Source organism: Brevibacillus brevis (assembly GCF_022026395.1).
Lineage (GTDB): Bacteria > Bacillota > Bacilli > Brevibacillales > Brevibacillaceae > Brevibacillus.
Map to the genome: position 1 here is coordinate 1,932,344 of NZ_CP041767.1, position 57,671 is coordinate 1,990,014.

At 48.2% G+C, this 57,671-nt stretch carries 59 protein-coding genes, 1 pseudogene and 2 other annotated features (2 of these 62 running past the window's edge); of the genes and pseudogenes, 54 read left to right on the forward strand and 6 right to left on the reverse strand.

All coding sequences use genetic code 11. The annotated features are described in order from the left end of the window. From FO446_RS09495 to FO446_RS09530, 8 genes are all read left to right on the forward strand, one after another. On the forward strand, window positions 1-388 hold the 3' portion of the coding sequence (locus FO446_RS09495; protein ID WP_173608497.1) for an HAAS signaling domain-containing protein. It extends 164 nt beyond the left edge of the window; 388 of the gene's 552 nt are visible here — the last part of the coding sequence; the start codon falls outside the window, past its left edge; its stop codon occupies window positions 386-388. A 1-nt stretch (window position 389) separates the two neighbouring features. Beyond that, complete coding sequence (locus FO446_RS09500) at window positions 390-1,238, forward strand: DUF4097 family beta strand repeat-containing protein (protein ID WP_173608496.1); 849 nt, start codon at window positions 390-392, stop codon at window positions 1,236-1,238. Window positions 1,239-1,376: 138 nt separating this feature from the next. Then, window positions 1,377-2,414, forward strand: coding sequence for a uroporphyrinogen decarboxylase (gene hemE, locus FO446_RS09505; RefSeq protein ID WP_237900507.1), 1,038 nt, complete (start codon window positions 1,377-1,379; stop codon window positions 2,412-2,414). A gap of 17 nt (window positions 2,415-2,431) precedes the next feature. Then, window positions 2,432-3,364, forward strand: a complete 933-nt coding sequence (gene hemH, locus FO446_RS09510) for a ferrochelatase (RefSeq protein WP_221869286.1) — start codon at window positions 2,432-2,434, stop codon at window positions 3,362-3,364. 12 nt (window positions 3,365-3,376) lie between these two features. Beyond that, on the forward strand, window positions 3,377-4,786 hold the full coding sequence (gene hemY / locus FO446_RS09515) for a protoporphyrinogen oxidase (protein ID WP_221869287.1): 1,410 nt from the start codon (window positions 3,377-3,379) through the stop codon (window positions 4,784-4,786). 94 nt (window positions 4,787-4,880) lie between these two features. Further along, window positions 4,881-6,365, forward strand: coding sequence for a LysM peptidoglycan-binding domain-containing protein (locus FO446_RS09520; protein WP_173608492.1), 1,485 nt, complete (start codon window positions 4,881-4,883; stop codon window positions 6,363-6,365). 14 nt (window positions 6,366-6,379) lie between these two features. After that, a complete protein-coding gene (locus FO446_RS09525; protein WP_221869288.1) occupies window positions 6,380-7,378 on the forward strand; it encodes a phosphotransferase in 999 nt (332 codons plus the stop codon). After that, window positions 7,365-8,360, forward strand: a complete 996-nt coding sequence (locus tag FO446_RS09530; RefSeq protein ID WP_173608490.1) for a protein kinase family protein — start codon at window positions 7,365-7,367, stop codon at window positions 8,358-8,360. Before FO446_RS09525 ends, FO446_RS09530 begins: the two co-directional genes overlap by 14 nt. A gap of 39 nt (window positions 8,361-8,399) precedes the next feature. On the opposite strand, the gene FO446_RS09535 is transcribed toward FO446_RS09530, so the two are convergent. Beyond that, window positions 8,400-8,582, reverse strand: a complete 183-nt coding sequence (locus FO446_RS09535) for a hypothetical protein (protein WP_217366939.1) — start codon at window positions 8,580-8,582, stop codon at window positions 8,400-8,402. Between the two features lie 250 nt (window positions 8,583-8,832). On the opposite strand from FO446_RS09535, the gene FO446_RS09540 reads away from it, so the two are divergent. The 22 genes from FO446_RS09540 (at window position 8,833) to FO446_RS09645 (ending at window position 33,037) form a co-directional block, all read left to right on the forward strand. Further along, window positions 8,833-10,035 carry a PP2C family protein-serine/threonine phosphatase gene (locus FO446_RS09540; RefSeq protein ID WP_221869289.1) on the forward strand — a complete coding sequence of 401 codons (1,203 nt, stop codon included), beginning with the start codon at window positions 8,833-8,835 and terminating at the stop codon, window positions 10,033-10,035. 27 nt (window positions 10,036-10,062) lie between these two features. Next, on the forward strand, window positions 10,063-11,301 hold the full coding sequence (locus FO446_RS09545) for an ATP-binding protein (protein WP_173608488.1): 1,239 nt from the start codon (window positions 10,063-10,065) through the stop codon (window positions 11,299-11,301). 107 nt (window positions 11,302-11,408) lie between these two features. Then, window positions 11,409-11,735, forward strand: a complete 327-nt coding sequence (locus FO446_RS09550; RefSeq protein ID WP_007726674.1) for an STAS domain-containing protein — start codon at window positions 11,409-11,411, stop codon at window positions 11,733-11,735. A 58-nt stretch (window positions 11,736-11,793) separates the two neighbouring features. Continuing rightward, window positions 11,794-12,035, forward strand: a binding site (T-box leader). A gap of 57 nt (window positions 12,036-12,092) precedes the next feature. Continuing rightward, the gene (locus FO446_RS09555) at window positions 12,093-14,765 is read left to right on the forward strand and encodes a valine--tRNA ligase (RefSeq protein WP_221869290.1); all 2,673 of its coding nucleotides are present in this window, start codon (window positions 12,093-12,095) and stop codon (window positions 14,763-14,765) included. Window positions 14,766-14,808: 43 nt separating this feature from the next. After that, the gene (locus FO446_RS09560) at window positions 14,809-16,182 is read left to right on the forward strand and encodes a bifunctional folylpolyglutamate synthase/dihydrofolate synthase (RefSeq protein ID WP_237900509.1); all 1,374 of its coding nucleotides are present in this window, start codon (window positions 14,809-14,811) and stop codon (window positions 16,180-16,182) included. A gap of 1 nt (window position 16,183) precedes the next feature. Next, complete coding sequence (gene murC, locus FO446_RS09565) at window positions 16,184-17,566, forward strand: UDP-N-acetylmuramate--L-alanine ligase (protein ID WP_173608485.1); 1,383 nt, start codon at window positions 16,184-16,186, stop codon at window positions 17,564-17,566. A gap of 455 nt (window positions 17,567-18,021) precedes the next feature. After that, window positions 18,022-19,017: a ketoacyl-ACP synthase III gene (locus FO446_RS09570; protein WP_221869292.1), complete on the forward strand. Its 996-nt coding sequence runs from the start codon at window positions 18,022-18,024 to the stop codon at window positions 19,015-19,017. 113 nt (window positions 19,018-19,130) lie between these two features. After that, the gene (locus FO446_RS09575) at window positions 19,131-19,565 is read left to right on the forward strand and encodes a prepilin peptidase (RefSeq protein WP_237900511.1); all 435 of its coding nucleotides are present in this window, start codon (window positions 19,131-19,133) and stop codon (window positions 19,563-19,565) included. Window positions 19,566-19,682: 117 nt separating this feature from the next. Next, entirely contained in the window at window positions 19,683-20,975 is a 1,293-nt protein-coding gene (locus tag FO446_RS09580; protein ID WP_237900512.1) for a hypothetical protein, read from the forward strand. Between the two features lie 159 nt (window positions 20,976-21,134). Beyond that, window positions 21,135-21,374, forward strand: a complete 240-nt coding sequence (locus tag FO446_RS09585) for a DUF4321 domain-containing protein (protein WP_007726664.1) — start codon at window positions 21,135-21,137, stop codon at window positions 21,372-21,374. An 8-nt stretch (window positions 21,375-21,382) separates the two neighbouring features. Next, window positions 21,383-21,970, forward strand: a complete 588-nt coding sequence (locus FO446_RS09590; protein WP_173608481.1) for a Maf family protein — start codon at window positions 21,383-21,385, stop codon at window positions 21,968-21,970. A 101-nt stretch (window positions 21,971-22,071) separates the two neighbouring features. Next, window positions 22,072-22,770, forward strand: a complete 699-nt coding sequence (gene radC, locus FO446_RS09595) for a RadC family protein (RefSeq protein ID WP_047072826.1) — start codon at window positions 22,072-22,074, stop codon at window positions 22,768-22,770. Between the two features lie 156 nt (window positions 22,771-22,926). Continuing rightward, window positions 22,927-23,970 carry a rod shape-determining protein gene (locus tag FO446_RS09600; RefSeq protein ID WP_173608480.1) on the forward strand — a complete coding sequence of 348 codons (1,044 nt, stop codon included), beginning with the start codon at window positions 22,927-22,929 and terminating at the stop codon, window positions 23,968-23,970. 14 nt (window positions 23,971-23,984) lie between these two features. Beyond that, window positions 23,985-24,944, forward strand: a complete 960-nt coding sequence (gene mreC / locus FO446_RS09605) for a rod shape-determining protein MreC (protein ID WP_173608479.1) — start codon at window positions 23,985-23,987, stop codon at window positions 24,942-24,944. Further along, window positions 24,944-25,468: a rod shape-determining protein MreD gene (mreD, locus tag FO446_RS09610; protein ID WP_173608478.1), complete on the forward strand. Its 525-nt coding sequence runs from the start codon at window positions 24,944-24,946 to the stop codon at window positions 25,466-25,468. The genes mreC and mreD overlap by 1 nt, the downstream gene beginning before the upstream one ends. A gap of 21 nt (window positions 25,469-25,489) precedes the next feature. Then, complete coding sequence (locus tag FO446_RS09615; protein WP_221869295.1) at window positions 25,490-27,922, forward strand: peptidoglycan D,D-transpeptidase FtsI family protein; 2,433 nt, start codon at window positions 25,490-25,492, stop codon at window positions 27,920-27,922. Window positions 27,923-28,073: 151 nt separating this feature from the next. Further along, on the forward strand, window positions 28,074-28,751 hold the full coding sequence (minC, locus tag FO446_RS09620; protein WP_026042972.1) for a septum site-determining protein MinC: 678 nt from the start codon (window positions 28,074-28,076) through the stop codon (window positions 28,749-28,751). A 20-nt stretch (window positions 28,752-28,771) separates the two neighbouring features. Then, window positions 28,772-29,566 (forward strand): septum site-determining protein MinD, encoded by a 795-nt coding sequence (gene minD, locus FO446_RS09625; protein ID WP_048032107.1) that lies wholly within the window; start codon window positions 28,772-28,774, stop codon window positions 29,564-29,566. Between the two features lie 57 nt (window positions 29,567-29,623). Next, window positions 29,624-30,754 (forward strand): rod shape-determining protein RodA, encoded by a 1,131-nt coding sequence (gene rodA, locus FO446_RS09630; protein ID WP_173608476.1) that lies wholly within the window; start codon window positions 29,624-29,626, stop codon window positions 30,752-30,754. Window positions 30,755-31,062: 308 nt separating this feature from the next. Further along, the gene (locus tag FO446_RS09635; RefSeq protein WP_005832370.1) at window positions 31,063-31,263 is read left to right on the forward strand and encodes a cold-shock protein; all 201 of its coding nucleotides are present in this window, start codon (window positions 31,063-31,065) and stop codon (window positions 31,261-31,263) included. Window positions 31,264-31,422: 159 nt separating this feature from the next. Then, window positions 31,423-32,208 carry a M23 family metallopeptidase gene (locus FO446_RS09640; protein WP_232774113.1) on the forward strand — a complete coding sequence of 262 codons (786 nt, stop codon included), beginning with the start codon at window positions 31,423-31,425 and terminating at the stop codon, window positions 32,206-32,208. Then, window positions 32,201-33,037, forward strand: a complete 837-nt coding sequence (locus tag FO446_RS09645) for a M50 family metallopeptidase (protein WP_232774112.1) — start codon at window positions 32,201-32,203, stop codon at window positions 33,035-33,037. Before FO446_RS09640 ends, FO446_RS09645 begins: the two co-directional genes overlap by 8 nt. A gap of 10 nt (window positions 33,038-33,047) precedes the next feature. Here FO446_RS09645 and aac(6')-35 read toward each other — a convergent pair whose 3' ends face one another. After that, a complete protein-coding gene (aac(6')-35, locus tag FO446_RS09650; RefSeq protein ID WP_232774111.1) occupies window positions 33,048-33,587 on the reverse strand; it encodes an aminoglycoside 6'-N-acetyltransferase AAC(6')-35 in 540 nt (179 codons plus the stop codon). Between the two features lie 107 nt (window positions 33,588-33,694). On the opposite strand from aac(6')-35, the gene FO446_RS09655 reads away from it, so the two are divergent. The 9 genes from FO446_RS09655 (at window position 33,695) to FO446_RS09695 (ending at window position 41,010) form a co-directional block, all read left to right on the forward strand. After that, window positions 33,695-35,170 (forward strand): Rne/Rng family ribonuclease, encoded by a 1,476-nt coding sequence (locus FO446_RS09655; protein WP_173608472.1) that lies wholly within the window; start codon window positions 33,695-33,697, stop codon window positions 35,168-35,170. Between the two features lie 57 nt (window positions 35,171-35,227). Further along, window positions 35,228-35,306, forward strand: a sequence feature (ribosomal protein L21 leader region). 10 nt (window positions 35,307-35,316) lie between these two features. Then, entirely contained in the window at window positions 35,317-35,628 is a 312-nt protein-coding gene (gene rplU / locus FO446_RS09660; RefSeq protein ID WP_047072807.1) for a 50S ribosomal protein L21, read from the forward strand. A gap of 13 nt (window positions 35,629-35,641) precedes the next feature. Next, a complete protein-coding gene (locus FO446_RS09665) occupies window positions 35,642-35,992 on the forward strand; it encodes a ribosomal-processing cysteine protease Prp (RefSeq protein ID WP_173608471.1) in 351 nt (116 codons plus the stop codon). A gap of 7 nt (window positions 35,993-35,999) precedes the next feature. After that, window positions 36,000-36,293, forward strand: a complete 294-nt coding sequence (gene rpmA / locus FO446_RS09670; RefSeq protein WP_005832382.1) for a 50S ribosomal protein L27 — start codon at window positions 36,000-36,002, stop codon at window positions 36,291-36,293. A 201-nt stretch (window positions 36,294-36,494) separates the two neighbouring features. Then, window positions 36,495-37,079 carry a Spo0B C-terminal domain-containing protein gene (locus FO446_RS09675; RefSeq protein WP_237900514.1) on the forward strand — a complete coding sequence of 195 codons (585 nt, stop codon included), beginning with the start codon at window positions 36,495-36,497 and terminating at the stop codon, window positions 37,077-37,079. Window positions 37,080-37,092: 13 nt separating this feature from the next. Continuing rightward, the gene (gene obgE / locus FO446_RS09680) at window positions 37,093-38,370 is read left to right on the forward strand and encodes a GTPase ObgE (RefSeq protein WP_173608469.1); all 1,278 of its coding nucleotides are present in this window, start codon (window positions 37,093-37,095) and stop codon (window positions 38,368-38,370) included. 8 nt (window positions 38,371-38,378) lie between these two features. Then, the gene (locus FO446_RS09685) at window positions 38,379-39,044 is read left to right on the forward strand and encodes a PilZ domain-containing protein (RefSeq protein ID WP_173608468.1); all 666 of its coding nucleotides are present in this window, start codon (window positions 38,379-38,381) and stop codon (window positions 39,042-39,044) included. 289 nt (window positions 39,045-39,333) lie between these two features. Continuing rightward, window positions 39,334-39,789 carry a helical membrane plugin domain-containing protein gene (locus FO446_RS09690; protein ID WP_047072800.1) on the forward strand — a complete coding sequence of 152 codons (456 nt, stop codon included), beginning with the start codon at window positions 39,334-39,336 and terminating at the stop codon, window positions 39,787-39,789. Window positions 39,790-39,831: 42 nt separating this feature from the next. Further along, entirely contained in the window at window positions 39,832-41,010 is a 1,179-nt protein-coding gene (locus FO446_RS09695) for an NAD(P)/FAD-dependent oxidoreductase (RefSeq protein ID WP_237900516.1), read from the forward strand. Between the two features lie 50 nt (window positions 41,011-41,060). Here FO446_RS09695 and FO446_RS09700 read toward each other — a convergent pair whose 3' ends face one another. Continuing rightward, window positions 41,061-41,213, reverse strand: a complete 153-nt coding sequence (locus tag FO446_RS09700; RefSeq protein ID WP_164724500.1) for a hypothetical protein — start codon at window positions 41,211-41,213, stop codon at window positions 41,061-41,063. A 185-nt stretch (window positions 41,214-41,398) separates the two neighbouring features. Between FO446_RS09700 and FO446_RS09705 the strand changes: the two genes are divergently transcribed. The 6 genes and pseudogenes from FO446_RS09705 to FO446_RS09730 all read left to right on the forward strand — a co-directional run. Further along, window positions 41,399-41,842 (forward strand): ACT domain-containing protein, encoded by a 444-nt coding sequence (locus FO446_RS09705; protein ID WP_106656758.1) that lies wholly within the window; start codon window positions 41,399-41,401, stop codon window positions 41,840-41,842. 37 nt (window positions 41,843-41,879) lie between these two features. Next, on the forward strand, window positions 41,880-43,181 hold the full coding sequence (locus FO446_RS09710; RefSeq protein WP_173608466.1) for a homoserine dehydrogenase: 1,302 nt from the start codon (window positions 41,880-41,882) through the stop codon (window positions 43,179-43,181). Then, the gene (thrC, locus tag FO446_RS09715; RefSeq protein WP_237900518.1) at window positions 43,181-44,263 is read left to right on the forward strand and encodes a threonine synthase; all 1,083 of its coding nucleotides are present in this window, start codon (window positions 43,181-43,183) and stop codon (window positions 44,261-44,263) included. Before FO446_RS09710 ends, thrC begins: the two co-directional genes overlap by 1 nt. Then, window positions 44,260-45,189, forward strand: coding sequence for a homoserine kinase (thrB, locus tag FO446_RS09720; RefSeq protein WP_173608464.1), 930 nt, complete (start codon window positions 44,260-44,262; stop codon window positions 45,187-45,189). The genes thrC and thrB overlap by 4 nt, the downstream gene beginning before the upstream one ends. 22 nt (window positions 45,190-45,211) lie before the next feature. Then, on the forward strand, window positions 45,212-46,075 hold the full coding sequence (gene pheA, locus FO446_RS09725) for a prephenate dehydratase (RefSeq protein WP_088906742.1): 864 nt from the start codon (window positions 45,212-45,214) through the stop codon (window positions 46,073-46,075). A gap of 148 nt (window positions 46,076-46,223) precedes the next feature. Then, a pseudogene (locus FO446_RS09730) lies at window positions 46,224-46,277 on the forward strand (LysM peptidoglycan-binding domain-containing protein); the annotation flags it as partial. 125 nt (window positions 46,278-46,402) lie between these two features. Here the strand turns inward: FO446_RS09730 and FO446_RS28920 are convergent. Further along, window positions 46,403-46,777, reverse strand: coding sequence for a hypothetical protein (locus tag FO446_RS28920; protein WP_269137333.1), 375 nt, complete (start codon window positions 46,775-46,777; stop codon window positions 46,403-46,405). A 204-nt stretch (window positions 46,778-46,981) separates the two neighbouring features. Here FO446_RS28920 and FO446_RS09740 point away from each other — a divergent pair, with 204 nt between their 5' ends. Together FO446_RS09740 and FO446_RS09745 are read left to right on the forward strand one after the other, a co-directional pair. Next, complete coding sequence (locus FO446_RS09740) at window positions 46,982-47,506, forward strand: hypothetical protein (protein ID WP_237901101.1); 525 nt, start codon at window positions 46,982-46,984, stop codon at window positions 47,504-47,506. A 378-nt stretch (window positions 47,507-47,884) separates the two neighbouring features. Further along, window positions 47,885-48,913 (forward strand): phosphotransferase, encoded by a 1,029-nt coding sequence (locus FO446_RS09745; RefSeq protein ID WP_173608462.1) that lies wholly within the window; start codon window positions 47,885-47,887, stop codon window positions 48,911-48,913. A 55-nt stretch (window positions 48,914-48,968) separates the two neighbouring features. Here FO446_RS09745 and FO446_RS09750 read toward each other — a convergent pair whose 3' ends face one another. Next, complete coding sequence (locus FO446_RS09750; protein ID WP_221868859.1) at window positions 48,969-50,957, reverse strand: bifunctional 2',3'-cyclic-nucleotide 2'-phosphodiesterase/3'-nucleotidase; 1,989 nt, start codon at window positions 50,955-50,957, stop codon at window positions 48,969-48,971. Between the two features lie 214 nt (window positions 50,958-51,171). Between FO446_RS09750 and FO446_RS09755 the strand changes: the two genes are divergently transcribed. Further along, window positions 51,172-51,744, forward strand: coding sequence for a BofC C-terminal domain-containing protein (locus FO446_RS09755; protein WP_173608460.1), 573 nt, complete (start codon window positions 51,172-51,174; stop codon window positions 51,742-51,744). 85 nt (window positions 51,745-51,829) lie between these two features. Here the strand turns inward: FO446_RS09755 and FO446_RS09760 are convergent, their stop codons facing one another. Then, complete coding sequence (locus FO446_RS09760) at window positions 51,830-52,915, reverse strand: hypothetical protein (RefSeq protein ID WP_221868860.1); 1,086 nt, start codon at window positions 52,913-52,915, stop codon at window positions 51,830-51,832. 132 nt (window positions 52,916-53,047) lie between these two features. Between FO446_RS09760 and FO446_RS09765 the strand changes: the two genes are divergently transcribed. The 6 genes from FO446_RS09765 to FO446_RS09790 all read left to right on the forward strand — a co-directional run. Next, on the forward strand, window positions 53,048-53,239 hold the full coding sequence (locus FO446_RS09765; RefSeq protein ID WP_173608458.1) for a hypothetical protein: 192 nt from the start codon (window positions 53,048-53,050) through the stop codon (window positions 53,237-53,239). A 143-nt stretch (window positions 53,240-53,382) separates the two neighbouring features. After that, window positions 53,383-53,883: a crossover junction endodeoxyribonuclease RuvC gene (gene ruvC, locus FO446_RS09770; RefSeq protein ID WP_106656748.1), complete on the forward strand. Its 501-nt coding sequence runs from the start codon at window positions 53,383-53,385 to the stop codon at window positions 53,881-53,883. Continuing rightward, window positions 53,880-54,497, forward strand: a complete 618-nt coding sequence (ruvA, locus tag FO446_RS09775) for a Holliday junction branch migration protein RuvA (protein ID WP_047072771.1) — start codon at window positions 53,880-53,882, stop codon at window positions 54,495-54,497. The genes ruvC and ruvA overlap by 4 nt, the downstream gene beginning before the upstream one ends. A gap of 4 nt (window positions 54,498-54,501) precedes the next feature. Beyond that, entirely contained in the window at window positions 54,502-55,500 is a 999-nt protein-coding gene (ruvB, locus tag FO446_RS09780; protein WP_012685582.1) for a Holliday junction branch migration DNA helicase RuvB, read from the forward strand. After that, window positions 55,497-55,715, forward strand: coding sequence for a DUF2905 domain-containing protein (locus FO446_RS09785; protein ID WP_012685583.1), 219 nt, complete (start codon window positions 55,497-55,499; stop codon window positions 55,713-55,715). Before ruvB ends, FO446_RS09785 begins: the two co-directional genes overlap by 4 nt. A gap of 160 nt (window positions 55,716-55,875) precedes the next feature. Then, window positions 55,876-57,671, forward strand: partial view of a SpoIID/LytB domain-containing protein gene (locus tag FO446_RS09790; protein WP_237900520.1) — the 5' portion only. The gene runs 139 nt beyond the window's last position; only the first 1,796 of its 1,935 coding nucleotides appear in the window; its start codon is at window positions 55,876-55,878; the stop codon falls past the right edge of the window.

Genomic DNA, 57,671 nt, shown 5'->3' on the forward strand with positions numbered 1-57,671 from the left:
AGTGGCACGCGAGCTTTTGGCTGGCTACCGAATTGATCAAGCTCAGTCCACCGCATCGGTAGGGAATATGACGAGAGCGATTATCGCGACAATCAGCTTGGGATTTTTCAATCTCGTCTTCGTTTTGGGGCCATTTCTAGGCCTGATCGGCATACTGATGGGGTTGTATGCGATGACTGCGGCGCTTCTGGTTGCGCCAGTTGGAATATTCTTGGATTACGGGATTCCTGCCCCTTCTCAAGAGCGACTTTTCTTGTTGTTCTCCAGCATGGTTTCCGTAGGATTGGGCGGAATGTTTGCCATTGGCTTGCTGCGACTGACGAAATGGCTGTATCGTCAGTTCTTGCGTTATCTCCAGTTCAACGTGAAGATGATCAGGGGGAAATGAGATGCGAAATTTAGGGAAAAGACTCTTTGGCATAAGTCTTCTTTTATTCATCATCGGTGTATGTGGAATCATCTGGCTCTTTACGAAGCAAGAAAATTTCTCCTTTTCGTTAAAACAAGTCAATGAAGAGCACGTGATCGAACAAGAGGTAAAAGCGATTGAGTTGCTGACGGAAGCGGCTGATGTGGAAATCATGGCAAGCAAGCAACCAAAAGCGAGCGTACGAATGGTCGGGGAAGTATCCGAACAACAGCAGGAGCGACTGGAGTTTCGGAGTGTAGTCTCACCAGATGGTACGCTGCTCGTAGAACTGCGTGAACTCCCCCACGTCAATATGTTTTATCCTCGTAACGGGAAGGTAAAGCTGGAAGTCTTCCTGCCAGAAAAAGTGTATGAGAACGTCCAGCTTGAAACGATGACAGGGGATATCAAGAGTGGAATGCTGCGTGCAAAGAACACGAAAATATCCACCGGCAATGGAGATGTGAACGTATCGGGCTATGAAGGAGAAGCACTTAACGTCCAGACAGCTACAGGTGATATCAATCTTGAGGATGTTCGCTCGGCCGTTGTAATCGAAAGCTCCACAGGCGAGATTGATAAACTGACAATGCCTGAGCTAACCCATGACGTTTCCATTCGAACGGATACGGGGGATATTCGAGTGACAGTGGCCAAGGAGCCTGCTGCAGCACAGTTGGAAGTAACGACAGATACAGGTTCCATCTCAACCACCTGGTCGAACCTCATCTATGAAAAGGACGAGGAATACAGGGTGAAGGCATCGATTGGATCAGGTGGACCCAAAATGACTGTGAGAAGTTCGACCGGGGATGTTCGCATTCAATAGGAGAAGTTTGGAAACACTGATGGATAGGATTGGAAACGGAAGAAACGAAAAGATTTTGACACAAAAGAGACATTACTTGTCGAATGACGAATGGTATCATATTGAAGGAAACATAATTGTGCAAAGCGAGGTTTATTCATGACCGCAAAAACTTTTAACGATACGTTTTTGAAAGCATGTCGCGGTGAAGCGACAGAGCATGTTCCGGTTTGGTACATGCGTCAGGCGGGGCGTTATCAGCCAGAATACCGCGCCATCCGCGCGAAGCATAGCTTTTTTGAAATGAATTACATACCGGAAGTTTGCGCGGAAGTGACACGTCTGCCCGTTGAGCAACTGGGTGTTGACGCTGCAATCTTGTTTGCAGATATCATGACGCCACTAAAACCGATTGGCGTGGATGTGAATATCGAATCGGGTATTGGTCCTGTAATCGCAAACCCAATCGAATCCTTGAAGGATGTTGAGCGTCTGCTTGAGCTCGATCCGGAAACACATGTGCCGTACATTCTTGAGTCCATTAAGATCTTGCGTCAGCAATTATCTGTTCCATTAATCGGTTTCGCGGGTGCACCATTTACACTGGCTAGCTATTTGATCGAAGGCGGCCCTTCCAAGCATTATCATAAGACAAAAGCATTCATGTATACGGAGCCAGTTGCTTGGCAGGCGCTGATGGAAAAACTGGGCGATATGACTATCACCTACCTCAAAGCGCAAATTAAAGCAGGTGCACAAGCTGTGCAAGTATTTGATTCGTGGGTCGGTGCATTGAATGACGAAGATTACCGCGAGTACATTACACCAGTCATGACACGGATCTTCAACGCCCTAAAAGATACTGGCGTGCCAACGATCTATTTTGGTATCGGCGCGGGTCATCTTTTGATGGATTGGAACCGCTTGCCTGTTGATGTGGTTGGTCTGGACTGGCGTACTTCGATTACAACTGCTCGTGAAATGGGTGTGACGAAGAGGCTTCAGGGCAATTTGGACCCAACGCTGCTATTGGCACCTTGGGAGAAGCTCGAAGCGAAGGCGAAGGAAATTTTGGATGAAGGCACAAAACAGCCAGGCTTCATTTTCAACCTAGGCCACGGCGTATTCCCTGACGCCAAAGTAGAAACGCTGCAACAACTGACGAAGTTCATCCATAGTTACAAAAGGGACGTCTAATCAGGAGGGGCGCTTACATGTCAAAGCAGAAGATCGGACTCTTGTTAATGGCGTATGGAACGCCACGCAGTCCTGAACAGATTGAACCATACTATACGCACATTCGCCGTGGTCGCAAGCCACCACAAGAATTGCTCGATGATTTGATGGCTCGTTACGAGGCTGTAGATGGATTGAATCGATTTGCAGACATTACGGATGAGCAGGTTCACGCTCTCGAGCAGGAAATGAACAAACGCTACCCAGACCGTGAATTTGTAGGGTACCTTGGTTTGAAGCATATCGCTCCGTTTGTCGAAGACGCAGTAGAGCAAATGAAACGCGATGGAATTACCGAAGCGATCAGTCTTGTTCTGGCGCCTCATTATTCCAGTTACAGCGTCAAAGAATACAACGGACGAGCACAAGAGCATTCCGTGGCAATTGGTGGACCTGTCATCCACAGCATTGAGAGCTGGTATCTGGAACCAGGCTTCATCGGATATTGGGCAGATGCCATTCAAGCAACGTTTGCCGAGATGACGGATGAAGAGCGTGGACAAGCAGTCGTGATATTCTCCGCTCACAGCCTGCCGGAAAAAATTTTGAAGTCAGGTGATCCGTACCCAATGCAACTGGAAGAGACGGCAAAGCTCATTGCCGAGCAAGCAGGGATCACTTCCTATGCCATTGGATGGCAAAGTGCAGGAAATACACCTGATCCTTGGTTGGGACCAGATGTACAGGATTTGACCAGAGAGCTGTACGAAGCAAAAGGCTACCAAGCATTTGTTTACTGTCCTGTCGGATTTATTGCGGAGCATTTGGAAGTTCTGTTTGATAATGATGTGGAATGCAAAGCGGTTACAGATGAGCTAGGGGTACATTACTATCGTCCAGCGATGCCTAACGCCAGACCTGCGTTCATTTCCTGTCTGGCAGATGCAGTCGGAAAGAAGCTGGCGAATTAGGGGATCGATCATATGAGCGATAATACCTATCATATTACGATTATAGGCGGCGGTATAACAGGGTTGACCGCTGCTTTTTACTTACAAAAGGAAATCGAAGCAAAGGGCCTGCCCATCCGTTTTCAACTGATTGAAGAGCAAGGACGACTTGGTGGGAAAATCAAGACATGGCGTCACGAAGGATTTGTGATTGAGCAAGGTCCCGATTCGTTTCTCGAGCGAAAAACAAGCGCGGCTGAGTTGGCAGTGGACTTGGGGCTTGGGGATGATCTCGTTCGTAACAGTACAGGACAAGCTTATATTTGGCATCAGGATCGCCTGAAGGCTATACCAGAGGGAGCGGTCATGGGTGTGCCGACAAAGGTCATGCCTTTTGTCACAACCGATCTCATTTCTTGGCCGGGCAAGCTTCGGGCAGCTCTGGATCTCGTTCTTCCTGCCTCCAAAGGAGACGGCGATATCTCTGTGGGTGACTTTTTTCGGCGTAGGCTAGGTAATGAAGTTATTGATAATCTTATAGCGCCCTTATTGTCCGGTGTCTACTCCGGGGATCTCGACAATCTCAGCTTACTTGCGAGTTTTCCTCAATTCGCGCAAATGGAGAGGCAACATCGCAGCTTGATCGTAGCGATGAAGCATTCTCGCCCGCAAGCAAAAACGCAGGGAAAGCCAAAAGGCATCTTCCTGACGTTGAAGAACGGCTTGCAGTCTTTGGTTGAGGCAATCGAGAAGAGCTTACCTGAAGATGTCATCTCGAAGAATACTGGTGTCAAAGAACTGGTGAAACGGCCAGACGGGAAGTACACCTTGGTATTGAAAAATGGAGAAGCGATTGAGACGGATACGGTGCTGTTGACCGTACCACATGCTGTCGCAGAGCCATTGTTCCGACCTTATGTACAAGTTCCTACCCTGCCACAAGCGAAGCCGCATATGGTAGCAACCATCGCAATGGCGTTTCCAGAGTCAGCAATTGATTTAGGGATGGAAGGGACAGGATTTATTGTACCGCGGAATTCTGGCGCAAAAATTACGGCGTGTACGTGGGCGCATCGCAAATGGCCACATACGACGCCGAAAAACAAAGCCTTGCTGCGTAGCTTTGTAGGGAGAGCAGGAGAGCAATCCTTTATGGAGCAGACGGACGAGGAAATTCTGGAGGTCATCCTCCGCGATCTGCGCAAGATCATGACGATTCGAGCAGAGCCGGATTTTTATAACGTATCACGCTTGCAAAATGCCATTCCATATGTTGTCGGACATCAGGCTTGGGTGCAGGATGTGAACAATCAATTAAAAGAAAAACTCCCTGGTGTTATCGTGGCAGGTGCGTCGTACAGTGGTGTAGGTGTACCAGATTGTATTGATCAGGGGAAAAAAGCAATAGCAGAATGGATTGCGTCTGTAAAACCGGGGAGATAGATAACCCCGGTTTTTCCTTTTTTTTCGGTGCTAAACGGCTCGTCCTGTCCATATAGTATAGGGAAATGTCCTGCACTTGAAAGGAGGAGCACGAATGGCATTACAGGATGGGCAACTCTCTTTTGCCATCAAGGAGACCATTTTCCTCTCATCCGATAGAGCTGGAATAGGTGAATTGCAAGAGCTGGAATTGGTTCCAGATGTAGAGGTGCTGGAAAACGATTCCTACATCTCGATCACGGGCTGCTTGCAATTAGTAGGGAAGTACGAGCCAATCAGGGAAGCCGCAGAAGCGACAGGCGGCGAAGGAGAATCGCTGGTTGAGGCCATGACTTTTACGCCCTTTCGCCAGGAAGCATCGGATCAAGCCTTTTATGGCTGGGAGGAACAGATCGGTCATCGCATTCCATTAAACATCACAATCCCATTGGATCGGATTACCGAGATCGGAGACATCTACGCAATTGTGGACAGTTTTGACTACAAACTGGAGTCACCACATCAAATGCTAATTGATGCCGATCTGAAGATTTTGGGGATCGTCCTGGGGGATAGAGCTGAAAAAGCGGAGCAGATCGAAACACGGGCTGCTAGTCCAGGCGAAGGAGCATGGGAATACACCTTCGCTGCTGGAGAGGATGGGCAAGAATATACGGAACCGACGTCCCTCGATGATATTGATCAAAAACTGAGTGCGCTGGAGGAAGAATTGGAGCGGCAGGCATTGCCGGCATCCTATGAATCAACCGAATCTCCTTCCATGTTCGATACTCCGGCTATTGCTCAATCCAATGAAGAGGAATACTACGAACAATATGGTGATGTGCTGGAAGTGACACAGTCCAATCCTCCAGAATCCTGGGAGACTGCTCCTATTTCGTATGACTTTGATTCCCAACAATCTGCTTCGTACGATTCTTCTGACTCCTATTCCGAACAGCCAGTATTGGCGGATGAGCAGGAGCAAATGAGAGAAATAGCCGAAAAAGATTCAGGACATGAGGAACCTATACTGGCTATACACGATCAACAGGCAATCGCATACATGCAAGTTTCCAATGAATCTACTGGTTCGTCAGTCGAGGCAGAGTCGCAGGAAGCAGTGCAAGAAGCGGTGGAAGCCAGTGTTGTAGCCGAGCCGGAACCTGAGCAAGAAGCAGAACCAGTCGTTGCACAACCAGAGACTGCCGCGGAAGATGTTGAAGTGCGAGTGGCGATTTCAGGGAAACCCTCCCAGGAAGAAAGAAGTAACGTGAACATTACTTCCATCTTCTCACAAGCGAGTCGTGCCAAACAGGAAGCGATGGCGTTGGAGGCGGAATCTTCATCCAGCTCTTCGCGACATGGGTCTGCGGCGAATGCCAGCCCTTCTACGATGGAGGCCATGCAAAATCTCACATCGTTTGTCCGGAAAAAAGAAGAGCGCTCCAGTCAGCTGAAAATGTGCATTATTCAGCGAGATGAGACGTTAGAGCATATTTCACAGCGATACTCCTTGCCTGTCTCCAAAATCGTGGAAGTAAACCGATTGACTTCCGAACAGCTTGTAGCAGGCCAGATTTTGTACATCCCACAATAGAGGAGTGGGGGACCGTGGATAAAATTGATCTCTCCGAGGTTTGCCAGCAATATCGGGCGCGCGTAATCCGAATTACGCCCCTTGATGATTGCTATTTATTGGAGACAAACCGGGGCCCCAAAGAACTCCACGTTTGGCCGCGTGTAGATGTGATGCGCTGGTCGTTTGCCTGGCGCGAACGACTGGCTCGTCAGGGGTTTCGAGAAGTGGAGCGGTTTATTCGGACGAGAGACACCAAGCCATTTTTAATTTTGGGTAAACGCGGCGTTACCATGACCGACCATCACCGACAATTCGAAGACTATCAGCCCGGCCAGGACATTGCGAGGCAATGCGGACGCGTGATCGCGATGATGCATCAGTCTCAGCAGGAAAGTCCTTTACTGTCCGGTAGTGATTTGCTCAAGCAGGAAAAGCAGCAAGTGGAGGAAAAAGGCAGGCGTGCCAAAGAGCTTGTCGAATCATTTCGAGCCAAATATGAGAAGAATTCTAAGGAAAATCGTTGGGTATCGGAGCTCATGAGCCCTATGCTGCAAAGAATGGACCGTTCTGCCGCGATGTTGGCCCATGAGCGAATTACCACGGAGGCGGTCGCTGTATCCCATCGGGACCTTTTGCGTGATAACTGGGGAACGATAAACGGGAAGCTGTACTTGAGAGGCTTTTTCAGGCCGGTGATTTCTGTCCAGCAACGCGATGTTGCCACCTTTTTGCGCGATCATTTTTTAACCCATAAGGATCTGAAGCAGATTGACGCTTTTTTTGACGGCTATGAAGAAATCAAGCCACTTACCTATGGAAACTATTCGCTGATTCTCGCCTTTATGGCTCGTCCTCGTGAAGTGTACAGAAGTATCGAATCTTACGTGAAACGCGTTTCGCTGGATCAAGAAGCGTCGATCGCTGGTATTGAGCACGCCTTGCAGAGTCAACAATCTGTTGACTTGCTGCTTCGGCATATTGCAGAGCGAGCCGAGCGTTCGAGGAGGGAGGGAGTCTATGAGTCGGTATGATGACATTGCTCCTTTGTTCAAAGAGTATGACATGTATGCCCAGAGCATTGACGTTTTAAAGGAGCCAAATGTATTTAAGGCGACGACTCCCTACGGCTCCTTCGTATGCAAACGAGCGCAAATACCCGTTCAACGTCTGGTTTTCGTCAGCGATATGCTTCGCCAATTGCAGCACCGCGGATGGGATGGGGCCGTTCCGTTTACGTACACGAAATACGATGATCCTTTTGTTCAACAGGGGAATACTGCCTTTTACGTAACCCCCTGGCAGCCAGGAAGTGAGGAATGGGCCGAGCAGCCCTTGTCTTGGGCGACCCCCGCCTTGGAACGTTTGGCGGAGCTTCATCATTTGACGCAAAACTATCGCTACGATGACCCGAGACAGGTAGAGCCGCTTGTGGACTCCTTGCTAAACCGTTGGCAATATTGGCAAGACCAAATGAATAAGGCGGCAACTCTTGCGCAGGAACGCAAATACCCTTCCCCTTTTGATCTGGTGTTTCTGGCAAACAAGGAGTTTATTGAGGAAATGGCTCAAACAGCGACAGACTTATTGACCGATTGGCGAGAACGTCATGAGACACATGCTCATTTTCGCTTATCGCTAATCCATGGCAACCCGAATCCAGAGCATGTTGTGCCAGATCGATCGGGAAAAGGACGGCTGCTTAATTTTGATCGTGCCAGTTTTGATACACCAGTACGCGATTTGACGCTGTTTTATCGTACTTATTTTCAAATGGCGGGGGATGAGGCTGGAGCTTCTCAACTATTTCATCGCTACGCCGAGATATTTCCGCTGGAACCGGAAGAAATTGAACTGATGGCTTCGTTTTTGTCCTATCCGGAGAGGATCATGAGGGACTTGGATATTTATTACCATCATCCTCGCGAGTGGAGCGAGCTTTACGCTGTCCAACGTTTTGAAAAAGATATGGACCGCCTGATGCGCCTGCATCGTTGGGTCCAGCAAGCCTTTTAGCGAGCAACGTCTCACCGCGTGGGGCGTTGTTTTTCTTTTTTATAACCATTCAAGAGAGATGGCAACATAGAGCATGGCTAACAAACCGAGAAGGATGACATCAAAAGAGGTAGGAAACACAACCGTTCGAATAAACTGAAAAACCAACAGCGGAAAGAGCACTTGTTTGCAACCGTATTTGATCCGTAAATACGTGGGGTTATACTTCCAACGAAAATTCATCACAATCACCTCATTCCAGCATATGCGCGGTGACTTTGGACAGTGTCTACAACCTTGAGCAAACGCCTAAAACATTTTCATGGAAAGTAGATAGTGGTTTGAATAGTGCCCGAAAAGGGAAGGTGTAGGGCATGAAGGCTAGGACGAAACGAATAAAGGTGATCACAATGTTTTTGAAAATTGCCAAAACCCTTTTCGCAATTCCCGAAAGAAAGAATTATGCTAAAGTGTGTATGGGAGTGGCTCGGGGATGAATCATCAATTGGTCAAACTAATGGAATTGAAACAGAACTACGAGTATCTGGTATTGACCAGCAATGAGCAAAGCAAGCGCCAGGTCAATTACGAGAGTCTCATGCCATTTATAGAAGAGTTGGTCGATACGTGGTTCGTGAAAATGGACAAGTCTTGCTTCCTGTCGATCACGTTTGAATCGGCGCTAGGTGCTGTCTATTTTCGAATCGAGCGTGGGAACAAAGAGAGTGCAATAGCGCAGCGCGAAGTAGAGGAGCGTATAGTTGTCTCGGAACAGTGTGACACCGCTCAAACACCGCGTTATGTCCGCTTGTTCGCCCAGAGTAACGTCAACGACCGTGATCTAAAGGAACTGGAGAAATCTTTTTATGGACTGCTCCTCGTAAACATTCGGGCGTTGATCCTCAGATGTCAACAGGACCAGTCATCAGGACAGCGAGAAATCGAGATGGAGATGAAGCTGGCTAGACGAATGCAGTCGATGCTCATTCCGACAGAGGAATTGCAGTTGACCAGTTTGCGAACAAGAACGGTTTACGTACCAGTTGATTATGTAGGCGGAGATTACATCGACTATAGACAAATCAATGATCGCTACACCTGTTTTATCATAGCGGATGTGTCTGGGCACGGTTTTTTGGCCAGTATTTGGGCAACGGGGATTAGGATTGCCGTACGACAGGTTTTGCAGTCCAGCTATCTGCCGGACGAGATTTTGGAAAGACTCAATCAGTTGCTTTATGCAGATTTGGTGAAAACCCGTTCTTACATTACGATGCTGGTTGCAGTCTATGATGAAGTGGAACACAAAATTCGATTTAGCAGAGCAGGGCATCCGCAGCCTTTTTATTTGTCCAGGTCGAATCAAACCATTTTAACTAGCAAGGGCGGGGTCGGTCTAGGGCTTTTGCCCGATAGCACGTACCAAATGGAGGAGGTACCCTTAGAAGAAGAGGGCATGCTATTACTCTACACAGATGGCTTGCTGGATACAGGGAGAAAAGAAGTGATTCGAGGCAGCAGGCATTGGCTTGAAGAACTAACCTCCTTATTAAAGATGCCTGGTGACAGTAAGCAGGACTTGATGAATCGAGTTGAGGCCTACTTAATGGAGATAACACAGCAGCGACAACAAACGGATGATATTTCTGTGTTGATTCTTCAATTTGAGCCTGAAGAGAGTATAGCCCTCGTGTAGTTGCGTCAGTGAATAGGAGGATGAACTGTGATTTTGTGTGAGCGTTGTCCGGACAATCCCACTTGTGATAATTGCCTTGTCGCGCTACGTTCTGGCGGTGCAGCAAACAAAGTTGTTCCGCCCCGCACTGTAAAGGTGACGAACCTAGCAACGATGGAATCGTTCCAGGCGAAGCTGGTAGCAGTGAGTCGGACGACCATTGGGTTAAGCAGTTCTGATCATGATTTGCACGGACGCATAGAAATAGAGCTCGCCTATGATTTCCGAATTATCGGTAGCGGATTGCGTGGTATAGCAGGTGATCCTTACTACATTATCGACATCGAAAAAGTTTTGCGACGGGAAGATGTTCTGGAGCGATTGCTCCTGGAAGAATTTCACACGTGGCACATGAGTGGCGAATTGGACCCTACAGACGTCTTGTTACATTGGAAGGATCGAGACGACGAGCGGGGGCGATTAATCAAACAAGAGATTCAAAAGTTATCGATACTGCGTCAGATCGAGACCGTTTTCCTCTATCTTTACGATGAAGGGAAAGTGCGTCCGTTGGGTGACGTTCGTGCGAGTTTGGAAGTCGAGCGAGAAATGCAACGTCTGGTCGAAGAGGCAGCGGGAATGGGCGGACCTGTGAGGGAGCAAATTGTCACCTCGGATGGTACAAAGGTGTTCGAATTATACACATCTGTCTTGCCAGATCGGACCTGTGGAATCGCTTTGATTGATGTCACCGCCGTCATTGCAGAAGAGCGAAAAAGCAAAAGACGGGAATGGGAGATCTACAGGGATATTCTGGGTGTGGTCACAGAAGGTAAGCTGTTGTTGCTTAGTGATGAAGAATTATTTTTCTTGCTTCGGGAAGGGCATAAGCTCTTGGCGATCGATATCCGTTTACCGGAGCAGCTTGCAGAACTGCGAAAATTATTCAAGCAGGCTTTGGAACCACAAGGAATTTCTGATAAGCGATTGCTGCAGTTTCTCGTTGCGGTCAACGAAGCTGCTTCGAATACGTTGAAGCACGGCAATGGCGGTGTGGTCACGTTATACTTATCGAATGACAGGCAGATGTGCCGGGCTGTGATCCATGATGAAGGACAAGGAATTTTGCTCGAGGATATTCCGCGAGCTACCCTACAGCAAGGATTTTCTACACGCCACTCGCTTGGGGCCGGTTTTCACGTGATCCTGCAATACTGTGATCGTGTATATTTGAGTAGCTCGCTGGCGGGTACAAAGCTTATTTTAGAATGTATCCTTCCGCGTTAAGCAACGATTTCCAAAAAGCCAAATGTTTGCAAGTGAATGAAAATGGGTAATATAGTAAAAGGACGAGCAGATTGGGTGTACCGATACCTATTGAGAGGAGTTTGAGCATGGACTACCGCGCAACAGAGGCGAACGGACAAGCTACATTGTTTTTCGTCGGAGAGTTGGACATGGCTGTAGGAGATCGAGTAGGTGAATTGCTCCAGCAGTATGGAGGGCGAAATCAATCCGTTACCGTCGATTTTCAAGGTGTCTCCTTTGTAGATTCTTCCGGTATTGGAAGCCTGTTTTTTACCACGAAAGAACTATTGGCCATGGGCAAACAGGTAGAAATCGTCAATGTCCGAGAAGAAATTCTCGATATTTTGGGCGTTCTCGGTTTTACCGAAGCACTGGGCATTGCAGTTGGAAAAGTGGGCGAAACCCGGGTTTGACGCCAAACAGCGTGATTGTATATAATAGTGAAAGCTAATAATAAGACAACTACATACGATATGAACGATGAGTGGGAAGAGTAAGTCAGGACGCCTTGGCAGAGAGGAGAATCAGATGCTGCGAGATTCTCTAAGGTCATGAATGGCTGAAGGTCGCCCAGGAGTTTTTTCGGTGAAAGCATGCGCCTAGCCGAGACCGGTTCGCAACCGTTATCTTGTCAGAGTGAACACGCCATAAGCATGACGTTTATCGTGTGTTAACAAAGGTGGTACCGCGAAAATAATCCTTTCGTCCTTTGCGATGAAGGGTTTTTTTATTTTTTGCAAAGCAAGTTATGCGAATAGGAGGAGTCGTACATGTCTACACAGCCAACAACCGACATCGACCAATTGCTGCCGAAAAACTATGATCCAAAAGCAGCAGAAAACAAATGGTATCCGTATTGGATTGAAAAACAATTTTTCAAGGCAGAACGTGATCCGAATAAACGCCCGTTTACAATTGTTATTCCACCGCCGAACGTAACGGGTAAATTGCACCTGGGCCACGCGCTGGATACAACTTTGCAAGATATCATTACCCGTACCAAACGTATGCAAGGCTACAGCGCCTTGTTCTTGCCAGGTATGGACCACGCCGGTATCGCAACCCAAGCGCGGGTAGAAGCTACCTTGCGTGAAGAAGGCATCTCTCGCCATGATCTGGGTCGCGAAAAATTCGTGGAAAAGGTATGGGAGTGGAAGCACATTTACGCTTCGCATATTCGTGAGCAATGGGAAAAGCTCGGTCTTGCCCTGGATTACTCGCGCGAGCGTTTTACCATGGATGAGGGCTTGTCCCAAGCTGTACGCGAAGTATTTGTTCGTCTGTATGAAAAAGGCTTGATCTATCGCGGCAACCGCATTATTAACTGGGACCCTGCTGCTCGCACGGCTCTCTCCGATATTGAAGTAATCTACAAGGAAGTAAAAGGTGCGCTGCATCACATGCGTTACCCATTGGCAGATGGCACTGGTTATATCGAAGTAGCTACAACCCGTCCTGAAACGATGCTCGGTGATACGGCTGTAGCGGTACATCCGGAAGATGAGCGTTATAAAGACATGATCGGAAAAACCGTGATTTTGCCAATCGTAGGACGCGAAATTCCAATCGTAGCCGATGACTACGTTGATCCTGAGTTTGGTTCTGGCGCTGTAAAAATTACGCCAGCACACGATCCGAATGACTTTGAATTGGGCCTTCGTCATCAGTTGCCACAAATCGTTGTCATGGATGAGACGGGCACGATGAACGAGCTGGCAGGTATCTACAAAGGCTTGGATCGCTTTGCTTGCCGTAAGCAAATCATCAAGGACTTGACCGAGCAAGGTGTTATGTTCAAGGTTGAGGAGCATATTCATCAGGTTGGACATAGTGAGCGCAGCGATGCAGTCGTAGAACCATATCTTTCTACCCAATGGTTCGTAAAAATGCAGCCTTTGGCTGACGAAGCACTGGCTAATGCAAACAGCCCTGAGAGTGTGAAATTTGTCCCGGAGCGTTTCAAGACAAATTACCTGCGTTGGATTGAAAACATCCGCGACTGGTGCATCTCTCGTCAGCTTTGGTGGGGTCACCGAATTCCCGCATGGTATTGCGGAGATTGTAACGAAACGATTGTATCTCGCACGGATGTGACTGAGTGCCCTAGCTGCCACAGCCACAAACTGGAGCAGGACAACGACGTTCTCGATACATGGTTCTCTTCTGGTCTATGGCCGTTCTCGACACTGGGCTGGCCGGAAGAATCCGAGGACATGAAATACTTCTACCCAACGAATGTCCTGGTAACAGGCTACGATATCATCTTCTTCTGGGTTGCTCGCATGATGTTCTCAGGTCTTGAGTTTACCGGGAAAAGTCCGTTTGAGTCTGTCTTGATCCACGGCATTATTCGCGACTCCGAGGGCCGCAAAATGTCCAAATCACTCGGCAACGGTGTCGATCCGATGGAAGTGATCGAGAAGTACGGAGCAGATGCGCTGCGATACACACTGGCGACCGGAAACTCCCCAGGGAATGACCAACGCTTCTATTGGGAAAAGGTGGAGGCAAACCGCAACTTCGCGAACAAGATTTGGAATGCGTCTCGTTTTGCCCTGATGAACCTGGCTGACTTCAAATACGAGGAAATCGATTTGAGCGGTGAGCTGACTACACCAGACAAATGGATTCTCTCCCGCCTGCAAGCGACAATCGCAGATGTAACCCGTCTGTCTGACGCATTTGAATTCGGTGAAGCAGGCCGTGTACTTTACAACTTCATTTGGGATGACCTGTGTGACTGGTATATCGAGATGGCGAAGCTGCCGCTGTACGGTACAGATGAAGCGGCAAAGAAAACGACCCAATCCGTTCTGGTTACGGTTCTGGATCAAACGCTCAAGCTGTTGCATCCGTTCATGCCGTTCATCACGGAAGAAATTTGGCAGGCATTGCCTCACCAAGGCGAGAGCATCACTGTAGCACCTTGGCCAACTGTTAACGAGCAATGGATTTTTGCGGAAGCAGAAAGCGAAATGAACCAGTTGATGGATATCATCCGCAGCGTACGCAACATCCGCGCAGAAGTAAACGTACCGATGTCCAAGAAAATTGAGCTCTTGATCAAGCCAAGCGATGCATTGTCCGCTGAACGACTGACACGCGGTGAGCACTACCTCACTCGTTTCTGCAACCCTGAGCGTCTGGAAATCAGCCTGGATCTGGCTACGCCTGATAAAGCGATGTCTGCTGTGATCACGGGAGCAGAATTGTTCCTTCCACTGGCAGGCTTGATCGATATCGAGCAAGAGCTGAAGCGTCTGGAAAAAGAAGTGGCGACACTGGGCAGCGAAGTGGAGCGCATTGAGAAAAAGCTCAACAATGCCGGATTTATGGCCAAGGCACCTGAAAAAGTAGTCGAAGAGGAAAAAGCGAAGATGGCAGACTACATGGATAAGCGGGATAAGGTGATTGCACGACTTGCTGAATTGAAGGGCGAATGATCCGCCATACCATCGCATATTTTTGAGAATGGAGCATTGTGGTATGCATGCAGAAGAAGGGTTTATAGAATACACGCAAGCGCTCGACTGGCTGCATGGACTGCTCAGGTTCGGTCAACGGCCAGGGCTTGAGAGAATGCAGTGGGTTTTGGAGCAACTAGGACATCCTGAGCGGAGAATCCCATTTATTCATGTGGCTGGCACCAATGGAAAAGGTTCAACCTGCGCATTTCTGACGCAAATGCTGATGGAAGCCGGATATAGTGTAGGTACATTTACCTCCCCCTATTTGGTGGATTTCCGTGAACGCATCCGTTACAACGGCAGCATGATCGCGGAAGAAGACCTATTGCAACTGGTGAATGAAGTCAAGGTATGGGTGCGACGATGCGAACAAGAAACAGAGTTCGGTTCCCCTACCGAATTTGAAGTGATTACGCTAATCGCCATTCTTTATTTTTCAAGAGTGGCGAGACCAGCGGTAGTCGTATGGGAAACAGGATTAGGCGGGCGATTGGATTCGACGAACGTCGTCCTTCCGCTTGTTTCAGTCATCACGAATATCGGCATGGACCATACACAGATGTTGGGAGAAAGCCTGGAAGATATTGCCCGGGAAAAAGCGGGGATTATCAAGCCGGGTGTTCCTGTAGTCACAGGTGAGGTTAGGCCGGAACTTCTCGCGATTTTTGAGGAGCGCGCGAGACAAATGAAGAGTACGCTATACCATATAGGTGAACATTTCCAGGCAGAGCAGGTAGAGGAGCAGCTGGGTGACCAACAGTTTCGTTACAAAAGCATTCACCGTCGTGCGGAAGCATCCTACCGTCTTACCATGAATGGCATTCACCAAACAACCAATGCAGCCGTTGCTTTAATGACTATCGATGTCCTGCGAAATTACTTCTCTTTCTTGCTGGAGGAAGAAGAAATATCTCGCGGTTTGCAACAAACGCGTTGGCCTGGTCGTCTAGAAGTCATCTCTCCAAGACCAATGGTTATCTTGGATGGGGCACACAATCAGGAAGGGATGGAAGCACTTGTAAGCAGTCTGGATCGGTTGTTACCGGATGGAGTACAGCTGCATTTGCTCTTTTCTGGCTTGGCAGATAAGCCGCTTGCCAAAATGGCAGAGTCGCTCGCACCAGTAAAGTCAAAAATTAAAAAGCTGCATGTGACAACCTTTGATTTCCCGCGTGCAGCCGAAGCCAATAGCTTACAAGAGTCGTTTTTAGCCGGTGGCTGGGAGCAAGAGTATCTCGATGCAGTCCCAGACTGGCGGGCGTTTCTCCTTTCTTGGATGCGGGAGAAGCAATCAGCGAAGGCGGATGACTGGTTGGTCGTCTGCGGTTCGCTCTACTTCATCGCCCAAGTACGCGCATTCTTTCCCACTATAGTAGAAGAGGCAGGTGAATAGGGTGGATCAGGCCCAACACGTCCACTTTGTGGGCATCGGCGGTTATGGCATGAGTGCCATTGCCCGCGTCTTGATCGACCTTGGATACAAGGTAACCGGCTCTGATGTCGCCATGAACGATTTGGCGAAAAAGCTGGAAGCAAGAGGGGCGGTCATTCATATTGGCCATAACGCTGCCCACGTGGAGGGAGCAGACAGCATCGTATACTCCACCAGTATTTCTAAAGACAATCCTGAGGTGATCGCAGGTCAAGCGCTAGGAATTCCGGTCATGCACCGTTCCCAAATGCTTGCTCGCATATTAAATGAGCGTACAGGAGTAGCAGTAGCCGGAGCACACGGCAAGACGACCACGACCTCGATGATCTCTCACGTGCTGGAAGAGTGCGGTGTAGACCCGACTTTCATCATCGGCGGTGAATTGATGAGTGCTGGTACCAACGCAAAGGCAGGTGCCAGTGACTATGTCATTGCCGAGGCAGACGAGAGCGACGGTTCCTTTTTGGAATATAGACCGATGTATGAAATTGTGACGAGCATCGAACCAGATCATCTGGAGCATTTCGATGGCGACTTCAACAATTTGAAACAGGCGTACGTCCAATTCTTGAGCCATCTCAAACCGGATGGAAAAGCGGTCCTGTGTATCGATGATTCACATGTGCGAGAAGTCATGCCGTCCGTCGAAAAAACGGTCGTGACGTATGCAGTCGATCCGAACTTTGTGGCACAAGCACAGTTTTCTGCCACTTCGATTGAATGTGGAGATCGTTGCAGCACATGCCAGATTTATCACAAGGATGAACGGTTGGGTGAATTGTGTCTCGTAGTCCCAGGCAAGCATAATATTGCAAATGCACTGGCTGCGATCATTGTATGCCTGGATATTGGCCTATCCTTTGATAAAATTGCACAGGCACTGTCTACTTTCAGCGGTGCCAAGCGCAGATTTCAAATTATCGGGGATGCACGAGGTGTCCTGGTCGTAGACGACTATGCGCATCATCCGACAGAAATTATCGCGACCCTAAGCGGGGCAAGGGCATCAGGCCGTCGTGTAATCGCTGTGTTTCAGCCGCAACGCTACACACGCACCTATTTCCTCATGGATGAATTCAGCCGTGCCTTTGCAGAAGCAGACGAAGTGATCATCACGGATATCTACTCCCCAGCGGGAGAAGAAAAAATCGAAGGAGTAACCTCCGAAGTGTTGGTGCAAAAAATCCGCACCAACAGCCACCCGCGTGCGCAGTACATTCCGACGAAGGAACAAATGCAGGAGCATGTCTTCAAAGGATTGCAAGAGGGCGATCTCGTGTTGACAATGGGTGCAGGAGACATTTGGAAATCCGCTTACTGGCTGGCTGAAAAGCTTGAGAAGTAACGGATAGAGACGTATACAGACTTGGAACCTATGGGTTTCAAGTCTTTTTATTTACGATCGCAAAGTTTTTGTGAAATACTGCTAAGAATGATCTACCTGTATTTTAAAAGGCATCGATGAACCAACCAAGCTAGTGAGAAGAAAAAGCACAGGGCTCGTAGACCTTGACAACGCCTACCCAGTCGGAACTTAAAAAAGGGGACCACGCTTGTCGAACACTTCTTCCTTGAGAAACGTCCGCCCGTAGGGTGGCTTTGGCTCGACGGTCCCCTTTTTTAAGTGGAGACGGTCAGTGAATCCCCCTAGCGGGCGTGTCAGAGTCGAAGAGAACTGTGCTTTTTCTTCTCCACCACTATGTTGACTCAAACCAAAATGTCTTTTTCTTAAAAAAATTAGTATCAGATACTAATATCTAGTGTTATAATCAGATCATAAAAATGGAAGGTGATGATTGGATGATGACAAATACAAGCCCCTTCAAGTCGCGAATTACCGCCATCGGTACGTATGTGCCGAGTCGCGTTCTTACCAATACAGATATGGAAAAGCTAGTGGATACATCGAATGAGTGGATTTTGCAACGAACGGGTATTCATGAGCGCCGTATGGCAAGGGAAGATGAATTTACCAGTGATTTGGCCATCGCTGCTATCCACGATATGATCGCAAATTACGGGAAGGATGTCCACGATGTCGATATGATTTTGGTGGCGACCAGTACGCCAGACTATCCATTCCCAAGTGTAGCAAGTCAAATCCAGGCGCATTTTCAAGTCGAACAGACGGGAGCCATGGACCTCTCCGCTACCTGTGCAGGATTTACGTATGCGCTCCATACGGCAAATGCACTCATTAGCTCTGGCTTGCATCGCAAAGTGCTGGTGGTAGGTGCAGAAACGTTAACAAAAGTTACTGACTATACGGATCGTACGACATGCATTCTGTTCGGTGACGGTGCGGGCGCGGTGCTGGTTGAGCAAGACTCTACAGCTCCTGGTTTTTTGTCCGCCTACTTAGGTTCAAAAGGGGACGGAGGGATTCATGTATACCGCTCGGGCTTGTCAACGCATATGGATGGACGAGAATTGAGCGGGAATGGATGCATGGTCCAAAACGGGAGAGAAGTCTACAAGTGGGCAGTAACTACTGTTCCAAAGGGGATGCAGGAGGTAGTGAGCCGTGCGGGCAAATTACTCGAAGATGTGGACTGGTTCATCCCGCACAGTGCCAATTTGCGCATGATCGAATCCATTTGTGAGAAGAGTCAGTTCCCTCTTGAAAAAACATTGTACAGTCTGACACATTACGGGAACACATCAGCGGCTACCATCCCATTGTCGCTCGCCCTGGGGATCAAGGAAGGCAAAGTAAAGGCAGGGGACACGATCCTGATGTATGGGTTTGGCGGTGGTCTCGTCCACGGTGGTCTTTTGTTTACGTGGAATCCGTAAAAGTGGTCATAGATCGAAAATAGAGAGGCTGTCCAGAACCGTTCTGGGCAGTTTTTTTGTCCCGGGAATGGCAGATATCCTTTATGGACTGTTTTCGACTGGGGGAAGAAAAAATGACTAACGCTTTGATATTATTCGTGCTCTGCCTTTACCTTTCGTGGGTAGATTTTCATCATAGACGAATACCTAATCGCGCGTTAGTTGCAGGGTTTGTATTGATTTCATTTTTCGAGTTTGTTCTCTTTTCGCCGATGGAATGGCTGATGGCTGGACTCTTTTCGATTCTCTGTTTACTCGTGTTTGGAGGCATCAGCTGGTACAGGCCGCTTGCACTTGGGATGGGGGATGTGAAACTGTTCGCTCTCGTCTGCTATGGAATTGGGGTTCGTGATTTTGTTCTTGTTCTTACGGTTGCGAGCTTGGCAGCCTTGCTCGTTTCTCTCGTTTTGTTGCTGATACGAAAAGGAAGTATCAAATGCGAGGTGCCGTTTGCGCCTTTTGTGACGATTGGGCTAGCTGTCCTTTTGGTTATGAGCGAAACCTCTTGAATTGGCATGGGGAATAGTAGTAGTAACAAATTCGATAGAATCACTAGATAGAAGTCATAACCCGTCCGAGCAAAACGTATGCTAGTACAAAGAGCCTGTGACTAGGAGGGCAAGCGTATGAGCGGACAAAATAAAAATCGTGTGACGGTCAAAATGAACGGCAGATTTTGGGATGAAAAGCGGGATGACATCCCAAAGGAAGAAAGTAGAAAGCGCACCCCAAAGGATGATACGCCACGCATTCGTTTTCAAGCTCCTCCCTTACCATTTACTGACCCGTTTAAGGAGAAGGGCAACGAAGCATGGGAACGCATGATGCAGCTACGAGGAGCTGCAGCCAAAGAAACGAAGTCGAACGTTGAATTCGATCAGACGACAAACTACTCCCACGAAATCGATTATTCCTTCGAGGATACCGAAGAGAAGGCATACAGAAGTAGTCCGATGAGTCGGCTTGCAGCGCTATGGCCAAAGGGACCCTTTTGGCGTACGACTTTAACAACAGGTGGGGCTGTAGCAATTGGCCTCTTGTTCGGATTTCTTGTTTTGACGGTCTTTTCCCAAAAGGAGTTTTCCGAGTCGTACGGAAATGTTCTGAGTGAAACGGTTCAGACACTGACCGCGCCGGGTGCAGGCACTGAACAAACGGTTGGGAAAAATGGTGTGGCAGGTCCTGCCTTGCCAGATGAAAGTCAGCAAACGCAAGGTGCGTCGATGAAAGGTAACGCAGCGGGTCAAACAGCAGTAGCTCTAAAACTTCCAGCCGTAAACATGTACGTTGCACAGGCGGGTGTATTTCAACCGGATGCATCGCCGCAAACAGCTGTAGAACCACTGGAGAAGGCTGGTATTCCTCATCTGCTGTATAAGGACGCGAGCAAGCAGTACATGTTCGCAGCCGCTGCTCCCACAAGAGATGCTGTGCTAGGCTTTGCTGCCAGCTTGAAAAACAAAGGCATGGATATTTACGTCAAAGAATTTACCTTTCCCGCTTTTGAAGGGTCTGTCCCTGTCGGAAAAGCCGCGAACGCATCTGGTGATCCTAACGTGAATGCCTTTTTCACCCACGGACTTAAACTCGTCCAAACGCTTTCGGCACAATCAGGGTTGATTATTACGACGGGTCAGCTTTCGCCAACGGCAAAAGAAACGGCAGAATTAAAAGAAATTCACCGCCAATTTCTGGAGGAAAGCCGTAAAATGGAAGCCAAGGAAGCCTGGAAGCCACTGCTAGATGGGATGGTAAATGGGGTGAATCAAGCGCTGGCAGCTAGGGACAAAATGGCAGAAGCGAGCGCTGGCAAAAAGGTGGAAAGCGCCGAATCCTATGCGTGGCAAGTGCAGGCAGGTGTTCTTGCCTTTTTCGAGAGCTATGCGAGCTGGATTCAAAATGCACGCACATCGACATAAAAATATGTTTATATGGTCTTCCGCAAGGTTTTCTTGCAGGAGGCCTTTTCTTTCTATACAGTAACTACCAGGAGCAATCAGGGATTGTTTCGCTTCTCCCCATTTGCTAAACTTATGTTTGGCAAAAAGAGAATCCCTTATAAAAAGGGAGTTGGGAAAATGGGGAAAGAAACGCTTACTCTCGTGTTTCTGTTGGTGAGTGGACTTTTGTTTGGCAGCATTATCGGGGAGATTTTAAGTCCCTGGCTACCTTTTTTGACCAAGAGCAAAGAGATTACTTGGTCGCCTGCGGCAGATTTAGAAATTTTGAAGTACGAACTGAACTTTCAGGTAAAACTAAATCTAGCCAGTATCGGAGGCTTAGCCCTCGCATTTTGGATACATCGACGAATAAAGTAGGTTGAAAAATGACGAAAAAAAATGTTCCTCTCATTCTGGCTTCATCTTCGCCGCGTCGAAGAGAGCTTCTGCAAACTTTAGGCTTATCATTTACCGTCATCACCAGTGATGTAGATGAGACGACAGCAGAGCATTTATCTGCGAGCGAAGTAGTAGAAGAATTGTCTTTGCGCAAGGCCAAAGAAGTGGCTTCTCGCTTGACGGAAGGCGTCGTTTTAGGATCTGATACGGTAGTCGTTCTTGATGACCAAATACTGGGCAAGCCTGTTGACGAAATGGACGCATATCGTATGTTGTCCATGCTTCAGGGGCAAGAGCACACCGTTTATAGTGGAGTCGCCTTGATAGATGTGGAGACAGGCCGTGCGGAAGTCTCACATAGTCTAACACACGTAAGAATTCGAGCTTTAACAGAGCAAGAAATCAAGTCGTACATTGCGACAGGTGAGCCGATGGATAAAGCGGGCTCATATGCCATTCAGGGTATTGGAGCCACGCTCGTGGAAGGAATAACCGGAGACTACTTCACAGTCGTTGGTCTTCCGTTAGGCCTGACGTCTACACTTTTGACACGTTTTGGGATGCCTATATTGTAAAGTTGTCATGCTTGAAGCAAGCGGCGACGGCCATACGCCTCATGAACATCTCCATGTCAGCCGTTTTCGTTAATGTGAATATGGCTGGAGGCGGATATAAAATGGCAACAAATACCTGTAACAAAACGCTGTTGAAAAACGTCCCTTACTATGACCGTCCACGTGAACGACTGCTTCGCGAAGGAGCGGTCCATCTGTCTGATACTGAACTTCTTGCCATTTTACTGCGGACAGGCAGGGAACAAGAGACGGCTCATCAGCTGGCTCAGCGCTTGTTAGCCAGGTTTGGAGACCTGCGTGGTTTAGCCCAAGCCTCTCATGCTGAGTTAACAGAGCTAAAAGGAATTGGTCCAGTCAAAGCGATTGAATTGCATGCTGCGTTTGAGCTTGGGCGTAGATTGATGGGAGTGCCTCGAGAGTATAGGGCTTCTATCCGTTTACCACGGGACGTAGCTGATTTGATGTCGCCTGAGCTTGCTCATTTGACACAGGAACATTTTGTCTGTCTCTTTCTGAATACCAAGAACCACGTGATTGGCAAGCAGACGATTTTCGTAGGCAGTCTGGACGCTTCCATCGTACACCCGAGAGAAGTCTTTAAAGAAGCGATCCGTCGTAGCAGCGCATCGGTGATATGCCTACATAACCATCCGAGCGGTGATCCGACACCTAGCAGGGAAGACATCGCGATTACGCATACATTGCGTGACGCTGGTGAACTGGTGGGGATTTCATTGTTGGATCATGTTATTATCGGGGAAGGCAAGTACGTTAGTCTCAAAGAGCAAGGGTACTTGTAACATGTTTTTACGCGCAAGATTTATCATCGATCCTTCTATGAATTCTTGTGCGCATGAAAACCTTCCACAAAAGCGCGGTCGCTCTACCTTGGAGAGGCCTCGAAAGAGGTTCTCTTATGCTTGTCATTTGGATTAATATTTGGAAGGAGTTTTTTTATGTTTGGTGGATTTACACGTGACTTGGGGATTGACCTCGGCACTGCCAATACACTTGTTTTTGTGAAGGGTAAAGGAATTGTGGTGCGTGAACCTTCTGTTGTAGCGATTCGCACTAATAACAATTCCATTGAAGCAGTAGGGAATGCAGCGAAAAGCATGATCGGTCGTACGCCAGGTAATATCGTAGCGGTTCGCCCAATGAAAGACGGGGTTATCGCTGACTTTGACACAACTGCGACAATGATGCGCTATTTCATCAATCAAGCACAAAAAAATCAAGGGTTGTTTACACGTCGTCCAAACGTAATGGTCTGTGTACCTTCGGGAATTACTGCGGTGGAAAAACGCGCGGTCGAAGATGCTACGAAGCAGGCTGGGGCGAAGGAAGCATATACGATTGAAGAGCCGTTTGCAGCCGCGATCGGTGCAGACCTGCCAGTGTGGGAGCCGACTGGAAGTATGGTCGTTGACATTGGTGGTGGTACGACAGAAGTCGCTATCATTTCTCTCGGGGGGATTGTTACATCCCGCTCCATTCGTGTGGCCGGGGATGAGATGGACGAGGCGATTATTCAGTACATCAAGCGCCGTTACAACTTGATGATCGGGGAACGGACAGCAGAAACATTGAAGTTGGAAATCGGCTCTGCGATTGCTCCTGATGAGGTCGAAAACGTTGACATTCGCGGTCGTGACCTTGTAACCGGATTGCCAAAAACGCTCTCGGTAAGCAGCACAGAGATCGCGGAAGCATTGGCAGAAACCATTTCTGCTATCGTAGAAGCGGTGAAGGTAACACTCGAAAAAAGCCCGCCTGAGCTCGCGGCGGACATCATGGATCGTGGAATTGTACTCACAGGCGGCGGTGCGCTCTTGCGCAACATGGATCGCCTGTTAAGTAAGGAAACGGGTATGCCCGTGCATGTCGCGGAAAACGCACTGGATTGCGTAGCGATTGGAACAGGTCGTGCATTGGAGAACATTCACCTGTTCAAATCCAAGCAAGGCATCACCTCTTCCCGACTAAAACGGGGTAAATAAACGGAGGGTAGGGCATGTCGTTTTTCGGGAATAAGCGGCTTATCATTGTACTTGTAGGCTTGGTCCTGCTTATCTCCGTCGTGGGCTTCACTTCTCGTGAACGGGTTAGCCTGACCTGGCCAGAAATGTTCTTCAAAGATACCTTCAGCGTGGTGCAGGGCTTTTTCTATCGCCCTGCCCAGGCTGTTTCTGGCTTTTTTCAGGAAATTGAGGAAGCGTACGGCGTATATGAAGAAAACAAGGCGCTTAAGGCAGGGCTGGATCAATACGCCAGTCTAAGTGCTGAACTGCACACGCTCAAGGCTGAGAATGATCGCCTTCGAGAAATGCTGCAGGCAAAAGATTCACTCAAGTCTTACCGCCTCCGCTATGCGGAAGTCGTGGCGAGAAACCCGGATACTTGGAACAACGTCATCACGATCGACAAAGGACTGAAACATGGCATCAAAAAGGATATGGCGGTTATTACAGCCAAAGGAATGATCGGCCGCGTACAGAGTGTAGCCAATTTTTCAGCTACAGTGGAATTGTTGACGAGCTACGAGCGACGTGACCATATTTCTGCGGATATTCTGACGCAGCAGGTGGTCGATGGCAAGCCTGTGTACCATCAAATTAGTGGTGTTATTGAAGAGTACGACGCGCAAAAGAGATTGCTCGTCATGCGCAAAATCCCTTGGGGGCAGGCCATTAAAAAAGATCAGCAAGTTATTTCATCCGGTTTGGGAGGAGTTGTTCCTCGCAATTTGCCGATTGGCTATATTGTTCGCGTTGAACCAGATGATTATGGCTTGACTCAAACCGCCTACATCCAGCCAAGCGCTGATTTTTCACAATTGAATGAAGTCATGGTTGTGGAACGAGACTTCACAATCGCTCCCAATGGTGAATTGATCCCGCAACAGCCAGCTGGCCAGACACAAACGCAGACAACTGTGCCTCCGGCTCCACCTGCTAGCGGGGGTGGTCAGTAATGGCTCGGTTTTTATTGACGTTGGGCGTCGTGGTTATGTTTGTTTTGGAAGGAACTGTGATGCAAGTATTTTCACCTGATACATGGGGTCTGTCTTGGATGACAGTACCCCGGTTTGCACTTGTCTGCTGCATCTTTATTTCGATGTATCTCGGCAGGCGCGAGGGCTTGTATTACGGGATTGCCTTCGGATTTTTACAAGATGTCCTGTTTGGGCAACTAATTGGAATCTATACCATGTCCATGATGGTGGCCAGCTACTTTGCAGGGATGATCGTTCTTTTGTTCCAGAGAGGATTCGGGATGGTTTTCATAACCAGCTTCCTGATTTTGTTCGGACATGAGTGGCTTTTGTATTCCTTGTTCCGCTTGTTTTCCGCTGCCCCCTTTGATGTTCAATGGATTTTGACGCATCAAATTTTGCCTAGTGTGCTGTTTAATCTCGCTTTTGGCTTACTGGTATACTTTCCGATCAAGAATGTCTGCAACAAGATTCTGGCGAAAAAGGAAATGCACATGCAGTAAGGGCGAAGGAGAGGAGAGTTCGTGGAAGAAGTCAAAGAACCGAAATCAGACATACCTATTCGGCTCAATATATTGTTTGTGATTGTATTTTTGTTCTTCGCCGCCATTATTTTGAGACTAGCCTTCGTGCAGCTGGTGGAAGGTGAACAGTACAAGCATGAATTGGAAAAGTTCAGTATTCGTGAACTACCGATTTCTGCTCCTCGTGGCCGTATCTTGGATAAAAATGGCGAGGTACTTGTTTCGAATAAGCCGGTGTACACCGTTCAATACGTTGAAGAACAAGGGCAGGACATTGATGAAGAGAAAGTCGCGGATCGTCTGGCTAAAATCCTCATTCCGGATGGTGGCAAAATTGGTACGGATAAGGAACTGTTAAAGAAGACGATTGAATTGAGATCAACTTTGCCTGTTGCTTTCAATGCGCAAGAAACAAACGATCTCAAGGCAAAGGTTGCGGCGAAGTTAAAAGCCGTTCCGAAAGCAGAGTCCGTTGATCAGATGTCAGACTTTGAACTGGTAAAAACTGCTGTGTATCTTGGGATGCGCGTTCGTTCTCCTTTTGATGACAAGGAGAGAGCAGACCTTATTAAGAAGCTGAATGCCGCCAAGCCTGGTACACCCGCGATTACGGAAGCGAACACTACTGACTTCGAGCTGTTAAAAATGGCGATAAACGCCAATATGACCCTCACTCTGAAATTGGACAAGGAAGATCGCAATGACCTCGCCAAAAAAGTGAAGGATCAGATCGGAGTTTTGCCAACTCCCGTGGGCTTGGCAGATAAGTCTGACATGGATTTGCTGCGCTATGCCTCGTTGTTCGACATGGATATCAAACTTCCGCTGACAGAGCAGCAACGCCAATTTCAGTGGCACAAGCTCTCTTTACTACAAGAGATGCGTTCACCGCAGATGGCCAGCTACATTCCGAGACGTGTCAAGGTAAACATCACGGAGCAGGAAATGTTCCAAATCGAAGAACGGCGTACTGAACTACCAGGAATTAGTGTGGAGTTGGAGCCTGTTCGCCAAATTTTCGAAGATCCGGATGGTTCAGCATTTGGTACTCACTTTCTCGGTTATATCAACGCGATTCGCCCTGAGAGCTTGAAAGAATATCAGGCCCAAGGCTACAACGCTATTGATCGTGTAGGTGTAACCGGACTGGAGAGCTCCTATGAACGTTATTTGCGTGGCAAAAACGGGATCATGGAAGTGCACGTGAACAAAAATTCGGAGACCGTAGAGAAAAAGATGCGCCAATCCCCTGAGCCAGGAAACGATCTTGTTTTGGCAATGGACTGGCGTTATCAAAGCAAGGTAGAGGCCATCTTGAAAGAAGAGGTTGAAGCATTCAAGAAGCGCCCGTCTACTCCAAAAGCATTTAAAGACGCACATGTATTGGTGATGAATCCGAATACGGGCGAAATATTGGCGATGGCGAGTTATCCAGATTACAATTTGAATCTGTATTACGACCGTAAGAAATTCAACGAGAATTACGCCTCGCTTATTTTGCCGAACGAATCAAACAGATTCATTTATACGCCGTATCCTCCTGCTTCTACCTACAAGCCACTGTCTGTCATGATTGCGCTTCAGGAGGGGCTGACTACACCGAACGAAGTCATCTATGACCGAGGCGGATTGTATGTCGGAAACACGTATAAACGCAACTGGAAGGCGGGTGGTCATGGAGCCGTTAATGCTCGTCGTGCCTTGCAGGTGTCGAACAATACGTATATGTACGAAATGGCGCTTCGCTTAGCAAGAAAAGGGAAAGATGGCTGGGAGAAGCAGTTCTCTGTCTATGATTACTACAATGCCCAGTTTGGACTTGGTGTGAAAACAGGTGTGGATCTGCCGAATGAACATACCGGTTGGGAAAACCAGAACATGTACTTCGGGAACTTGGCGGACGTGATGATTGGTCAATATGATTTGTTCACGCCGATGCAGCTGGGTCAATACGTATCGACCATTGCCAATGGAGGATATCGGGTACGCCCCCATCTTGTAAAAGAAATTCGCAAAGGAACCACCGATCCGAAGAAACCAGGACAGACGCTCTCCGTCATTGAACCAGAAGTGCTCAACCGGGTTGATATCGATCCGAAGTATATACAGGTGGTAAGAGAAGGGATGCGGTTGGTTACTCAACCAGGTGGTACCGTTCAACGATTCAATGGGTTGCCGTTCACGGTTGCAGCCAAGTCTGGTACGGCACAAACGTCGCAGCCAGCGGAAAATGCACTGGTTGTCGGCTTTGCGCCTTATGAAAATCCTCAACTGGTATTCGTCGTCGTTGCGCCGAACAGTTTGAGAGATGGTACATCCAGTTCGGATGCTACTGGTCCGATCTCGCGTCGATTGCTCGAAGCTTACAATGAACTGAATCCAGGGGTCCTAACTGGTGGGGTTCCGAAGCCAAATCCATCGTCCTCGAAGTAACCGCAATGGTTGTCCAGGGCAATCAAGCCCGAGAGAATAATCGAGTCAAGCTCTTGTAAAACGCCACCAATTGACCCGATTCGGCAATTTTTTCACGCAGAGCAGGAAAAATCTTTCTGCATGGCGAATGGTATCGGTCGAGGTGAAACCGGTGACGACTGTGAAAAGCAAGGTCACGATCAAAGGGACTAAAGAGGGTCTCGTCTTCTTTATGGATGATACCTGTTCCTTCGACGAACTGCTGGCCGATATGCGTGAAAAAATAGAGCATAGCCACCAACAGATTTTGTCGGGGCCACTCATTCGGGTATCTATAAAATTGGGAAAACGATACTGCTCACCCGAGCAACAAGAGCAGTTGACTCAAATTATTCGGACAAAGGGCAACCTGGTGATCCATACAATCGAATCCGATTTGATCACGCGGGAAGAAGCTATGGCTGAACGCCTAAAAACCCATTTTTCCATACAGGTAAATACGGTACGCTCTGGGCAAGTTCTGGAGTTTGACGGTGATTTGCTCTTATTGGGAGATGTCAATCCCGGTGGGACGGTTCGCAGTACAGGAAGCATCTACGTGCTGGGACATCTCAGAGGGTACGCACACGCAGGTATTTCCGGTGACTCACAGGTAATTATTGCGGCTGCAGTCATGAGTCCTACTCAATTGCGGATTGCAGATGTGATTAGCAAGCCGGGTGAGGAATGGACGAATAATTCCGGAGGCACAGAATTTGCCTATCTGGAAAATGAGATCATGCTGGTAGCGAAAATGAACTACTTGTCGCGAATTCGCCCTGATTTGGGTGAGAAAAAGCGTGAGGGTTGAGGGAAAGAGGAGGAACGGACGTGGGGATAGGAATTGTCGTAACTTCCGGTAAAGGCGGCGTGGGTAAGACGACCACTTCCGCCAATTTAGGAACGGCGCTCGCATTGTTGGGACAAAAAGTTTGCATGGTAGATACCGATATTGGCTTGCGCAATCTGGATGTAGTCATGGGACTTGAGAACCGAATTATTTATGATCTGGTAGATGTTGCAGAAGGCGCATGCCGATTGCCGCAAGCTCTGATCAAAGACAAGCGGTTTGACAATCTGGCATTGCTCCCGGCTGCTCAGACCAAGGACAAATCAGCAGTAACTCCTGAGCAGATGGAGGAAATCATTACGCAACTGAAGCGGGAATATGATTATGTCATCATCGATTGCCCTGCGGGTATTGAGCAAGGCTTCCGCAATGCGGTGGCAGGGGCTGATCAAGCAATCGTCGTGACTACACCTGAAAAAGCGGCCGTGCGCGATGCGGATAGGATTATTGGCCTGTTAGAGCGAGAAAAAATCGGAATGCCTAAGCTGGTGATCAACCGCGTTCGCTCCCATATGGTGAAAAATGGCGACATGCTGGATGTAGAAGACATTTTGGATTTGTTAGCCATTGACTTAATTGGTGTAGTGCCGGATGATGATCATATCATTAAATCCGCGAACCAAGGTGAGCCGGCTGTAATGAATCATGAATCACGTGCTTCTATCGCGTATCGGAACGTCGCTCGTCGACTTTTGGGTGAAGCTGTTCCATTGCAACCATTGGAAGAAAAAGCGGGCGTGTTCCACAAAATGCGTAAATTCTTTGGACTAAAATAGGTAATACATGGCTCCCTTCTTTTATAGAGGGGAGTCACGTTTTCTAGGAGGAAACGGATGGACCTGGAAAAACGTCATTTAAAAACCATTGACTGGACCATCATTTTGATTATGGCAGGTCTGGGTGTCTTCAGCTATTTGGGGATTTCCGGTTCTGCGGCAGGTGTAGATAAGGCGCATCAGCAGGTCATTTGGTATGTGATCGGCTTTATTGTGTTAGGTGTGACATTGCTATTTGACTATCGTCTATTCCACAACACGGCCTATGTCTTATATGCACTCGGTCTGATTCTGTTGATCGGGGTATTTCAAACAAAGCCCATTAACAATACGACGAGCTGGTATGACCTTGGCCCTGTGTTGTTTCAGCCTTCTGAACCAATGAAGCTGTTCACGATCATAACGGTTGCCCGCTTCTTGTCCAAGAGGGCAAACGATCAGGATCGGTTTTACTATTTTTATAAGCTGATTCCGGTAATGGCTTTGGTTGGTGTACCACTGCTTTTAATTTTAATTCAGCCCGATTTGGGTACAGCGATGGTTTATACGGGTATGCTTGCCACTATGCTAATCGTTGGTGGTATACGGATGAAGCATGTATTGTATATGGGCGGGCTGGTCGGCAGTTTTTTTGCCGCTATGACACTGTTGTATCAATACAAGCAGGATATCTTTTTCAAGATTATCAAGCCGTATCAGTGGGATCGGATCGTCTTTTGGATGAACCCGGATCTTGAACCGATGGGACGAGGGTTCCAGCTCAAGCAAGCCTTGATTGCTATCGGCTCAGGGCAACTGTTCGGAAAAGGGATTGATACGCCCACACAAGCGAGCTTTGGATGGGTGCCGGTAGGAGAAAGTGATTTTATCTTTACCGTCATTGCAGAAAAGCTGGGCTTTGTCGGAGCGGGCTTGCTGATGATTTTGTTTTTCGTATTGATTTACCGAATGATCCGTATCGCGATGGAGGCAAAAGATCCGTTCGGCTCCTACGTTGTCGCGGGTGTCGTAGGGATGCTTACCTTCCAGATCTTTGAGAATATCGGGATGACAATTCAGTTGATGCCGATTACGGGTATTCCGCTACCGTTCATTAGCTACGGAGGGAGCTCGCTTGTAACCAACTTCCTGATCATTGGTGTGGTCCTCAACATTGGGATGCGTAAGGACAAGTTGCGTTTTGATTAAATAGTTGTTCAAAAAGTCTTCGGTTCTCGCCACTTTCTCGGTGTTGAATAGAAGACTTTTTGAACACTCATGAAATGCGTGACAAATGCAAATACTTATGCTAAAATCATCCTAAGTTAACCATTTTTACAAGTTATAGTGTTTGATTGATTGGTATGGAGTCGTACGTATTGTGAGTGACGTCACCAATTGTCAATCGCAATTCGTATGACTTTTTTTCCTTGACGCAAAAGGCTTATCTGTAAAAAAGAGGTTAACGCTACACTCTTTCGCCTCGTGGGGCGTAATGTTCAGGGAGGTTTTGTTTCATGCAACAAGGTATCGTAAAATGGTTTAACGCAGAAAAAGGATACGGCTTCATCCAAGTTGAGGGTGGCGACGACGTATTCGTACACTACAGCGCAATCCAGTCAGAAGGTTTCAAATCTCTTGACGAAGGTCAAAAGGTTGAGTTCGAAATCGTTCAAGGTAGCCGTGGACCACAAGCTGCTAGCGTAACTAAACTGTAAAAATTGACAGATTCAAAGGCAGTCTCTCATTGGGGAGACTGTCTTTTTTGCGTATTTCCAGCCGATACGCTGGGGCGTTGGAGAAGGACAACGCTCGTCATAAAGCAGATAGACAAGTCATAGGATGATACTAAAGGCTTGGCCTGCGGAGGGATGGACATGTTTGAAAGAGCAGATCGTGTAAAAGAACGACGGAGGGAGCGTTTGGAGCGAATCCGAACACAGTCGCGAGACAGCTATACTCCGTACGTCGATGATTGGAAAGATCCAATCGAAGAAACGCCAAACCCATTCAATGATTCGCCGCGCGAGAACGATCTGATGGACCAACCACCGTCCCATGAAAAGTGGGGCGTGCAAATTTTAGCATCTGTCTTATTGATTGGTGCTGCTTATGTATTGTTTCAAACAACGTTGATTCCTGCCTCATGGAAAAGCTCCGCGAAGGAAGTCATGACACGGGACTTTAATTTTTCAGGCGTAGCGGACTGGTATGAAGCGAGATTTGGACCGATTCCGACGATGCTTCCTTCGATACCTACCAATCCCCCTGCCGTGCCAGCCACGAGCACGACGAAGGATGCAAGTGCGGTATGGAAGTTCCCGAATAGCTGGAAAGTCGTAAAATCCTATGATCCAGAGAGTGCGAATGTGATCCTGCATACGGGTATGAACGATCAAATCACGATCGGAGAAGCTGGTTGGGTTGCTTTTGTCGGTGAAAAGCCTGATTATGGGACGACAGTGATTGTTCGTCTAACCAAAGGGCGGGAGATATGGCTGGGCAATCTCGATAGTATAGGGGTGACGAAGGACGAGGTCCTTGCACCTGGTAAAGTCATCGGAACCGCTCGGGTAATGGATCAGACATCACGTCATCTGTATGTAGGGGCCAAAGTGAATGAGCAATTTGTAAACCCCCTGGAAGTGATTCCGTTTGAATAGGGGAGGCTGGCTCGACATTCGGTTTCGCATTCACCTGCTATTTTGGGCGGTGATTGGCTTGTCCGTGGTGACAGGCCATTTTTTGGAGGTCATTACCTTGTTTGTCATCGTGCTGATCCATGAATTGGGGCATGTAGCGATGGCGCGTGAGCTCGGATGGACCGTAAAAGAAGTGCAGCTTCTGCCTTTTGGTGGAGTAGCGACGATGGAAGACTCGTATGCTACGGACCCAATGGATGAGATTGTCGTGGCGCTCGCAGGGCCCTTCTTAAATATGGTGATGATGGCTGCCTCGTACTTGTTTTGGTTTATGGGGATTTGGACGGAAGAGTGGGCCCGCTTTTTCTTGGTAAGCAATTTGACGATTGCGATGTTTAACCTGTTGCCAATCTGGCCATTGGATGGCGGGAGAATCTTGTTGGCCGTTCTATGCTGGTTTATGTCGTATAGGCAGGCGACGATGATATCGATGTCCGGAAGTACGCTGTTTGCGGGGATCATGGTGGGGATGTCCAGCCTGGAGTTGAAGTACAACTTAGCAGTAATCGGGATTTATTTATTGACGTTGAACATTCAGGCGTTTTTGCGGTTTCCTTATCAATTTTTTCGCTTCCTGGTGGAAAAATACGACCGGCAGCAAAAAGAAGCTGCTGTTCAAGCGATACGCGTGCATCCCGAGGAAACGGTACTGGCTGTCTCGCACAAGCTTCGGCGAGGATGCTCCCATCTTTTCTACGTACAAGGGGCGGGTCTCTTGGCAGAGGAACAGCTCTTGTATGCCCTTTTGTTTGAGCAAAAGCACGACGCTGCAGTGGGCAAGCTCCTTTAGACATTAGTCCTTAATCAGCAGGAGCGATCCATTCCATCAGCCAGCAATCACGCATGCTTCCTTCGTGCCATTCGTGCCGAGGAAGCTCTTTTACTTTTCGAAAGCCACATTTTTCGTAGCAACGGAGGGCTCGTTCATTCCATGCTTGCGGGTCAATGGCTACTTTTTGAACTCGTTTTTCCGTGTGGAGATAGTGGAGGATAGCTTTAACGAGCTGAGTGCCAATACCGCGATTCCAGTAAATAGGCTCTCCGATGAACTGGTCCATACCGTAGACAACGTCGTCTTTTGCATACCCATACTGTTGTTTTGCCGGGGCATCGAGCGGATAAAATTGCACATAGCCAATTGGTTTATCCGCGTATATGATCAGGCAGCGGGTTTCACCGTCGTCTTCTGAAAAAAAGCTTTGCAGTACGAGGGACTCGTCATGTGGCCGATCGCGACCTTCATAATAGGCCAAAACGCGCTCGTCAGAAAGCCATTTGACTAAATGAACGGAATCGTTAGGGGATAATGTTCTTATTTTAAGATCACCAGTATGAATCATGGTTTATCTCCTTTACCTTGACTTGGTAGCTATGTTAGATTACTTCCTATGAGCCCGGTTATCCTTCTTTTGGGCAACGTTTGTACGGGGAATAAGGAGTGAAAGCAGTGAAGCAAGTAGCAATCAGTGCACAAGGTGGCAGCATCCGCATCGCATTTATGGAAAACGGGAAATTACAGGAATGGCGTACACAGGATGTGGGGACACACGCAAGCGTTGGTGACATTTATCAAGGACGGATCGCAGATGTGAAGCCTGGTATCCAATCTGCTTTTGTTGATATTGGTACAGGTCAAAATGCTTATTTGTACGTAGATGACACGGTCGGTGTGGAGCCGGGTGGAACAGCGAAACCAAGTATTGCGGAACGTGTTCACGTAGGGCAAAAGGTATTGGTTCAAGTGAGTAAAGAGGCGATGGAAATGAAGGCGCCAAAAATCACGATGCGGATCAGCTTGCAGGGGCGTTACCTGGTGTACCTTCCGACTGAAGAAAGCATTTCACTTTCGCGTAAAATATCCGATGATACCAAACGAAAACGACTGCAACAGGTTATCTCTTCGACAGTAGAGCAAGGGGAAGGCTGCATTCTGCGCACGGAAGCAGCGGAAGCAGAAGAGCAGACACTCATTAGTGAATTGACTTATTTGCGCAAACGCTGGCAGGATATGCTGCGAACAGCGGAGGGACTGCGCTCGACCGGGCGGATTTTTCAGGATGCCGAGTTGATTGAGGTAGCGCTCCGAGATGGCTTGGCGAACGGAATGGATGAGGTGTTGGTAGAAGGTGCGGCGACTCATCAGGAGGTAAAAGCGGCGTTGGCAGCTCTTGCTCCGGAAGTACAAGAGAAGCTTCGCTGGTATCAGGGCAAACAGCCGCTCTTTGACTTCTTGGGAGTCGAGGCAGAGTTGATTCGTGCTCGTGATCGACAAGTCCCGCTTAAGAGTGGAGGGTCCTTGGTCATTGATAGGACAGAAGCGATGACGGTCATCGATGTAAACACCGGTTCATTCACTGGTGGGGGAGGGCAACAGCGGGAGCAGGCAGTGACGGCGACCAATCTGGAGGCGGTAGCTGAAATTGCCCGGCAGCTGCGGCTGCGAGACATCGGTGGCATCGTGATCATTGATTTCATTGACATGAAAGAGCAGGGCAATAAGGAACGAGTGATCGCGCGATTGAAACAAGAGCTGGCGAAGGACCCTGTGCCTTCGACTGTTCTCGGGATGACGTCGCTCGGATTAGTCGAGATGACGCGAAAAAGAGTTCGTGCGAGCCTGATGGAGCGGTTGACGGAGCCATGTGAGGCATGCAAGGGTCGAGGGAGAGTTTGGCGAGTAGACGAGCTGTTCCGGCGCTTGTACGCGGAAGTCACCGCTTTGGCAAAGAGCCAAGATGCAGAGGCTGTTCTCGTGGACATGCCACCAAGAGTGTTGGATATGATAGACGAGTGGGAAAAAGCAGAAGGAATTACATGGCCTGTCCAGATCTATAAGCGGCTGGTCCCTTCTATGAGTCCAGACAATTTTCAAATTGGATACGTCGGAAATCGGGCAGAGGCACAGCGATTACAATCGAAATAACTTGACTGGGCTATTGTAGCTATGATAACCTAATGGTTGTCATGCAGATATGCCTCGTGCATACTGTAACCGCACGAATCAGGTACATAAGCCGTCGCTTGTCGACGCACCTGTAAAGGCGAGTCTGAGTATAGGAGGTGCACACAGTGTACGCAATTATCGAAACCGGTGGAAAGCAATACAAAGTTGAAGAGGGAGCAGTTCTCTTCATCGAGAAATTGGCTGGCAACGAAGGAGACGTTGTTACTTTTGACAAAGTTCTCTTCGTAAGCAAAGACGGCAAAGTTACTGCAGGAGCTCCTACAGTAGCTGGTGCAACGGTAACTGGTAAAGTAGAAAAACACGGTAAAGCTGCAAAAATTATCGTGTACAAATACAAAGCCAAGAAAAACTACCGTCGCAAGCAAGGTCACCGTCAACCATTCACCAAAGTTGTGATCGAGAAGATCAACGCTTAATTGGTGACTTGTTATGATTGAAGTGATCGTGAGCCGTGCGCAGCACGGTATCCATGAAATTAGTATTTCCGGACATGCCAATGCGGGTGCCTATGGGGCAGACATCGTTTGTTCTGCTGTATCAGGCATCAGCTTTGGTATATTAAACGCCATCCAACCTTTGACCGGCATCACTCCTGATGTCGCTGTCGCACAAGAAGGCGGTGGGTTCTTGAAGTGGAGTCTTTCTTCTTCAGAGGATGAGACTGCACGCGAGAAACAACAGCTTTTGGCAGAGAGCATGGTAATTGCTCTTTTGTCAGTTGAGGCGAATTACGGTAAATACGTAAAAGTAAATGATCGTAAATGGCAGGGAGGTGTCTGATATGAACATGCTGTTTAACTTGGACCTTCAGTTTTTCGCATCGAAAAAAGGGGTAGGTTCCACAAAGAACGGTCGCGATTCCATTTCCAAACGTCTGGGCGTGAAACGTGGCGACGGGCAATTCGTTACTGCTGGTAACATTCTCGTTCGTCAACGCGGAACTAAGATTTACCCAGGTGCGAACGTAATGAAAGGCGGAGACGACACTCTGTTTGCAACTGCAGATGGTGTTGTTCGTTTCAAGCGTCTGGGCCGTGATCGCAAACAAGTTGTGATCGAGCCGGTTGCTTCCGAAGCGTAAATATTTGTTAAGAAAAACCCAGCGATATAGCTGGGTTTTCTTTTTGTCCGGCTCTTTTTTAACGAGCAGGAATTTAAAAATTCCGGAGCGCATAAAAACTTCCAGTAAAACGCGGTCGCTCTTCTATGATTTTGCCTCGAAAGAGGTTTTTTTATGGTACAATAGATGGGAAAGATATTCTTATCGACTTGGGTGAATGTGATGAGGGACGAGCGGAGGCTGTTTACGCATCAGACAGACCAACTGCTGACCGTTCTGAACAGGCAGCGGCATGACTGGTTGAACCATGTTCAGGTTCTGCTCGGCTATTTGCATTTGAACCGTACTGAACAAGGAGAGGCCCATTTGAAGCGCATCGCACAGATGGCGATGCAGGAATCGATGGTGGCCCGATTGAATAGCTCCTTGTTGTCCGTCTTCTTCTTGACATTTAACGCACTGAACAATGAATTGCTTTTAGAAGTAGACGTGTGCAATCATGTGGATCTCACGCGAGTAGTTTTGAACGAGCAAGACTTGTTTCAGTTGGTGTCAGAGATATTATGCACAGTGAACGATCATGTAGACCAGAGTGGATACGAAGCAGCCAGCATGCAAGTGAGCTTGCAGATGGATGAGCGTGGCGTTCATTTTCGTTTTGACCTGGCCGGTGTACTTCGTGCATCGGGAATGGAAGAATTGGAAAAGCTGATACGTAAAAGCGAACAGAGTACGGTGGAGGTCACCGAGTGGATACATACGGAAGAAGAATGGGTCCTGAAATTGGTGGTTCCATTCGCGGAATGAAAGAGGTGACACCATGTTTGTCGATCAGGTAAAAGTATATGTAAAAGGCGGGGACGGTGGTAATGGAGCCGTCTCCTTTCGCCGGGAGAAGTACGTACCGCTGGGTGGTCCAGCGGGTGGAGATGGTGGTCAAGGTGGAGATGTCGTATTTGTCGTGGATGAAGGTCTGCGTACACTGGTAGATTTCCGCTATCAACGACATTTCAAAGCACCTCGCGGAGAGCATGGCCGCAACAAATCTCAGCACGGAGCAGGCGCGGAAGATATGGTCGTGCGCGTGCCACCGGGAACAACTGTCATTGATGATGATACCAAAGAAGTAATTGCCGATCTCGTGGAGCAAGGACAACGTGCTGTGATCGCAAAAGGCGGACGTGGTGGACGAGGCAATATTCGTTTTGCCAACTCTTCGAATCCAGCTCCACACATCTCGGAGAACGGTGAGCCAGGTCAAGAGCGTTACATTGTCATGGAGCTCAAACTGATTGCAGATGTGGGCTTGGTTGGTTATCCGAGTGTAGGAAAGTCCACGCTGCTGTCCAGTGTAACAGCTGCGAAGCCAAAAATTGCGGCGTACCACTTTACGACGCTGACACCGAACCTGGGTGTTGTGGATTTGGGGGAGCAGAGCTTCGTCATGGCTGACTTGCCAGGATTGATTGAAGGCGCGCATGAAGGTGTAGGCCTTGGTCATCAATTCCTGCGTCACGTAGAGCGTACACGCTTGATCGTCCACGTGATTGACATGGCAGCGGTTGATGGACGCGATCCATACGAGGATTATTTGCAGATCAACCGAGAGCTGACGATGTATAACCTCAAGCTCGAAGATCGTCCGCAAATTGTAGTCGCGAACAAAATGGAATTGCCAGAAGCAGAGGAAAACCTGCGTATTTTCAAGGAAAAAGCTCCAGATGTGAAGGTGTACGAAATCTCTGCTGCAACCCGTCAAGGCGTACAAGAACTGATGTATGCGATCGGGGATACCTTGGCGACGATTCCGGACAAGCCTGCTGTAGAGGAAGTTGCGGAAGTGGAAGAGCGCGTGGTCTTCCGAGCAGAAAAAGAACCAGAGGCATTCGAGATTACGCGTGATAATGATGTGTTTGTCGTCAGCGGTGAAAAGATCGAGAAACTCGTACGCATGACGAATCTGAACAGCTATGATGCAGCCCAGCGTTTTGCAAGACAAATGCGCAGTATGGGTGTAGATGATGCTCTGCGCAAGCTAGGAGCAAAAGACGGGGATACCGTTCGGATCGGCAAATTAGAGTTTGACTTTGTGGAGTGACAAAAACCATGATTGATATCCCATCACTGAACCCATTTTTGGGGGATAAACGACTCCAACGCGGTGCGACGCTACCGCTAATCATCTCCAAGCAGGTGAAGACACCTGTCCAAGTTTTGGTTGAACATGCAAAGGGCAGTTATCTCGTCGTTTCGTATGAGATGAAGCCTGAAACAAAAGCAGAGCTTCTCGGATCAACTGTGCGCATTCGTTGGGAGACGGATGCGGCAGTGAACACTATTGATTTGGAAGTAGTTTCGGAGCAAACGCTTTGGCCGATCAAGCTTTTAGGGATGATTCCGATTAGTGTAGGGGTAGAAATTACACAAAAGCGCAAGCAGGATCCCATCTCCCCAGATCTCGGTATTTCTGTCCCTTACAAGGTGATGGGAGCTAGACCGATCGAAGAAAAAGGCGAGGCAGTGTTGCTGAAATTCTCTCCAACCCGTCTTGTTTTGGGAACGGACGGTTATGTGTCAAAGGGCGATTTTCTCCATTTGTCTTTCAAGATACCGAAGCAAGCGCAGGAGATCGTCATGATGGCGAAAATCGTGGAAAAAACGTTCCAGGACAAGCAATCAATCATTGAATTAATCTTTACGGATATTAATGAGAAGCACCATGAAATCATCAAAGATTACTATAAAAGGCTCTCAACTACCGCTTCTTCCTAAGGAAGCGGTTTTTTTCCTTTGATGTTCCTGTGAAGAAGGTATATAGTAGTGTACATAGAGTTCTAAATCGAGCCTGTTCACTTTATGATTTGTTGTGTACGCTTTCCTGAATAAATACTTGTGAAATCATTCACTTTTGATTATTCGAATCCGTTGTTTGCTTTACTTTGTGAAAAATGTTACAAATAATTTTTTACCGGATTTTCAGGGAGAATAGCGGCCGTTACTCGTTTGAACAGGCATCGAGAATGAAAGGCCTCTATTCCAAAGCAAAGGAGGACGTTTTTTTATGTCTCAAACAACTACGCAACAAGCTCAAGCTGCTGCAGAAGTAGCAAGCACTGCTACTCTGGCACCAGCGCAGCAACAAGATGTACTGGATCAGCTGATGAAACCAGAAATCCAAGAGTCACTGAACGTATTGGTGGCGAATCTGCCTAAATTGGCGGAACTGACAACTCTTTTGACCAAAACGTATGATTTGGTACAAACGGTTGCAAATGATCATGTATTGATCGACGACATCAAAGGTGGAATGGAAGAGTTCGTAAAACCGATCTCTGATAAAGCAAAGGGTATTGCCCAAGCAGCCATTGAAGCCAATGACCGTGTTCACGTAGAAGAGTCTACGATCGGTTTGTTCGGTATTCTCAAAATGCTCAAAGATCCGCAAGTACAAAAAACATTGCGTTTCGCACAAGCATTCTTGGAAGTAACAGCAGAACGTCAACAACAAAAACGCTAGTTTTTTTATTATGGAATGGAAGACAAGGACGGAGGATTGGGCATGGCGAAGCATATTCTGATTCTAGGCGGCGGTTATGGCGGTTTGCTCAGCGCATTGACTGCACGTAAATACATGACGGCTGAAGAAGCGTCGATCACGGTGGTAAACCGTTTTCCTACTCACCAAATCATTACGGAACTGCACCGCTTGGCAGTAGGAAACCTGTCTGAACAAAACGTAGCGCTCCCTCTGGAAAGATTGCTGCGTGGCAAAGAGATTAACCTCGTAGTAGACACGGTAGAAAATATTGGTCTCGATTCCCAACGCGTAACACTGGCGAGCGGCGAGTCCATCAAATACGATGCTTTAGTTATTGCGCTGGGTAGTGAAACCGCATTCTTCGGAATCCCGGGCCTGCAAGAGTACAGCTTTACACTGAAGTCGGTAGAAGAAGCAAATCGTCTGCGCGCACACCTCGAAGAGCGCGTGATTGAATACAAGACAAGCAAAAATAAAGCAGATGTTACCTTCGTTGTAGGCGGTGGCGGTCTGACAGGTATCGAGCTTGTTGGGGAATTCGCTGATATGTTGCCAAATTTGTGCCACAAACATGGCGTAGACTTTGCAGACGTATCCATCTATTGCGTAGAGGCAGGTCCATCCATTTTGGCTGGTTTTGCTCCTGACCTGGTTGAGCGTGCGAAAACGAGCCTGGAAAAACGTGGCGTTCAATTCCTGACAGGCGTACCTGTAACGGAAATGAAAGAAATCACAGTTTGCCTGAAAGATGGCGGTACCATTGAAACCAAAACAATGGTATGGACTGGTGGCGTACAAGGCAATCGCGTAGTAGCTGAGTGCGGCGTGGAAGTAAACCGCGGGCGTGCAACTGTTACAGAATTCCTGCAATCCACTTCTCACCCTGATGTATTCCTTGCAGGTGACAGTGCGGTTGTAATGGGGCCAGAAGGTCGTCCATTCCCTCCGACTGCCCAACTGGCATGGCAAATGGGCGAAGTAGTAGGTCACAATCTCTTCGCGCACTTCAACGGCACCAAAATGGATACCTTCAAACCGGTATTCTCCGGTACACTGGGTAGCCTGGGCCGTAAAGACGCAATCGGAACAATCGGTGCAAGCCAACTGAAGCTCAAAGGCTTGCCAGCAACCTTGATGAAAGAAGCGAGTAACGTTCGTTACTTGACTCATATCAACGGTCTGTCCTCTTTGGCATACTAATCGAATCAGGAAAACCCGGGATGAAAATGTCCCGGGTTTTTTGTGTTTGTTTATCCGTTTCCGCTGGGATCTTCAATCACGTTTGGGGATTGGGCCATCTTTTTGCCCCGCATGTCATTGCCAAACTGATCGAGACTGCTTGGCTTACCTGCTGGGTGATTGTTACGACGCTCCGATTTATCTGACTTTCCACGTCCGGCCATTTGCCTTTCACCTCCTCCATACGATACGCATTATTGTGCGCGAAGAAGCCTCCTCTCATGTAATTAAAGTAAACCAAATATGATCCGATGAAAAAAAGTGACGGATAAGGATTGTCACATGAGATGCTTTCCGTTATAATGTCCTCTATGAAGAAACAACTGTTTTTCTCAGGAGGACACAACGCATGAAAAAGGAAGAAAAATTCTACTTGATTCGATCTGACATCCTGCCAGAATCGATTGCCAAAACGATTGAAGCCAAGAAGATGCTGGAATCCGGCGAAGTGGATACCGTGAATGAAGCGGTTGAACGGGTAGGATTGAGCCGCAGTGCTTTTTATAAGTACAAAGATGGCATTTTTCCGTTCAATGCGATGATGAGCGAAAAAATTATGACGTTTACTTTCTCTTTGGATCACATGTCAGGTTACTTGTCCAAAGTGCTCACATATGTAGCAGATCAAGGTGGAAACGTTTTGACCATCAATCAGACGATTCCACTTCAAGGGATTGCTACCATATCCATGTCAGTCGATATGGCTAATCTTCGCGTATCTAGCACGGAGTTTTTGGATAGCTTGCAGCTGATCCCGGGCGTTCGCAAAGCGATGATCGTCGGTAGAGGCTAAGTAAAAAACAATCAAAGAAAAGGCAGGGGAGAGAGACATGGAGAAGCAGAGCATTAAATTGGGGTTAATGGGTTTTGGAACAGTCGGGACTGGTGTCGTGCGCATTATCCAAGCCCATCAGGAGGATTTACAAAAGCAAACAGGCCTCAGTATTGAGGTTTCCCGTATTCTAGTTCAGGATGCGGAAAAATCTCGTAATATTCCATCCATGGAGAGCGCGCTGACCACTGACCCTGCTAGCCTTTTGGATGATCCAGAAATTGAAGTCATCGTAGAAGTGATTGGCGGCATTCACCCTGCAAAGGAATACATTTTGGGCGCACTCGAACGAGGCAAGCACGTAGTAACAGCCAACAAAGATCTGATGGCGTTGCACGGAGCCGAAATTTTAGAGAAAGCGCAAGAAAAGGGCTGTGACGTTTTCTACGAGGCGAGTGTAGCAGGTGGAATACCGATCTTGCGTGCGTTAGTAGAAGGGTTCTCCTCAGACCGTATCGAGAAAATGATGGGGATTGTCAACGGAACAACCAATTACATCATGACCAAAATGAGCAAAGAGGGCGCAGAATACAGCGAGGTTTTGAAAGAAGCGCAAGCACTGGGCTATGCGGAGCAGGACCCAACCTCCGACGTGGAAGGCTTTGATGCCGCCCGCAAAATGGCGATTCTGGCAACGCTGGGCTTCCGTGTACCGATGAAGCTCGAAGATGTAGACGTAAAAGGGATCAGTTCCGTGAGCAAGGAAGATATCGCCTATGGCAAGCAACTAGGTTATGAAATCAAACTGCTCGGACTGGCTCGTCGTGACGAAGAGGCGATTGAGGTAAGTGTGCAGCCGACTCTGGTTCCGAAATCTCATCCACTCGCTTCCGTAAATGGTGTCTTTAATGCCGTGTACGTACATGGGGAAGCGGTAGGAGAAACCATGTTTTACGGGCCAGGCGCAGGTGAATTACCGACTGCTACCGCCGTTGTGTCTGACCTGGTCACTGTCGTCAAAAACAGAAAGCTAGGAGTGAATGGACGCGGAATGGTTGCTCCATACAAAGAAAAAGTGCTGAAAGAAGACAGCGAAAAATTCTCTAAATACTTCCTGCGCATCGTAGTTGCAGATAAACGCGGTGTTCTTGCTCAAATTACGCAGCTGTTGGCTGACAAAAATATTTCCCTCGAGCAGGTCATTCAGCAACCGTTCAACAACGGTCGTGAAGCGGAGATTATCATGATTACACACCTGTCCTCAAAAAGTGACATGGATGCGGTACTGGCTTACATGGAACAGATGGATATCGTATCAACTGTGCAGAGCTGCTACCGTGTAGAAGGGGGAGACAAATAATGGTTTCTAATCGACAGTCTGGCATTCTGGCACGTTACCGGGAATTTCTCCCGATCACGGAAAAAACTCCGCTGGTCAGCTTGCATGAAGGAAATACACCCCTCATCCATGCTCCAAACCTTTCCAAACAATTGGGGGTAGAGCTGTACGTCAAGTACGAGGGGCTCAATCCGACCGGCTCTTTCAAAGATAGAGGCATGGTCATGGCTGTAGCCAAAGCGGTAGAAGAGGGAAGCAACACAATCATGTGTGCTTCGACGGGGAATACATCAGCAGCAGCTGCGGCGTATGCGGCACGCTCAGGTTTGCGTTGTATCGTCCTGATCCCGAACGGCAATATCGCACTGGGCAAGCTGGCACAGGCCATCGCTTATGGTGCAGAAGTCATCGCGATTGACGGTAATTTTGATGAAGCGCTCGATATCGTTCGCGAAATTACAGCGAAAGAGCCGATTACACTCGTGAATTCCGTGAACCCTTACCGGATCGAAGGACAAAAGACTGCGGCATTTGAAGTATGCGATGCGCTGACGGACGCACCTGACATTTTGGCTATTCCGGTTGGTAACGCAGGTAACATTACAGCCTACTGGAAGGGCTTCGAGGAATATTTCGCAGCCAAAAAATCGAGTCGCTTACCGAAGATGTACGGATTCCAGGCAGCAGGGGCAGCGCCGCTGGTTCATGGCGAACCCGTAGCCAACCCGGAAACGATTGCGACAGCGATTCGCATTGGCAACCCGGCGAGCAAGGATGGCGCTTTGAATGCCATTTCGAAATCAAGTGGTCTTGTCGATAGTGTAACGGACGAAGAGATTTTGCATGCCTATCATTTGCTGGCGAAGAGTGAAGGCGTGTTTTGTGAGCCTGCCTCGGCAGCATCGCTGGCTGGTATTATCAAACTGCATGAGGCTGGAAGGCTTCAACCTGGCAGCCAGATCGTGTGCGTGTTGACTGGAAACGGACTAAAAGATCCAAATATTGCTTTGAAGCTGGTAGGTGAAGAGCCGCGTTCAGTTCCGGCGACACATGAAGCTGTGATGGAGCTGGTTCGTCAAAGCGGGAGAGAATTTGTATCATGAATGGACGGCGTGTAAAAGTAACCATACCGGCATCGACAGCGAATCTGGGACCGGGATTCGATGCGCTGGGAATGGCCTTCCAGTTGTATTCTGTTGTAGAAATGGAAATCAGTGATCATACGACAGTAGAGATGATGGGCAAGGAGCTGCAAGGAACACCGACGGACAAAAACAATCTTCTGTACAAAGTTGCGGCGGGATTGTTTCAAGAAGCAGGTCTCGCCATTCCTGAGCTCGCGATCCGTGCTTCCAGTGATGCCCCCCTGACAAGAGGATTGGGGAGCAGTGCGGCTGCGATTGTAGGTGCACTCGTAGCGGCCAACCATCTCGCTGGCGAACCGTTTACGCGTGAGCAATTGTTTGAAAAGGCAACCCGCCTGGAAGGGCATCCGGATAATGCCGGAGCGTCGATGTTTGGTGGTATTATTGTTGCAACAATGCCGGAAGTACCAGGAGACCCCGTTCCTTATGTGCGATTTTCTGCCCCGGCGGGATTGCAAACTCTCGTCGTGATCCCAGAATTCATGCTCTCGACAGAAAAAGCGCGGAACGTCTTGCCACAGGTGTACAGCAAAGAGGATGTTGTATATAATGTGGGTCATAGTAGTTTGCTAGTTGCTGCACTGGCACAAGGCAGACTCGACCTGATGGGACGGGCAATGTCGGATCGGCTGCATCAGCCGTATCGAGCAAAGCTTGTACCTGGCTTGAACGAAATCCTGGACAAAGCGACTGAACACGGGGCACTCGGGGCTGCTTTGAGCGGCGCTGGACCGACGATCCTCTGTTTCTTCTCTTCAGATGAAGAATTAGAGAAGCTACGTGCATTTGTGGACAGAGTGATGAAAGGGCACGACATCTCGTACCGCGTGATGATCTTGCAACCGGACGAAAATGGCGTACAGGTAGAAATCCATCAGAGATAGACCATAGTGGATAGGAGTAGCCATGGAGAAGAAACTTGCTTTTCTAGGACCGCGTGGAACGTTTACCGAAGAAGCAGCGCGTATCTTGTCGCTCGGACAAAAGCTATCTTTCGTTCCGTACCCAAGTATTATTGAAGTACTAGACGCTGTTTCCAAAAAGGAAGTGGCATACGGTGTCGTACCGATGGAAAACTCCATTGAAGGAACGGTCAATTCTACACTGGATTGGCTCATTCACGAAGTAGATTTGCCTATTTTGGCGGAGCTTGCACTGCCCATTACGCAAAACTTGCTGGTGGCAAAACGAGAGCATCCATTGCCATTGTCCGCGATTACGAGAGTGCTGTCACATCCTCAAGCGATTGCGCAAAGTCACAACTTTTTGCGTGAGAATTTGCCAGAAGCAGCGATCGAAACGGTAAACAGTACGGCATTGGCTGCAAAAATGGTGAGTGAGCATCCAGAAGAGCCGTGGGCTGCTGTAGGTACTCGATTAAATGTAGAGATCTATCCATTGGAGTTTGCGCGTGAACAAATTCAAGATTATTCGAATAACTACACGCGATTTGTTCTCGTCGGTCTGGAAAGTCTTGATCTGCCGGTTTCCCGCAAGGAAAAGACGACGATACTGGTCACGCTGCCAGAAGATTTCCCGGGAGCATTGTATCAAGTGCTTGCTGCTTTTGCGTGGAGAAAGGTCAACTTGTCTCGCATCGAATCACGTCCGACGAAGAAAGCACTCGGAAGCTATTATTTTGTCATCGACATTGAGCAGAAGATGGACGACGTCTTGTTGCCAGGGGCGTTTGCGGAGATTGAAGCCATTGGCTGTCAAGTTCGTCAGCTCGGGACATATCCATTTTATATGCATCAGACCAATTCCTAGAGGGATTGGTTTTTTCTTTTTCTGCTCTCTCCCAACAAAGGAATGGCGTCAAGGAGCAAAACGCCCATGACTGCATACGATGTTAGGGAGTTTGGTGCAAGGGAGGAGAAAAACATTGAGAATACACATCGTCCAAAAAGGCGATACGATGTGGAAGATCGCCAAAAGATATGGCGTCGATTACAAAGAACTGTTACGCCTTAATAGTCAATTAAAAACTCCCGATACAATTTATCCTGGAGCGAGAATCAAGATTCCGGCGAAACAAGTTCCTGTCCGACCATCGCAAAGAACGACACCCCCGCATCCAATGAGTGAGGCGGCCCCTTATGTGAAAGAAAGACCGATTACGGAAGAGGAAGAGATGGAGGTACCGCAAGAAATTGAAAGGCGGCCAATTGAGCCGGAAGAATCAGGAGAAGTGGAAATCGAATCCAGGGAGGAGACCAGACCTACTCTACCGCCGGCTCCCATTCCTACGAGACCTCCCAAAGAAATGCCAAGACCACCAGTTCCTTCTGTGTCCCCAGAGGTAGTCAGGCCAACGGTACCACCAACATTACCACCAACATTACCACCTCCACCACCAACACAGCCGATTCCAAAACCAACGGAGCCGATCGAAAAACCAATCGAGAAGCCAAGTGAAAAACCGATTGAGAAACCGATTGAGAAACCAACACCGTATAAACCACCGAACATTTCAGGGAATCCAGATGTGCAGCCTCCGGTTCCGCCTGTGCCTATACGCCCACTTATACCGACTCCACCTCCAACCAGAGTGAGCCCGTATATTTATCCACCGGCGATTCCACCGAATCAAAATGTGCCCTACATTCCATATAGACCACCGACCCAGGTCTTGCCCTTACAGCCTACACGACCGCCAGCAAATATATGCCCACCTTGCCCACAGCCGAATTATCCGCAACCACGGGTAAGTCCATTGCAACCGATGCAGCCAAACTACCCACCGCCACGGGTAAGTCCATTGCAACCGATGCAGCCAAACTACCCACCGCCACGGGTAAGTCCATTGCAACCGATGCAGCCAAACTACCCACCGCCACGGGTAAGTCCGTTGCAACCAATGCAACCAAACTATCCACCACGCGTAAGTCCATTGCAACCAATGCAACCAAACTATCCACCACGGGTAAGTCCGTTGCAACCAATGCAGCCAAACTATCCACCCCCAAGGGTGAGTCCGTTACGGCCGCAGAAGCCGTCTTCAAAGGTGAGCCCACAACAGCAGCACAAGCCACCTTCAAAAGTAAGCCCGCAACAGAAGCTGAAGCCATCGACGAGGGTAAGTCCGGAGCAAGAGCGCAGGCCAATGCCACAGGTGCGCCCATTCCCGCCATTCCCACCGTCGTTCATGCCACCATTCCCACCATTCCCACCATTTCCGCCTTGCCCACCGTGGATTAGCCCGTTTGTACCAAATCGACCGATTGTAAGTCCAGAACAAATTCGACCAATCAATCCATTTCCAATCTTCCCACCACACATCAGACCGATGCCGTTTCCTTATCCATGCCCACCACCATTTCCACCCATGCCATTAAAGCGGCCACGAGCGAAGAAGCCTGTGTGCCCGGAACCAGTTGAGTCATCATCATGTGAGTGTTCTTCTGAAGTCCGGGAGTACAGAGGCCGAAAAGGCAAGTACAATCGTTCTCCACAGGGGATTCACAATAACATGATGTTCCCGCCTTCCCCGTGTATGGCTTCCATGCCTGAACAAGGGGTTTGGCCGAACTGGGGAGATGGGCATGAAGAATCCTCTTCTTACTGAGAGGGTATGGGATGAACAAAGGAATCTTATCTACCATTGAAAAGGCTTTTCGCTGTCAAATCTACGGGGTGAAGCCGAAGCGAAACGTCAACCTGTTAAAAACAGACCGGGGGCATTGGATACTCAAAGGATATAAGCAGGTCGAAAAAGCTGTGTGGGTGACAGAGTTAGCAGATGCACTACATCAGAAGGGCTTTCATCATACGGTGCAATATGTGGCGAATCAGGAAGGGACCAAAATTTTTGCATTTGAAGACCGCCATTACACCATTATGAAAATGATTGATGGGCATGAAGCAGATAACGCTTCTCTTTTCGATGTTAAAAAAACAGCAGAGACATTGGCACGTTTTCATGTCGCAGCTCAGGGTTTTCCTATTGCTCATTCCTATGCGTATGAAGGAAAACCGCCTCTTTTAGATAAATGGGAGAGCCGCTTGGAATACTTTGAGCGTTTGATGTGGTCGATTGAACAGAAGGGACCCCAGAGCAAACTGGAGCAACTCATTTCCCAACAGGCAGATCATGTCCTTCGGGATGGCAAGGAGCTCCTGGAATCTGCCTACAAACTGCCTCTGACGCCAGAAATGTTTTTAGCCATGGAGAGGGGGACGCTCGCGCACAGAGACGTGGCGAGTCATAACTTTTTGCTTACGGAGCGAGGCAATTGCTATTTGATTGACCTTGATACAGTAGGTCATGATCTTCAGCTTGTTGACCTTGTACAATTGATGTCGCGGATGCTATTGATGCAAGAGTACCGCATGGATTCCTTTGTGGAAGCGATGGAAGCCTATAGTAATGTCAACTATTTATCTGATACGCAGATTTGGGCTGTTCATCAATTGCTTCGTTATCCGGATAATTTCTTGCGGGAGGTAACGGGCTTGTATAGTCAGCGCCCAGGTTACCACATGCGGGGTGTCATGCAACTGATCCAGATGGAAGGCAAAGTGATGGCGAATCGCCAACGCTTTTTAAACGACGGAGAACGAATTTTCTCGCGCTCTCCGTGGGGGCATTACCATTTTGTTGGATAGTCGGATAAAATAAAACATCCCTCTCGTAAGAGGGATGTTTGTGTTGTTGGCAAGCTTACTTGGAAGCAGGCTTGGACAAATCAATCGAGAATTTCGCAAATCCGGATTCCAATACGTTGATGAACTTGATATTGGACAATTTTTCAGCGAATGGTTTCGCGTCAGGAGAAGAAGTGAAGGTAACATTCAGCTTCGCATCTACTGGAGCAAAAGACCAGTTGTTGTCTGCTGCTGGGTCGATATTTTTTTGGTTCAGGATGTAGTCGATTACGATTTGACGGTTTTCATCTGGAGAATCGATTACGATGTTTTTGCCATCCAGACCCGGGAACGCACCGCCGCCGCTTGCACGGTAGTTGTTGGTTACGACGATGAATTTGTCTTCAGGTTTTACTGGTTTGCCGTTATAAGACAGGTTTTTGATGCGGTTTGCATCTTTGTTTGCTACTTTTCCATCTACAGCGTATTTGGATGGCTGTGTAACATCGATTTGATAAGTAACACCGTCGATGACATCAAAGTTGTACGTTGGGAAAGACTCGTTGATGAGTGGTTGCTCATCTGTTTTCTTCGCATCGATTTGGTTGAACTGTCCAGCGGAGCGCTCCAACCATTCTTTCACCGTAGCTCCATCAACCAGAACCGCTTTCAGTGTGTTCGGGTAGATGTACAGGTCAGATACGTTTTTGATGGCGATTGTACCAGCTGGGATATTGGAGTAGTAGCTTACTCCGTTGCGGCCGCCTGCTTTAAATGGTGCACCAGCAGACAGAACTGGAATGCCTTCGTATTCTGTACCCTTCACGTTTTTCTCAACAAACCATTTTTGTGCATTGGTTACGATTTGGATAGATGGGTCATCTTGTACGAGTGCAAAGTAGCTGAAGATCGGGGAAGATGTTTTCCCTACAGCGGAGCGAACCCATTCAACCGTTTTATCGTGATCTTCTTTTACTGCTTCTACGATAGCTTTGTCTGCGTCAGCCAAGGATGCTTTGTTTGCTTTGTCATAGATCGGAACTACTTTTGTAGCAGAATCAGCCACTTTCCATTTTCCGTTTTCTTGTTTCAGCGTCAGGTCGATCACGCCGAGGTGGTTACCCCAGAAGCCAGGCATAACGGCTGGTTTACCGTTGAGCGTTCCTTTTTCTGCATCAATGCCTGGAATTTTATCGAATCCAGGGCCTGGGAATACGGAGTGGGAGTGTCCGAACAGAATCGCATCGATGCCATCTACTTTGCTCAGCTGGTAGCTAGCGTTCTCCAATTGAGGACCACCCTCGATAGGGCCAATTCCGGAGTGAGGAACTGCGATGATGATATCCGCACCTTTTTTCTTCATTTCAGGTACGAATTTGTTGGCAGTTTCCACGATGTCCTTCGCGATTACTTTTCCTTCTAGGTTAGCCTTGTCCCATTGCATAATTTGTGGTGGAACAAAACCGATTACACCTACTTTGAGTTTTACATCTTTGCCGTTCTCATCTTTAAAAGTACGCTCCAGGATTTCGTAAGGAGTGAACATGTTTTTGTCATTGTCAGGGTTTTTGTCCTTGTCGTCTACATAGACGTTGGAGTTTATGTAAGGGAATTTCGCACCTTTCAAGCTGGTGTCCAAGAACTCCAAACCAAAGTTGAACTCGTGGTTACCGATATTGGCAACATCATAGTCCATCAGGTTCATTGCTTTGTAAGCAGGGTGAGTATCTCCAGCTTTCAACGGGTCGATTTTTGCCACGTAGTCGCCCAATGGGTTTCCTTGCAACAAGTCACCGTTGTCGATCAGGATGCTGTTTTTCGCTTCTTCTCTTGCTTTTTTGACCAATGTCGCTGTTTTTGCGAGGCCAAACTCGTCTGTGTTTTTGTCTTGGTAGTAGTCATAGTTAACGATGTTGGTGTGGATATCTGTCGTTTCCAGCAGGCGAAGCTTGAGGACAGAACCTGTTTGCGCGCTTACAGGAGTAAGAGGAAAAGAGAGTGCGCCAACAATCAAAGAAGTGCTGAGGAGAAAAGCGGTCAGCATTTTTTTGTTCGTTTTTTTCATGTTTGAAATGACCTCCATAAGTTTACAATAATGCCAAGCAAAAATAGTTTATCATTAGATTCAAAGGCTGGATAGATGGCGAGATGAAATAGTATGTTAATTTTTTGTATTGACAAAAATAAAAAAATATAACGTCAATCCCTCTTTAGTCGCGTATGTCCCTGTTTCTTTGTGGCAATGATAGGAAGAAAAGCCTATGAAGAAGGGGTTCTAAGTGACTGAGAACAAAAAGTGGATGGTATACGCGACGTGGGGTGTAGCTTTAGCTACAGGCGTCGTAGTCGGTATCCTGTTCGTGGGTAATGACGGAAACGATTCAAGTCTTGCGCGTTTACTAAACCATACAGGCAATGCAGATGTAGTTGCGAGTCCGTCGTACGAGTTGGTTTTAGCTCGCCATTATTTGTGTGGAGTGCGAGATGAAGAGCATGTATCCGTTCGTACCAATCAACTGGCAGACGTCATGGGCAACTATAGTGGATGGGAAATTGTACAAGCAGAACCTGTCAAGTTGACCTTAATGAAGCGAGAGCAGGATATTGCGCCAGCGTGCAAAGAGAATGGACATATCGGAATAGCTGCGGACGGCATGCTTACCCTGTTTCATGGTCTGCCTGCTGAACAAGATGTCGTGCAAACTTTTTATCGAATCGATACTGCGAAAATGGAAGCGAGTCTGCCAAAAGAGGAATGGGAGAATCTGAAACGAGGGATTCGCATTCGGAATTTGGCAGAGTATAACAGTGTATTGTCCACCTATGGCGAATACCAATGGAGTGGCCAATGAAAACAGGTGGACCAAAAGAAATCCCTTTCGAGCCTTTCGTGTAACAAACACGGATTGTACTGGAAAGGGATTTTTATTTTCATTGCTATGGATTCAGTTCAACCCCTATGATTTGCCAGCGTTCCCCCGGGACTTCGCGGCGCAAAAGAAACTTCCATGTTCGTCGAAAATTCCCGCCTTCACGGGCGATGTACGCGAGTCGAACAGGAACCTCTAGCAAGAGAGGACCACGTTCGTCTGAGGGGATGACAATTTCAGAGGTTCGCACAGACTCGATCGCGGACAGTCCTTCTGGAAGTGTGAAGCCATCTGTTGTCATTCGCATCGCATGAGTGTCATGTTCATGCAAAGCGGTGAGGAAGTAGCCGACCAATTCTTCAGGAGACGCCCCTTTTAGTGTAGTGGCAAGTGCTCCCGAGGCTTTGAGAATCATCATGCTGTGACTAGGATCGGGTTCTGAGCGTCGATGGGTAGAACTGCCAAAAAAGTGGATGCAAAAATGCCCCGGAAATTCATTTCCTTTAATCGCACCAGCGCCATGAGGCATTCCGTGCATGGATGCTGCAAAATAAGTACCGTCTACCTCTACCAGAATGGCTCTGCGCTTCCATGACCATTTTCCCTGATAAATGTTTTTCATAATTTGTGTATCCTTGCGCGTCAAGGGTTGAACATCGGCATGGCGACTACCTGCTCTGCGCTGGACATCAAAACGTAGTCCTGTTTCTAAATCAATTACGGTACCGAACTCCATCCGCTTTAACGTTTTTTTCACCTGCTCCCAAGGAATGGCTTGTGCAAAATGGACTGCCTCTACTGACTTGACCATTTCTTCGATCCGCTGGCGAACATCGTGTGCCAACACATAGCGACGAGGCATTTTTTTTTCATAAAGCTGGCCGTCGTGATCATATACATACGTTCGTTTTTTTACGGTCAATGTAGCACGTACCCAGTGCGGGTTATAGGAGGCGACTTCGGTAGCAGAACTCAATATCCGCTTCGCAAATTGCTTTTGATCACGGAAGGACATGGTCGTTTGGAAGGAGGAATCGGGTGACACTGAAACGGTGACCGTGATGTCATTCTTGACTTTGGCAAGCGTAGAGTGCGGCATGGATAGCGCGATTGCGAAAAAGCATATACAAAAAATAAGGACTTTGCTGCGCAAGAACCAACACCTCCACAACTTATCGTTTCAACAATAGGTTTGGCTCATGTGGCGTAAATCTTGGTATCATAACGCCCTTGCGCTTACGCCATACTGATTTCATACGGTGATCGAAGGAGGAGTCTTTAGACCATGTCTACCATGCCTAGAGGTAGCTACAAAGACCAGTTCCATCAGCGTTTGTACGTTCAGTTGAACCAAGGACACAACAAGCTCAATTACCAACAGATCAACAAGATCAAAGAGCACATGCAGAGTGGTGTAGACGAATATGCCCACATGCAGCATGATGTGTCGGATTCACTCGGAATGAACAGACACTAACAGACGCCGTATAACCCGTTCCTTTTATAGGGAGCGGGTTTTTATATATTTTGAACTTGGATACAAAATGGAAATACACGTTCGCTTTTTGGGTGCTTTGTGTTACAGTAGAGAGTAGAATCTTTGCTCACGGAGAGTGGACTATGCGCATTTTAGGAATTGACCCTGGCATTGCGATTGTTGGCTTCGGGGTCGTGGATAAAGAGGGCAGCCAATTGCGTCCCGTCCAATATGGAAGCATTCAGACAGAAGCAGGATTGCCAGTGCCGCTTAGATTAAAACAGATTTTTGAGGCAATGCAGAGCCTTCTGGAAACATATCGTCCCGATGAAATGTCTGTCGAAAAGCTTTTCTTTAATAAAAACGTGACGACGGCATTTACAGTTGGTCAAGCCCGAGGAGTTATTTTGCTTGCGGCAGAGCTGGCTGGTGTGCCGGTCTATGAATACACCCCGATGCAGGTCAAGCAAGCTGTGACTGGATACGGGGGAGCAGAGAAGAAACAAATACAGGAAATGACGAAGCTCCTATTGCGGTTAAAAGAAGTGCCAAAGCCTGACGACGTGGCGGACGCATTGGGCATTGCGATTACGCACGCACAGTTTCGCGCGTTCATTTCCATTTCGGAAGGGGTCAAGAAATGATTGATTTTGTAGAAGGTACACTTAGTTATCTCGATTCGGAATACATAGTTCTCGAAACCGGCGGAATTGGTTATCGACTGTTTTGCCCAAACCCGTACCAATTCGTTCGGTATGAAGGCAGCAAAACCAAATTGTTTACCCACCATCACGTTCGGGAGGATGCAATCTTGTTGTATGGCTTCGCTACCCGTGACGAACGCGATTTGTTCCGCAAACTGCTTGATGTTAGCGGAATCGGTCCAAAGGGTGGATTAGCTATTCTGGCTGCGGCGACGCCTGAGCAGCTGGTGATGGCGGTTCAACAGGAGAATGTTACCTATTTGACGAAATTTCCGGGGATTGGGAAAAAGACGGCCCAGCGCATTATCCTCGATTTGAAGGATAAATTGGTAGGGTACACACCATCTGCGATTTTGACTGTTGCAGCGGGTGATTTGACAGCAGGCGAACAAGCTGTGTCTGCACTGAACGAAGCACTCGATGCGTTGACTGCACTGGGTTACTCTGATGGTGAACTGCAAAAAATCAGAAACACGCTGTCTGAGAAATCAAAAGAGGGCGATGGTGTAGAAAAGCTCATCAAACAAGGGCTTGCGTTGCTCATGAGGGGGTAGGATTTTGGATTCTCGGATCATCACGACGCATATGAATTGGGAAGAAGATGCGGCGGAGCTGAGCCTCCGTCCTCGTTATTTAAACGAATACATCGGTCAGCAGCATGTGAAGGAAAACTTGAAAATCTTTATTGAAGCGGCCAAGATGCGGAAAGAGTCATTGGATCACGTACTGCTGTACGGTCCGCCTGGACTAGGGAAGACGACTTTGTCGCAAATTATTGCAAATGAGCTGGGTGTGAATATCCGAACGACGTCTGGTCCGGCAATTGAGCGCCCCGGTGATTTAGCCGCGATTTTGACGAATTTGCAAGAAGGCGACGTCCTGTTTATTGACGAGATTCACAGGCTCAACCGAAGTGTCGAGGAAGTTTTGTATCCGGCTATGGAGGATTTTGCGCTGGACATCATTATCGGTAAAGGGCCAAGTGCTCGCAGTGTCCGTTTGGATTTGCCGCCATTTACACTGGTCGGGGCTACGACGCGGGCTGGCATGCTGTCCGCGCCGCTTAGAGATCGCTTTGGGGTCGTTAATCGCCTGGAGTTTTATACAGTCCCGGAACTGACCTTTATCGTTTCACGGGCAGCCGACATCCTGCAGGTCGTCATTCGAGAGGGCGGGGCAGAGGAGATTGCCAGACGTTCACGTGGAACACCCCGGGTGGCAAACCGTTTGCTGAAGCGGGTCCGCGATTTTGCCCAGGTAAAAGGCGAAGGCGTCATTACGACAGAGATTGCCAAGGAAGCGCTGGAAAGATTGCAAGTGGATGCCTGCGGTCTCGATCATATCGACCACAAGCTGTTGCTAGCGATTATTGATCGCTTTGACGGTGGACCGGTTGGACTGGATACGATTGCAGCAACAATCGGAGAAGAGTCACAAACGGTGGAAGATGTTTGCGAGCCATACCTCATGCAGATTGGCTTTATGCAGCGGACGCCGCGGGGGCGGGTTCTTACCCCAAGTGCGTACCAACACTTTGGTCGGGAGATGAAATCGTGAATCCTGTAGCCAAGCTACTCATTATTGGTGGTGCTGCTTTAATCGTAATCGGTCTTTTGTGGCAGGTAGGTGGCAGATTTTTGCCGCTGGGGCGCTTGCCCGGAGATATCGTGGTAGAAAAGGAAAACGTCAAGTTCTACTTTCCGATCGTGACTTGTATTGTGATTAGCATCGTCCTGTCTCTTGGTATGTATTTATTCCGGCTGTTCAAATAGGGGAAATGTGAAGACCATCGGAGCTCATTGTTCCGGTGGTTTTTTTGCGTGCGGGCGTTTGGTCCCATTTTACGAAAAAGGCAGGAGATCAGCCTGCGATTGTCGAAAAACAGTGGGAAGACATGCCAATTTTTGTTGTAAATCAGGTGAAGAAAGGACAATGGACGACATGAGAAAGAAATGGATGGGGAAAGTCCTTTCGGTGGGCCTGCTGTCAGTAGTTCTCGTAGGAGGACATGTACCAGCGCAGGCAGCCGGCGACAATATCAGAGTTGCGCTTTTTGTGGATACAGGGCAAGGCTATCGGGGAGTAGTTCCTTCCATTACGCTGACTGCCGAAAATGGAATGGATGTCGTGCTCAATGGACCCGAAGGCAAGACAGATTTACCCGAATTAAAGGGAGATGCAGCTCGTTACCGGGTTGATGAATATCATCTGATCGTTGCCGAAACAGGTGACTGGAATCGCGCACAACAGATTGCACAGCAAATGAGTCAACGAAAATACGAAGGCTCAATCCAGGTGGCTAATCGTAACGGTCAGACCGTCTATCAGGTTGTAAGCGGAACGTATGACACGTATCAGGCTGCTGCAAATCAGGCAAAAACAGTTGCCCAAGCAATCGGGCAGAATCCGCTGGTAAAAGGTCCGCATCGACTCGAAGCGGGTACATTCAAAAGCTTAAAGGAAGCACAAGAATGGCAAGCGTCATTTGAAGCAGCAGGTATTCCTGCTTACCCCGTGATGGTATCCGATGGGGATAAAGTCAAATATGCGGTTTGGATCGGTGACGAGGTTAGCCCTGATGCCGTGAAAGAATTGAAACGAAGAGCAAACGCTGCATTTCCCTCTTTCTCCTATCAGGAGCCAGACAGCCAATCTTATGTTATATTGAAGCAGGATGTATACGGATCACCAGATGAAGTGATTTGGAAGTACGTTTTCTCCCCTCAAGTTAAGCTGACAGTTGAAGCGAATAAAGCAGGCGATGAATCGGTGATAGGCGTTGTGGAACGAGAGCAGCGTACATATCGCGGTGAGATGGAACTGTCGGAATACAATGGTCACTTGACACTAGTAAATGAGCTTCCAATGGAAGAGTATCTGTATGGTGTCGTTGGCTCTGAAATGGCTCCAGGCTGGCCGTTGGAAGCATTGAAAACGCAGGCCGTCCTTTCGAGAACTCGTGCTGTGTGGCAAGGCAATAAGTATGGAGTTGCCAATGTGTCTGATACGGTTTTCGAACAGGCATATTATGGTTATACAAAAGAGTCTGATGATGTGCGTGAGGCCGTCGACGAGACTGAAGGCGAAATCATTTACTACCAAGGCAAACCTGCTGAGTCGCTCTTCTATTCCAATGCAGGCGGTATGACAGCGGACGGCACAGAAGTATGGGGCAATCCCGTTCCTTATTTGCGATCTGTCGAGAGTAAAGACACCTATCCAATGGACAATGCAAGCGTATGGTATAAGGTGGCTTTGGCAGATGGCACGCTCGGCTATGTAAGAAATGATCTGGTAACCGAAACGGGCCAAAGCAATTCAGCGGGCCAAAGAATCGCGGTCATTTCGACCGAGAATACCAATTTGCGCTCAGGTCCAAGTACAACGACACAACGTGTGTGGTCTGTACTCCCTACTGGCGCAGAGGTTACGATCCTTTCAGAAGTAAAAGAAGAAAATGCGTATTCGTGGACGCGCGGTCCATTTACCTCTACAGAGATCGCAGCCATGATCAACGCCGCGCATGACAAGAACAAAGCTCCACGCATTTCGGGAAACGTAACGAGCCTGAAAGTGACAGAGCGCGGTCCATCTGGACGTGTGATCGCGATGGAAGCAAACGGGATGCCAATCGTCGTCTCTTCACCGGATGCTTTGCGTTCTGTTTTTCAACAAGGTGGCTCCCCTCTGCGCAGCACGAAGTTTGAAGTAGAAAAAATCAATGGTTC

What these genes read in the sequence shown, in the direction of transcription:
- FO446_RS09500 (WP_173608496.1), top strand. Translation starts at nt 390, where the DNA reads ATGCGAAATTTAGGGAAAAGACTCTTTGGCATAAGTCTTCTTTTATTC.
- hemE (WP_237900507.1), top strand. Translation starts at nt 1,377, where the DNA reads ATGACCGCAAAAACTTTTAACGATACGTTTTTGAAAGCATGTCGCGGT.
- hemH (WP_221869286.1), top strand. Translation starts at nt 2,432, where the DNA reads ATGTCAAAGCAGAAGATCGGACTCTTGTTAATGGCGTATGGAACGCCA.
- hemY (WP_221869287.1), top strand. Translation starts at nt 3,377, where the DNA reads ATGAGCGATAATACCTATCATATTACGATTATAGGCGGCGGTATAACA.
- FO446_RS09520 (WP_173608492.1), top strand. Translation starts at nt 4,881, where the DNA reads ATGGCATTACAGGATGGGCAACTCTCTTTTGCCATCAAGGAGACCATT.
- FO446_RS09530 (WP_173608490.1), top strand. Translation starts at nt 7,365, where the DNA reads ATGAGTCGGTATGATGACATTGCTCCTTTGTTCAAAGAGTATGACATG.
- FO446_RS09535 (WP_217366939.1), bottom strand. Translation starts at nt 8,582, where the DNA reads ATGAATTTTCGTTGGAAGTATAACCCCACGTATTTACGGATCAAATAC.
- FO446_RS09540 (WP_221869289.1), top strand. Translation starts at nt 8,833, where the DNA reads ATGAATCATCAATTGGTCAAACTAATGGAATTGAAACAGAACTACGAG.
- FO446_RS09550 (WP_007726674.1), top strand. Translation starts at nt 11,409, where the DNA reads ATGGACTACCGCGCAACAGAGGCGAACGGACAAGCTACATTGTTTTTC.
- FO446_RS09555 (WP_221869290.1), top strand. Translation starts at nt 12,093, where the DNA reads ATGTCTACACAGCCAACAACCGACATCGACCAATTGCTGCCGAAAAAC.
- FO446_RS09560 (WP_237900509.1), top strand. Translation starts at nt 14,809, where the DNA reads ATGCATGCAGAAGAAGGGTTTATAGAATACACGCAAGCGCTCGACTGG.
- FO446_RS09570 (WP_221869292.1), top strand. Translation starts at nt 18,022, where the DNA reads ATGATGACAAATACAAGCCCCTTCAAGTCGCGAATTACCGCCATCGGT.
- FO446_RS09575 (WP_237900511.1), top strand. Translation starts at nt 19,131, where the DNA reads ATGACTAACGCTTTGATATTATTCGTGCTCTGCCTTTACCTTTCGTGG.
- FO446_RS09580 (WP_237900512.1), top strand. Translation starts at nt 19,683, where the DNA reads ATGAGCGGACAAAATAAAAATCGTGTGACGGTCAAAATGAACGGCAGA.
- FO446_RS09585 (WP_007726664.1), top strand. Translation starts at nt 21,135, where the DNA reads ATGGGGAAAGAAACGCTTACTCTCGTGTTTCTGTTGGTGAGTGGACTT.
- FO446_RS09590 (WP_173608481.1), top strand. Translation starts at nt 21,383, where the DNA reads ATGACGAAAAAAAATGTTCCTCTCATTCTGGCTTCATCTTCGCCGCGT.
- radC (WP_047072826.1), top strand. Translation starts at nt 22,072, where the DNA reads ATGGCAACAAATACCTGTAACAAAACGCTGTTGAAAAACGTCCCTTAC.
- FO446_RS09600 (WP_173608480.1), top strand. Translation starts at nt 22,927, where the DNA reads ATGTTTGGTGGATTTACACGTGACTTGGGGATTGACCTCGGCACTGCC.
- mreC (WP_173608479.1), top strand. Translation starts at nt 23,985, where the DNA reads ATGTCGTTTTTCGGGAATAAGCGGCTTATCATTGTACTTGTAGGCTTG.
- mreD (WP_173608478.1), top strand. Translation starts at nt 24,944, where the DNA reads ATGGCTCGGTTTTTATTGACGTTGGGCGTCGTGGTTATGTTTGTTTTG.
- rodA (WP_173608476.1), top strand. Translation starts at nt 29,624, where the DNA reads ATGGACCTGGAAAAACGTCATTTAAAAACCATTGACTGGACCATCATT.
- FO446_RS09635 (WP_005832370.1), top strand. Translation starts at nt 31,063, where the DNA reads ATGCAACAAGGTATCGTAAAATGGTTTAACGCAGAAAAAGGATACGGC.
- FO446_RS09640 (WP_232774113.1), top strand. Translation starts at nt 31,423, where the DNA reads ATGTTTGAAAGAGCAGATCGTGTAAAAGAACGACGGAGGGAGCGTTTG.
- FO446_RS09665 (WP_173608471.1), top strand. Translation starts at nt 35,642, where the DNA reads ATGATTGAAGTGATCGTGAGCCGTGCGCAGCACGGTATCCATGAAATT.
- rpmA (WP_005832382.1), top strand. Translation starts at nt 36,000, where the DNA reads ATGCTGTTTAACTTGGACCTTCAGTTTTTCGCATCGAAAAAAGGGGTA.
- FO446_RS09675 (WP_237900514.1), top strand. Translation starts at nt 36,495, where the DNA reads ATGAGGGACGAGCGGAGGCTGTTTACGCATCAGACAGACCAACTGCTG.
- obgE (WP_173608469.1), top strand. Translation starts at nt 37,093, where the DNA reads ATGTTTGTCGATCAGGTAAAAGTATATGTAAAAGGCGGGGACGGTGGT.
- FO446_RS09685 (WP_173608468.1), top strand. Translation starts at nt 38,379, where the DNA reads ATGATTGATATCCCATCACTGAACCCATTTTTGGGGGATAAACGACTC.
- FO446_RS09690 (WP_047072800.1), top strand. Translation starts at nt 39,334, where the DNA reads ATGTCTCAAACAACTACGCAACAAGCTCAAGCTGCTGCAGAAGTAGCA.
- FO446_RS09695 (WP_237900516.1), top strand. Translation starts at nt 39,832, where the DNA reads ATGGCGAAGCATATTCTGATTCTAGGCGGCGGTTATGGCGGTTTGCTC.
- FO446_RS09700 (WP_164724500.1), bottom strand. Translation starts at nt 41,213, where the DNA reads ATGGCCGGACGTGGAAAGTCAGATAAATCGGAGCGTCGTAACAATCAC.
- FO446_RS09705 (WP_106656758.1), top strand. Translation starts at nt 41,399, where the DNA reads ATGAAAAAGGAAGAAAAATTCTACTTGATTCGATCTGACATCCTGCCA.
- FO446_RS09710 (WP_173608466.1), top strand. Translation starts at nt 41,880, where the DNA reads ATGGAGAAGCAGAGCATTAAATTGGGGTTAATGGGTTTTGGAACAGTC.
- thrC (WP_237900518.1), top strand. Translation starts at nt 43,181, where the DNA reads ATGGTTTCTAATCGACAGTCTGGCATTCTGGCACGTTACCGGGAATTT.
- thrB (WP_173608464.1), top strand. Translation starts at nt 44,260, where the DNA reads ATGAATGGACGGCGTGTAAAAGTAACCATACCGGCATCGACAGCGAAT.
- pheA (WP_088906742.1), top strand. Translation starts at nt 45,212, where the DNA reads ATGGAGAAGAAACTTGCTTTTCTAGGACCGCGTGGAACGTTTACCGAA.
- FO446_RS28920 (WP_269137333.1), bottom strand. Translation starts at nt 46,777, where the DNA reads ATGTTCGGTGGTTTATACGGTGTTGGTTTCTCAATCGGTTTCTCAATC.
- FO446_RS09745 (WP_173608462.1), top strand. Translation starts at nt 47,885, where the DNA reads ATGAACAAAGGAATCTTATCTACCATTGAAAAGGCTTTTCGCTGTCAA.
- FO446_RS09750 (WP_221868859.1), bottom strand. Translation starts at nt 50,957, where the DNA reads ATGAAAAAAACGAACAAAAAAATGCTGACCGCTTTTCTCCTCAGCACT.
- FO446_RS09765 (WP_173608458.1), top strand. Translation starts at nt 53,048, where the DNA reads ATGTCTACCATGCCTAGAGGTAGCTACAAAGACCAGTTCCATCAGCGT.
- ruvC (WP_106656748.1), top strand. Translation starts at nt 53,383, where the DNA reads ATGCGCATTTTAGGAATTGACCCTGGCATTGCGATTGTTGGCTTCGGG.
- ruvA (WP_047072771.1), top strand. Translation starts at nt 53,880, where the DNA reads ATGATTGATTTTGTAGAAGGTACACTTAGTTATCTCGATTCGGAATAC.